This is a genomic window from Dolichospermum sp. UHCC 0352 (genome assembly GCF_009711925.1).
GTDB lineage: Bacteria > Cyanobacteriota > Cyanobacteriia > Cyanobacteriales > Nostocaceae > Dolichospermum > Dolichospermum lemmermannii.
This window is the reverse complement of record NZ_VIKY01000131.1, coordinates 1-57,671: the sequence shown is the minus strand read 5'-3', so window position 1 is coordinate 57,671 and position 57,671 is coordinate 1. Positions and strand designations below refer to the sequence as shown.

The 57,671-nt window shown below is 39.4% G+C and carries 51 protein-coding genes, 1 tRNA gene and 3 pseudogenes; 24 read left to right on the top strand and 31 right to left on the bottom strand.

Going from position 1 to position 57,671, the window contains the following annotated elements:
- Positions 1 to 285: 285 nt before the first annotated feature.
- Positions 286 to 444: pseudogene (locus FJR06_RS09140) on the bottom strand (transposase); the annotation flags it as partial.
- A gap of 470 nt (positions 445 to 914) precedes the next feature.
- Here FJR06_RS09140 and FJR06_RS09135 point away from each other — a divergent pair.
- The 4 genes from FJR06_RS09135 to FJR06_RS09120 all read left to right on the top strand — a co-directional run bounded on the left by FJR06_RS09135 (position 915) and on the right by FJR06_RS09120 (position 4,202).
- Complete coding sequence (locus FJR06_RS09135; protein ID WP_168651281.1) at positions 915 to 1,673, top strand: thioesterase II family protein; 759 nt, start codon at positions 915 to 917, stop codon at positions 1,671 to 1,673.
- Positions 1,674 to 1,961: 288 nt separating this feature from the next.
- Positions 1,962 to 2,426, top strand: a complete 465-nt coding sequence (locus FJR06_RS09130) for an Hsp20/alpha crystallin family protein (protein ID WP_015083275.1) — start codon at positions 1,962 to 1,964, stop codon at positions 2,424 to 2,426.
- Between the two features lie 551 nt (positions 2,427 to 2,977).
- The gene (locus tag FJR06_RS09125; RefSeq protein WP_168651280.1) at positions 2,978 to 3,223 is read left to right on the top strand and encodes a hypothetical protein; all 246 of its coding nucleotides are present in this window, start codon (positions 2,978 to 2,980) and stop codon (positions 3,221 to 3,223) included.
- 10 nt (positions 3,224 to 3,233) lie between these two features.
- Positions 3,234 to 4,202: a hypothetical protein gene (locus FJR06_RS09120; protein WP_168651279.1), complete on the top strand. Its 969-nt coding sequence runs from the start codon at positions 3,234 to 3,236 to the stop codon at positions 4,200 to 4,202.
- 118 nt (positions 4,203 to 4,320) lie between these two features.
- On the opposite strand, the gene FJR06_RS09115 is transcribed toward FJR06_RS09120, so the two are convergent.
- Positions 4,321 to 4,806 carry a Spy/CpxP family protein refolding chaperone gene (locus FJR06_RS09115; RefSeq protein WP_168651284.1) on the bottom strand — a complete coding sequence of 162 codons (486 nt, stop codon included), beginning with the start codon at positions 4,804 to 4,806 and terminating at the stop codon, positions 4,321 to 4,323.
- A gap of 210 nt (positions 4,807 to 5,016) precedes the next feature.
- Here FJR06_RS09115 and FJR06_RS09110 point away from each other — a divergent pair, with 210 nt between their 5' ends.
- From FJR06_RS09110 to dnaG, 3 genes are all read left to right on the top strand, one after another.
- Positions 5,017 to 6,213, top strand: a complete 1,197-nt coding sequence (locus FJR06_RS09110; RefSeq protein ID WP_168651278.1) for a sensor histidine kinase — start codon at positions 5,017 to 5,019, stop codon at positions 6,211 to 6,213.
- 90 nt (positions 6,214 to 6,303) lie between these two features.
- Positions 6,304 to 6,972: a response regulator transcription factor gene (locus FJR06_RS09105; protein WP_015083280.1), complete on the top strand. Its 669-nt coding sequence runs from the start codon at positions 6,304 to 6,306 to the stop codon at positions 6,970 to 6,972.
- A 194-nt stretch (positions 6,973 to 7,166) separates the two neighbouring features.
- Complete coding sequence (dnaG, locus tag FJR06_RS09100; protein ID WP_015083281.1) at positions 7,167 to 9,077, top strand: DNA primase; 1,911 nt, start codon at positions 7,167 to 7,169, stop codon at positions 9,075 to 9,077.
- Between the two features lie 236 nt (positions 9,078 to 9,313).
- On the opposite strand, the gene ilvN is transcribed toward dnaG, so the two are convergent.
- Entirely contained in the window at positions 9,314 to 9,832 is a 519-nt protein-coding gene (ilvN, locus tag FJR06_RS09095) for an acetolactate synthase small subunit (RefSeq protein WP_015083282.1), read from the bottom strand.
- 687 nt (positions 9,833 to 10,519) lie between these two features.
- Between ilvN and FJR06_RS09090 the strand changes: the two genes are divergently transcribed.
- Entirely contained in the window at positions 10,520 to 10,858 is a 339-nt protein-coding gene (locus FJR06_RS09090; RefSeq protein ID WP_015083283.1) for a BON domain-containing protein, read from the top strand.
- On the opposite strand, the gene FJR06_RS09085 is transcribed toward FJR06_RS09090, so the two are convergent.
- Both FJR06_RS09085 and FJR06_RS09080 read right to left on the bottom strand, forming a co-directional pair.
- On the bottom strand, positions 10,855 to 11,022 hold the full coding sequence (locus tag FJR06_RS09085; protein WP_235082130.1) for a hypothetical protein: 168 nt from the start codon (positions 11,020 to 11,022) through the stop codon (positions 10,855 to 10,857). The two genes, FJR06_RS09090 and FJR06_RS09085, sit on opposite strands and share 4 nt — an antisense overlap.
- Positions 10,991 to 11,926, bottom strand: a complete 936-nt coding sequence (locus FJR06_RS09080) for an alpha/beta fold hydrolase (RefSeq protein WP_015083284.1) — start codon at positions 11,924 to 11,926, stop codon at positions 10,991 to 10,993. Before FJR06_RS09080 ends, FJR06_RS09085 begins: the two co-directional genes overlap by 32 nt.
- A gap of 404 nt (positions 11,927 to 12,330) precedes the next feature.
- Here FJR06_RS09080 and infC point away from each other — a divergent pair, with 404 nt between their 5' ends.
- Positions 12,331 to 12,864, top strand: a complete 534-nt coding sequence (gene infC, locus FJR06_RS09075) for a translation initiation factor IF-3 (RefSeq protein ID WP_015083285.1) — start codon at positions 12,331 to 12,333, stop codon at positions 12,862 to 12,864.
- A gap of 454 nt (positions 12,865 to 13,318) precedes the next feature.
- Here the strand turns inward: infC and FJR06_RS09070 are convergent, their stop codons facing one another.
- From FJR06_RS09070 to FJR06_RS09055, 4 genes are all read right to left on the bottom strand, one after another.
- Positions 13,319 to 13,525, bottom strand: a complete 207-nt coding sequence (locus tag FJR06_RS09070; RefSeq protein ID WP_015083286.1) for a phycobilisome linker polypeptide — start codon at positions 13,523 to 13,525, stop codon at positions 13,319 to 13,321.
- Between the two features lie 215 nt (positions 13,526 to 13,740).
- The gene (gene apcB / locus FJR06_RS09065; RefSeq protein WP_015083287.1) at positions 13,741 to 14,226 is read right to left on the bottom strand and encodes an allophycocyanin subunit beta; all 486 of its coding nucleotides are present in this window, start codon (positions 14,224 to 14,226) and stop codon (positions 13,741 to 13,743) included.
- Positions 14,227 to 14,293: 67 nt separating this feature from the next.
- Positions 14,294 to 14,779 (bottom strand): allophycocyanin subunit alpha, encoded by a 486-nt coding sequence (apcA, locus tag FJR06_RS09060; protein WP_015083288.1) that lies wholly within the window; start codon positions 14,777 to 14,779, stop codon positions 14,294 to 14,296.
- A gap of 377 nt (positions 14,780 to 15,156) precedes the next feature.
- Positions 15,157 to 18,549 carry a phycobilisome rod-core linker polypeptide gene (locus FJR06_RS09055; protein ID WP_168651277.1) on the bottom strand — a complete coding sequence of 1,131 codons (3,393 nt, stop codon included), beginning with the start codon at positions 18,547 to 18,549 and terminating at the stop codon, positions 15,157 to 15,159.
- 523 nt (positions 18,550 to 19,072) lie between these two features.
- Between FJR06_RS09055 and FJR06_RS09050 the strand changes: the two genes are divergently transcribed.
- Positions 19,073 to 20,083 carry an NAD-dependent epimerase gene (locus FJR06_RS09050; protein WP_015083292.1) on the top strand — a complete coding sequence of 337 codons (1,011 nt, stop codon included), beginning with the start codon at positions 19,073 to 19,075 and terminating at the stop codon, positions 20,081 to 20,083.
- A 136-nt stretch (positions 20,084 to 20,219) separates the two neighbouring features.
- Here FJR06_RS09050 and FJR06_RS09045 read toward each other — a convergent pair whose 3' ends face one another.
- The 9 genes from FJR06_RS09045 to FJR06_RS09005 all read right to left on the bottom strand — a co-directional run bounded on the left by FJR06_RS09045 (position 20,220) and on the right by FJR06_RS09005 (position 27,934).
- Positions 20,220 to 21,167 (bottom strand): F0F1 ATP synthase subunit gamma, encoded by a 948-nt coding sequence (locus FJR06_RS09045; protein ID WP_015083293.1) that lies wholly within the window; start codon positions 21,165 to 21,167, stop codon positions 20,220 to 20,222.
- Between the two features lie 103 nt (positions 21,168 to 21,270).
- The gene (gene atpA, locus FJR06_RS09040; RefSeq protein ID WP_015083294.1) at positions 21,271 to 22,791 is read right to left on the bottom strand and encodes a F0F1 ATP synthase subunit alpha; all 1,521 of its coding nucleotides are present in this window, start codon (positions 22,789 to 22,791) and stop codon (positions 21,271 to 21,273) included.
- Positions 22,792 to 22,945: 154 nt separating this feature from the next.
- Positions 22,946 to 23,500 (bottom strand): ATP synthase F1 subunit delta, encoded by a 555-nt coding sequence (gene atpH / locus FJR06_RS09035; protein ID WP_015083295.1) that lies wholly within the window; start codon positions 23,498 to 23,500, stop codon positions 22,946 to 22,948.
- The gene (locus FJR06_RS09030; RefSeq protein ID WP_015083296.1) at positions 23,497 to 24,063 is read right to left on the bottom strand and encodes a F0F1 ATP synthase subunit B; all 567 of its coding nucleotides are present in this window, start codon (positions 24,061 to 24,063) and stop codon (positions 23,497 to 23,499) included. Before FJR06_RS09030 ends, atpH begins: the two co-directional genes overlap by 4 nt.
- Before the next feature lie 153 nt (positions 24,064 to 24,216).
- A complete protein-coding gene (locus FJR06_RS09025) occupies positions 24,217 to 24,648 on the bottom strand; it encodes a F0F1 ATP synthase subunit B' (RefSeq protein ID WP_015083297.1) in 432 nt (143 codons plus the stop codon).
- 186 nt (positions 24,649 to 24,834) lie between these two features.
- Positions 24,835 to 25,080, bottom strand: a complete 246-nt coding sequence (gene atpE / locus FJR06_RS09020; protein ID WP_015083298.1) for an ATP synthase F0 subunit C — start codon at positions 25,078 to 25,080, stop codon at positions 24,835 to 24,837.
- Between the two features lie 146 nt (positions 25,081 to 25,226).
- Positions 25,227 to 25,982: a F0F1 ATP synthase subunit A gene (gene atpB / locus FJR06_RS09015; protein ID WP_015083299.1), complete on the bottom strand. Its 756-nt coding sequence runs from the start codon at positions 25,980 to 25,982 to the stop codon at positions 25,227 to 25,229.
- Positions 25,983 to 26,066: 84 nt separating this feature from the next.
- On the bottom strand, positions 26,067 to 26,552 hold the full coding sequence (locus FJR06_RS09010; protein WP_015083300.1) for an ATP synthase subunit I: 486 nt from the start codon (positions 26,550 to 26,552) through the stop codon (positions 26,067 to 26,069).
- 194 nt (positions 26,553 to 26,746) lie between these two features.
- Positions 26,747 to 27,934 (bottom strand): bifunctional 2-polyprenyl-6-hydroxyphenol methylase/3-demethylubiquinol 3-O-methyltransferase UbiG, encoded by a 1,188-nt coding sequence (locus FJR06_RS09005; protein WP_015083301.1) that lies wholly within the window; start codon positions 27,932 to 27,934, stop codon positions 26,747 to 26,749.
- 154 nt (positions 27,935 to 28,088) lie between these two features.
- Between FJR06_RS09005 and FJR06_RS09000 the strand changes: the two genes are divergently transcribed.
- The 5 genes and pseudogenes from FJR06_RS09000 to FJR06_RS08985 all read left to right on the top strand — a co-directional run bounded on the left by FJR06_RS09000 (position 28,089) and on the right by FJR06_RS08985 (position 33,342).
- Positions 28,089 to 29,138, top strand: coding sequence for an McrB family protein (locus FJR06_RS09000; RefSeq protein ID WP_015083302.1), 1,050 nt, complete (start codon positions 28,089 to 28,091; stop codon positions 29,136 to 29,138).
- 156 nt (positions 29,139 to 29,294) lie between these two features.
- The gene (locus FJR06_RS08995; protein WP_051155248.1) at positions 29,295 to 30,884 is read left to right on the top strand and encodes a hypothetical protein; all 1,590 of its coding nucleotides are present in this window, start codon (positions 29,295 to 29,297) and stop codon (positions 30,882 to 30,884) included.
- Positions 30,881 to 31,432 (top strand): hypothetical protein, encoded by a 552-nt coding sequence (locus FJR06_RS08990; RefSeq protein WP_051155249.1) that lies wholly within the window; start codon positions 30,881 to 30,883, stop codon positions 31,430 to 31,432. Before FJR06_RS08995 ends, FJR06_RS08990 begins: the two co-directional genes overlap by 4 nt.
- Before the next feature lie 115 nt (positions 31,433 to 31,547).
- A pseudogene (locus FJR06_RS24900) lies at positions 31,548 to 31,737 on the top strand (hypothetical protein).
- 126 nt (positions 31,738 to 31,863) lie between these two features.
- The gene (locus tag FJR06_RS08985; protein WP_168651276.1) at positions 31,864 to 33,342 is read left to right on the top strand and encodes an ABC transporter permease subunit; all 1,479 of its coding nucleotides are present in this window, start codon (positions 31,864 to 31,866) and stop codon (positions 33,340 to 33,342) included.
- Positions 33,343 to 33,378: 36 nt separating this feature from the next.
- Here FJR06_RS08985 and nagZ read toward each other — a convergent pair whose 3' ends face one another.
- The gene (gene nagZ / locus FJR06_RS08980; RefSeq protein ID WP_168651275.1) at positions 33,379 to 34,464 is read right to left on the bottom strand and encodes a beta-N-acetylhexosaminidase; all 1,086 of its coding nucleotides are present in this window, start codon (positions 34,462 to 34,464) and stop codon (positions 33,379 to 33,381) included.
- A 201-nt stretch (positions 34,465 to 34,665) separates the two neighbouring features.
- Positions 34,666 to 35,895: a septal ring lytic transglycosylase RlpA family protein gene (locus FJR06_RS23955; protein WP_217359771.1), complete on the bottom strand. Its 1,230-nt coding sequence runs from the start codon at positions 35,893 to 35,895 to the stop codon at positions 34,666 to 34,668.
- A 554-nt stretch (positions 35,896 to 36,449) separates the two neighbouring features.
- Here FJR06_RS23955 and pds point away from each other — a divergent pair.
- The 4 genes from pds to FJR06_RS08955 all read left to right on the top strand — a co-directional run bounded on the left by pds (position 36,450) and on the right by FJR06_RS08955 (position 40,178).
- Complete coding sequence (gene pds / locus FJR06_RS08970) at positions 36,450 to 37,889, top strand: 15-cis-phytoene desaturase (RefSeq protein WP_015083306.1); 1,440 nt, start codon at positions 36,450 to 36,452, stop codon at positions 37,887 to 37,889.
- Entirely contained in the window at positions 37,873 to 38,805 is a 933-nt protein-coding gene (gene crtB, locus FJR06_RS08965) for a 15-cis-phytoene synthase CrtB (RefSeq protein ID WP_015083307.1), read from the top strand. Before pds ends, crtB begins: the two co-directional genes overlap by 17 nt.
- Positions 38,806 to 38,944: 139 nt before the next feature.
- A tRNA-Ser gene (locus FJR06_RS08960) sits at positions 38,945 to 39,032 on the top strand.
- 153 nt (positions 39,033 to 39,185) lie between these two features.
- Complete coding sequence (locus tag FJR06_RS08955; RefSeq protein WP_168651274.1) at positions 39,186 to 40,178, top strand: folate-binding protein YgfZ; 993 nt, start codon at positions 39,186 to 39,188, stop codon at positions 40,176 to 40,178.
- A gap of 7 nt (positions 40,179 to 40,185) precedes the next feature.
- On the opposite strand, the gene FJR06_RS08950 is transcribed toward FJR06_RS08955, so the two are convergent.
- The 3 genes from FJR06_RS08950 to FJR06_RS08940 form a co-directional block, all read right to left on the bottom strand.
- Positions 40,186 to 40,776, bottom strand: coding sequence for a DUF5331 domain-containing protein (locus FJR06_RS08950; protein WP_168651273.1), 591 nt, complete (start codon positions 40,774 to 40,776; stop codon positions 40,186 to 40,188).
- A 57-nt stretch (positions 40,777 to 40,833) separates the two neighbouring features.
- Positions 40,834 to 41,145: a ferredoxin gene (locus FJR06_RS08945; RefSeq protein WP_051155250.1), complete on the bottom strand. Its 312-nt coding sequence runs from the start codon at positions 41,143 to 41,145 to the stop codon at positions 40,834 to 40,836.
- Positions 41,146 to 41,336: 191 nt separating this feature from the next.
- The gene (locus FJR06_RS08940; RefSeq protein ID WP_168651272.1) at positions 41,337 to 42,311 is read right to left on the bottom strand and encodes a cysteine synthase A; all 975 of its coding nucleotides are present in this window, start codon (positions 42,309 to 42,311) and stop codon (positions 41,337 to 41,339) included.
- Between the two features lie 277 nt (positions 42,312 to 42,588).
- Between FJR06_RS08940 and FJR06_RS08935 the strand changes: the two genes are divergently transcribed.
- Entirely contained in the window at positions 42,589 to 42,894 is a 306-nt protein-coding gene (locus FJR06_RS08935; protein WP_168651271.1) for a hypothetical protein, read from the top strand.
- Positions 42,895 to 43,054: 160 nt separating this feature from the next.
- Here the strand turns inward: FJR06_RS08935 and FJR06_RS08930 are convergent, their stop codons facing one another.
- The 3 genes from FJR06_RS08930 to psb34 all read right to left on the bottom strand — a co-directional run bounded on the left by FJR06_RS08930 (position 43,055) and on the right by psb34 (position 47,501).
- Positions 43,055 to 44,911, bottom strand: coding sequence for an ABC transporter ATP-binding protein (locus FJR06_RS08930; protein WP_168651270.1), 1,857 nt, complete (start codon positions 44,909 to 44,911; stop codon positions 43,055 to 43,057).
- A gap of 37 nt (positions 44,912 to 44,948) precedes the next feature.
- Entirely contained in the window at positions 44,949 to 47,108 is a 2,160-nt protein-coding gene (locus FJR06_RS08925; protein ID WP_168651269.1) for a tetratricopeptide repeat protein, read from the bottom strand.
- 213 nt (positions 47,109 to 47,321) lie between these two features.
- A complete protein-coding gene (gene psb34 / locus FJR06_RS08920) occupies positions 47,322 to 47,501 on the bottom strand; it encodes a photosystem II assembly protein Psb34 (RefSeq protein WP_168631883.1) in 180 nt (59 codons plus the stop codon).
- A gap of 315 nt (positions 47,502 to 47,816) precedes the next feature.
- Here psb34 and FJR06_RS08915 point away from each other — a divergent pair, with 315 nt between their 5' ends.
- Positions 47,817 to 48,023, top strand: coding sequence for a hypothetical protein (locus FJR06_RS08915; protein ID WP_174783443.1), 207 nt, complete (start codon positions 47,817 to 47,819; stop codon positions 48,021 to 48,023).
- Between the two features lie 11 nt (positions 48,024 to 48,034).
- Here FJR06_RS08915 and thiO read toward each other — a convergent pair whose 3' ends face one another.
- The 3 genes and pseudogenes from thiO to FJR06_RS24310 form a co-directional block, all read right to left on the bottom strand.
- Positions 48,035 to 49,993, bottom strand: coding sequence for a glycine oxidase ThiO (thiO, locus tag FJR06_RS08910; protein ID WP_168651268.1), 1,959 nt, complete (start codon positions 49,991 to 49,993; stop codon positions 48,035 to 48,037).
- Positions 49,994 to 50,122: 129 nt separating this feature from the next.
- Positions 50,123 to 50,584 carry a hypothetical protein gene (locus FJR06_RS08905; protein ID WP_015083318.1) on the bottom strand — a complete coding sequence of 154 codons (462 nt, stop codon included), beginning with the start codon at positions 50,582 to 50,584 and terminating at the stop codon, positions 50,123 to 50,125.
- A 31-nt stretch (positions 50,585 to 50,615) separates the two neighbouring features.
- Positions 50,616 to 50,855, bottom strand: a pseudogene (locus FJR06_RS24310) ((2Fe-2S)-binding protein); the annotation flags it as partial.
- Between the two features lie 165 nt (positions 50,856 to 51,020).
- Between FJR06_RS24310 and cimA the strand changes: the two are divergent.
- Positions 51,021 to 52,706 carry a citramalate synthase gene (gene cimA, locus FJR06_RS08895; protein WP_168651267.1) on the top strand — a complete coding sequence of 562 codons (1,686 nt, stop codon included), beginning with the start codon at positions 51,021 to 51,023 and terminating at the stop codon, positions 52,704 to 52,706.
- A 309-nt stretch (positions 52,707 to 53,015) separates the two neighbouring features.
- On the opposite strand, the gene FJR06_RS08890 is transcribed toward cimA, so the two are convergent.
- Both FJR06_RS08890 and FJR06_RS08885 read right to left on the bottom strand, forming a co-directional pair.
- A complete protein-coding gene (locus FJR06_RS08890; protein WP_168631889.1) occupies positions 53,016 to 53,972 on the bottom strand; it encodes an alcohol dehydrogenase catalytic domain-containing protein in 957 nt (318 codons plus the stop codon).
- Between the two features lie 35 nt (positions 53,973 to 54,007).
- Positions 54,008 to 54,814 (bottom strand): inositol monophosphatase family protein, encoded by an 807-nt coding sequence (locus FJR06_RS08885; protein WP_015083321.1) that lies wholly within the window; start codon positions 54,812 to 54,814, stop codon positions 54,008 to 54,010.
- A 274-nt stretch (positions 54,815 to 55,088) separates the two neighbouring features.
- On the opposite strand from FJR06_RS08885, the gene FJR06_RS08880 reads away from it, so the two are divergent.
- Together FJR06_RS08880 and FJR06_RS08875 are read left to right on the top strand one after the other, a co-directional pair.
- Entirely contained in the window at positions 55,089 to 56,777 is a 1,689-nt protein-coding gene (locus FJR06_RS08880; RefSeq protein ID WP_015083322.1) for an NAD(P)H-quinone oxidoreductase subunit 4, read from the top strand.
- 167 nt (positions 56,778 to 56,944) lie between these two features.
- Positions 56,945 to 57,565 (top strand): hypothetical protein, encoded by a 621-nt coding sequence (locus FJR06_RS08875; protein WP_041458583.1) that lies wholly within the window; start codon positions 56,945 to 56,947, stop codon positions 57,563 to 57,565.
- The last annotated feature ends 106 nt before the right edge of the window (positions 57,566 to 57,671 follow it).

The window sequence follows — 57,671 nt, the reverse complement described above, 5'->3', positions numbered from 1 at the left end:
GTCGAAGGGTCGAAGTATGCCCGCACTACAAGAGTTTGTACCTCATTAGAGCGAAATCTGCTATATCTGATTTGTAAAAATATAAAAACTCAGATTCCCGACTTTTTGAAGAAATTCAGGATTTTGTTATTTATCTTTAAGTTGTTTAATTAATCATTTTTAGATCATTGATTATTTGGAAATCTCTAAGTTTTGAATCTGATTTTTTCTCTTTGATTTACTCAGATTTTTTCTCAATTCTTCCATATAAGTATAAAACACAGGCGTTAAATACAAAGTCAAAATTTATGCCAGTCGCCGTACCATGATCCGAATGATGGCAAGGTAAATAAACGTCTCTGATGTTTCCGGCAGAAGTTCATAGTCTCTGACCAATCGGCGACACCCCATAACCCAACCGAAAGCGCGCTCTACCACCCAACGTTTTTTGAGCAAGAGTAAGCCTACCTTTGGGTGTTAAAGTCCCCTGCTTCTACAAGCAGCGGGTTTTGCGTCGGGGTAAAATCCCCGTTGCAAAACGTAATTCTAAATTCTGCATTCTTTTAACATACTTTAATTGATAAAAAAGATTCACAAAAAATAGTGCAGAGAATTTCTGCCTTAATTACATTAGCCTATTTTATAAGTCGATCTGATTTTCTGCATGAGCCAAGTTTCCTAACCTGACTAGGAAAAAAGTCACAATAGTTTCATGACTTTTTTCCTAATTTACAGCAGATTTCGCTCTCATGAGGTACAAACTTGAATTATGAAACTCTTGTAGTGCGGGCATACTTCGACCCTTCGACAGGCTCAGGGCATCGCAAGCTCAGTACAAGTCTTGCCCGCTGGATATGTACCTCATAACACCGGAAAGTGCTGTAAAACTAGATCCAGCAATCAAATTAGCAATTAACCCCATATAAACCTCCATCATGACAACTAAAACCACTTTCACATCTTGGATAACTTGCCCTAAACCCAACCCCCAAGCTAAATTACGCCTATTTTGCTTTGCTTATGCTGGTGCTAGTGCCTCAGTTTTTCGGACTTGGGCTGATGATTTACCCGCAACTATTGAATTATGTCCTATCGAAATTCCCGGTAGAGGCAGACAAATCAAATCACCTCCATACACAAAAATCCTCCCTTTAGTCCGAGAAATAGCCACTAATATCATCCCCTGTCTAGATAAACCTTTTGCTTTTTTCGGTTACAGTATGGGTGCATTAATCAGTTTTGAGTTAATTAGGCTACTGCGTTCTGAATATAGTCTTTATCCTTTGCATCTTTTTATTGCTGCCCGTTGCGCCCCACAATTCCCTAGGGAAAACCCACCCATTTCTAAATTACCAGATGCCGATTTTTTAGCGGCAATATCCCAGTTTAATGGGACTGCCAAAATGGTGCTAGAAAATGCCGAATTGATGCAGATTTTTTTGCCGATTATTCGGGCTGATTTTACAGTTTTGGAATCCTATGTTTATACTTCTCAACCACCTCTAAATTGTCCTATTAGTGCTTTTGGTGGGTCAGAAGATCCAACAGTTAGCTATACTGCTCTTTCTGCCTGGGAAAAACAAACTATTGCCCCTTTTTCATTGAAAATGATCGGTGGTGATCACTTTTTTATCAATACGGCTAAAAGCACTTTAGTTAATAGTGTAATTCAATCTTTACAGTGTTATATTTGAGATATTTTTGGCTAAAAAATAGTACCAATATCCACTTTTATATTCTAACATACGAACCTGAAGTTATTAGCTCAATAGTACGGTTATTACGAAGATTATATCTATAAAACCGAACTGTAATTAATTGATTTTCTAGTGCTATCATCTAATTGGGAGGCTAAAGATTAGGCTTCAAGAAGTTAAAAGTTAGAGATTTTGCCAGTAGTATTATTGTTTACCAAGTCACAAGCTGAAGATTTAGTCTCACCAAATCAGAAAGTCCAATAGTGAATTTTTGAGGAGATAGTTATGACACTTGTACGTTGGAATCCGTTACGGGAAATAGAACGCTGGGAACCATTCCCTGAAATGGGTATTATCCGGCAGCAAATGGATCGCTTGTTTGAACAATTATTACCACCTGATGCAGTTGAAAGGGTGGGGTTAACTTTCATTCCTCCGGCTGAGATTGCAGAAACTGATAGTGATTTGAAGTTGAAAGTAGAAATACCAGGTTTGGACGCAAAGGATCTTGATGTCGAAGTCACTCCTGAATCGGTTTCTATTAGCGGTGAGCGGAAGTCGGAAACAACAACGGAAGCAGAAGGTTTGACTCGCTCGGAATTCCGTTATGGCAAGTTCCAACGGGTAATTGCCTTGCCTGCTGTTGTGGATAATGAGAAGGTAGCGGCAGAATATAAGGATGGAATTCTCTATCTAACTATTCCTAAAGCCGAATCGGAAAAACACAAAGCTGTGAAGGTTCGTCTTTAGTTAGTTGTCTTTGATTAGGCTAGATCAGGAAGGGTGAGGGATTTTATAATTACTTCATCCTTCATTTTTTTGTTACTAGTAGTTCGTCAAATTTATTTTGACGGGTAATGATAGGAAAAAACTTCTGTTTTTCCCTCCCCTACTCCCCCTGCCCCTCTTCTCCCCCTGCTTGCCTTTACCCGTCATTTTTGAATTGACAGACTACTAGTAGGCGAGATCATAATTTATTATCAATGGTTCATGTTTAAAAATATGCCTAAAAATATGTTTTCAATTATATATTTAATTCTCAAGATAGATGCTAAAAAAGCATTCTTATATTCACAAGTCTTGAGGGCAACAAGTTTAACCTATATTCCTTTTCATCCTTTTATGTAAGGGATGAGCAATATATCCCAGTCACTGTTAAGATATCGGAAATAGCACTTTGTGTCTCTGAGTTAGATAGGATTTTTTAATTTTTTAGAAAACTTCTATGAAAACACACACTGATACAGTTTCATTTGCTTGAATAGCTATATAAAGAGGATTAAGACTGGCAATTATTAATTATGGCAACCAAAGTAATTGATGTTAGAGAATATACTGTCCGAGCGCACAAAAGGCAGATTCATACGCGAGTTTTCAACTTTGTCTGTAAAGAATGTAATCAGGCTACAAAACGAGAGACTTTCGGAACTCGCCCTTTATATTGTGAATGTTGTCGTCCTCCCCAACCTCCTAAAAAATCACTCCAGGTATCGACACCGAGCAAACCTAGAGCCATGACTTACACCAGCAATATAGATTTAGGTTGAGTGAATTACTATGAATTCTCCAGGACAATTACAAGCACCACCCGATGTGTTTATTACGCCATTGTTGGAATTACGAGATTACTATGGGAGTCTCGCACAAGAGTACCAACGTCTATTTATAGAGGCGCGATCGCAATTAGATAATGTAGAATCTTTGTTGTCTACTTGGTCTTATCCTCATGACAACGAACAAGTTGAGGCTGCTGAAGAAGATTCACTGTTGTTGTTGTCTTCTAATCAGAGTTCTCGTGTAGAATATTTGGATTCTCTAGAGTCAGAAGTTCCTAAATCAGACTCTTTCAAGGTTGATCATTCCCTTTCTGAAGTTAGCAACTCAGGCAATTTTTCCTTTCAACGTCGTCACTATGTTGGTAAAGGGGAAGACGTTCCCATGCTGGCTCAGTATGAAAATATGACTCGCATGGAAGCACTTAAAAAGCTATTGCGAGAATATGTGGGAACTGTCTGTCACATAGATTTTATTGTGCGATCGCTCTACGGTAATTTAGAGTCTACTATCTTTAAAGTCGTTAAAGGTAGAGTCCAATCATCTCTAACTCAAGGGAGAGAAAGTGGTTATTGGTCAGCAATTCCCAATGAACCTGGTTGCTATACCCTAGATGTAAATTCACTAGGACCCATTCAAGGTAAGGGAATATCTAGAAGTATTAAATCCACCAAAACCAACAAACATTTCACCAGACCCCAGATGAAAGTAGTCCCGATGTTGGCACAATTTGATGGTCAATTTTTAATTGATGCTCTGACCTTATTTCTAGAACAAAATGCCGGACGAATTTTCAATGTGAATGAGATAGTCAATGGTATTTATGGACATTTAGATGCTGAAGAAGTCAGAGAGGTCAAAAATAAGGTTCTCAATGAACTATCTAGGGGTCATCGCACAGGCCGCTTTGTGAGAGTTCCTAACCAAATCGGTTTGTATACTTGGGATATGAATATGATCGTCCAGAAATGATCCAAAAAAGGGGCGTTAACAAATTGTAACGCCCTCTCTAAAGTTTGCCTATATACAAAAATGGGATGAGATTTTAAGCCCACCCCTAATTTATTAATCTTATTTGAATAGTCAAGAATTATTGAGGTTTATCTTGTTGACGACGAGAACGCATATTTTCTCGCATTTGCTTCATTTGTGCTTGCTGTTCCGGAGTTAACACAGCTTGCATTTGTTGTTTTGATGACTCTCTAATTTGTTTAATTTGATTTTTCTGTGTTTCAGTTAAGTTCAAAGAAGCAAAAATATCACCTTTTTTACCACGTCCTTCTTGACGTTGCGCTTGATGTTGAGCCTTACGTTCAGCCATTGCAGCTTGTAATTTTGTCTTTTGTTCGGGAGTCAAAACAGCTTCAATTTGAGCGCGGGTACTGCGGCCGATTTCCTTCATTTTAGCTTTTTGTTCAGGTGTCAAATTCAACTTTTGAAATTGACCCTTTTTTTGCCATTCTTTACCAGGTTGAGGTGAGGATGGATTATTTTGTTCCGCTTGAACTGCAAATGGAGTTGCGATTAAAGTTAAAGCCAGAGTACCAGCAATCAGTGATAATGTCTTCAGTTTCATAAATACCTTTTGGTTATGTCGGCTTTCTATAGTTCCTATCATATAGATTAACGCCCAGTAATGATATGAGGCAAAGGTCACGTCTACACCCATGACTTTAGTCATGAAATTAGGATTTCAATATCTTCCTCTCATCCTATTGAACTTGAATCATGATACAAATATATTAAATCTAGGTTAGGCTGCCATTTTTTCAATTATCAATTTTTTATGAATCGTCCTATTCAATTTAATAATCATCCTTTTCGATTTCTACTTTATTTAGAATGGCTACTATTAGGATTTTCAGCGTTAATGGCATTAATGCCATCTCCTTCACCGCGCTTTTCTGTCATGTATCCAGAACTGACAATTTGCAGTTTGACATTTTTCGGTTTAATGGGTTTAAGATTGCCTACTTACAATAAAATCAATAAATTTATTTATACGACTATTGAAGTTATATTAATTTTAATTACTGGCTTTTTTGGTGGTAGAAGTGCGAGGCTTTTTCCCTTTCTCTATCTAATTTTGGTAACTCGCAGTTGTTTAATTTTTCCACTACCAGGAAGATTAGCAGTTACTTTTTCCTCATTTATTTTATTTTTACTTACCCTCAGACAAAGGATGCCTCCTGGACGATTTTCACCAATAGCCCAAGAAAGATTTTGGTTTTTTAGTTTTAGTTTAGCAGTTTTATTTGGTTTAAGTTTAGTATTTGTTTTAGTATTAATGAATACTGTTTTATCTGAACGGCAAAGTCGAGATAAACTCCAAGCTGCAAACGAAAAACTCCGTCAATATGCCTTGAAAATTGAAAGTCAGGCAACTTTGGAAGAACGCAACCGTATTGCTAGAGAAATTCATGATTCTTTAGGACATTCTCTGACGGCTTTAAATCTTCAATTAGAAACTGCTTTAAAGTTATCAAAACACGATATACCTAGAGCAATGACGTTTTTAGCCACTGCCAAAGAACTCGGTTCAAAAGCCTTACAAGATGTCCGTCAATCGGTTTCTACCATGAGATCCCATCCTTTACAAGAACAATCATTAGAACAGGCAATTCAGAATCTTGCGGCAGATTTTCAGCGTTCTACTGGCATTTTACCCAGTTGTCAAATATCCATTATTTCTCCATTGTCTATGGAAGTCAGAACTCCTATTTATCGAGTTATTCAAGAATCATTAACTAATATTTCTAAATATGCCCAAGCCACAGAAGTTCAACTAGAATTAACAACAACATTAGAAACTGTGAAGTTAACAATTCAGGATAATGGCAGAGGTTTTGATTTAGAGCAAAATACTACTGGATTTGGTTTACAAAGTATGCGCGATCGCACGTTGGCATTAGGAGGTGAATTTCATATTCATAGCAGTCATAATCATGGTTGTCAAATTATAGTTGATATCCCTTATTTATAGCAGGGGAGAATATTTTTTCCAATCACCAATCACCAATTACCAATCACCAATCACCAATTACCAATTACCAATTACCAATTACCAACAAAAATGATTAAAGTCTTACTTGTAGATGATCAAAGTTTAATTCGTCAAGGTTTAAGAGCCTTATTAGAATTAGAAGCAGATATAGAAATTGTCGGGGAAGCTGAAAATGGTCAAATCGCAATTAATCTAGTTGAAAAATTAAAACCTGACGTAATTTTAATGGATATTAGAATGCCTATCATAGATGGAGTTGCTGCTACCAAAGAAATTAATCACCATTTTCCTCACAGCAAAATTCTTATTTTAACAACTTTTGATGATGATGAATATGTGAAAGCAGGATTACAAAATGGCGCAATGGGTTATTTACTTAAAGATACACCCTCAGAAGAGTTAGCAGTCGCCATTCGTGCAGTTGACAAAGGATATTCCCAATTGGGACCAGGAATAGTCAAAAAACTAGTCACTCAATTTCCGGCTAATTCACAACCAGTATTAGCTGTACCAGCGAACTTAGCGGAACTCACCCCTAGAGAAAAAGAAGTTTTGCGGTTAATTGCTATTGGTGATAATAATCGAGAAATTGCCAAAAAATTGTATATTTCTGAGGGTACAGTTAAAAATCATGTTACGAATATCTTAAATAGACTAAGTTTACGCGATCGCACACAAGCTGCTATCCTGGCAAATAGTTTTTTTACTTACTTACAACAAAATATTGAAAATAAATAGCACATAATTTGCGGTACTCAAAGAAACAGGATGGTCAGCAGCCTTATTCAGAAGTTTAATTGCTACTGGTGCATCTGATATGTAGTGCCATAGGGAATAGGGAATAGGTGTAGGGGTTTAGCTCATGCTTTATCCCTATTTTTGGATGTGAATCCTGCTATATAATAGATATCACTTCTCACTGTTTACCTCTCATGCAAATTCCCCGCTTACATCCAGACACTATCGAAGAAGTAAAACTCAGGGCTGATATTGTTGATGTGGTTTCGGAGTATGTAGTTTTGCGAAAACGAGGTAAAGATTTTTTGGGGTTATGTCCTTTTCATGATGAGAAAAGCCCCAGTTTTAGCGTTAGTCCTAATAAGCAAATGTATTATTGCTTTGGCTGTCAAGCAGCGGGTAATGCGATTAAGTTTGTCATGGACTTGGGAAAACGTCAATTTGCAGACGTGGTACTAGATTTAGCAAAACGTTATCAAGTGCCGGTTAAAACTTTAGAACCTGAACAAAGACAAGAATTACAACGGCAAATATCTTTACGTGATCAATTATATACGGTTCTTGCTACTGCTGCTCAATTTTATCAACACACTTTAAGACAGTCTCAAGGACAAAAAGCATTAGAGTATTTAGAACAAACTCGTCAATTTAAACAAGGAACAATTCAACAATTTGGTTTAGGTTATGCTCCTGCTGGTTGGGAAACTCTTTACCGTTATTTGGTAGAAAGTAAACATTATCCCGTGCAATTAGTAGAACAAGCGGGATTAATTAAACCCCGGAAAGAAGGAGGTGGATATTATGATGTATTTCGTGATCGCTTAATGATTCCTATTCGGGATATTCAAGGTAGAGTCATTGCTTTTGGTGGCAGAACTTTAACAGATGAACAACCTAAATATCTCAATTCTCCAGAGACAGAATTATTTAGTAAAGGGAAAATGTTATTTGCTTTAGATGAAGCTAAAGACGGTATTTCTAAAGTTGATCAAGCGGTGGTAGTTGAGGGATATTTTGATGCGATCGCTCTCCATGCAGCCGGAATTAATAACGCCGTTGCTTCCCTAGGAACTGCATTAAGTATAGAACAAGTTCGGCTATTATTACGTTACACAGAATCCAAACAATTAATCCTCAATTTTGATGCTGATAAAGCCGGCACAAACGCCACAGAAAGAGCAATTGGTGAAATTGCTAATTTGGCTTATGCAGGGGAAGTGCAATTAAAAATCCTCAATTTACCTAATGGTAAAGATGCTGATGAATATTTACATAGTCACACTTCAGCCGATTATCAAAAACTATTAACAAATGCGCCACTTTGGCTTGATTGGCAAATTCAAAATATTATTAAAAATCGAGATTTAAAACAAGCTACTGATTTCCAACAAGTCACCCAACAAATAGTTAAACTATTGCAAAATATAGTTAATAGTGATACACTTAATTATTATGTTTCTTCCTGTGCAGAAATATTGAGTTTAGGAGATACTCGACTTATTCCTCTAAGAGTTGAAAATCTCCTAACTCAAATTAAACCTGGTAGGATAAAATCTCTAAATCCGCGGACAAGTAATCCCGCAACTAAAACCCCAAAGCTATCTTTAGTTAACACAGAACGCAGTTTACTAGAACGAGCGGAGGCATTATTATTAATTATTTATCTTCATTCTTCCCAGCAGCGGCAAATAATTATTGAAGATTTAGAAAACCGTAATTTAGAATTTAGTCTTTCTCATCATCGCTTTTTATGGCAACAAATGGCAGAATTTACAGTTGATGAAGTTGATTTAATTTCTAGTGTGCAAAATAGATATTTAGAATTAGCAGAAGAACTAGAAATAGTTTCTCATATATTTCATCTCAACGAAAAAAATAAAACAGAAATATTACGAACTCCTCATGTTATTCAAGCAGCATTAGCTTGTATGGAGAGAGTATTTCGAGAAAAACGCTATCGTTATTTTATGGAACAATGGGAAAAAATAGATCCTGAGGCCGAACCAGAAAAAGATAAATATTATGCTGAAGCCATATATATAGAAAAACTTCATTTACAAGACCTTGAGAAACAGCGACAATTTTCTATTACCGACTTAATTTAGGCAAGATGAAATTTTAGCAACACCTAACTTTTAATCTTCATTAGACATCTCCGAAAATGAATGTAGAGACGTTCTATAGAACGTCTCTACAAGGGTTTCAAACCACGCACATTTAATTACCGGAGATGCCTATTATCAAAATAATAGCAGCAGATATAGCCATTACACCATATCTGCTGCTTGATTACATGAAAAACTTCGATGATTAACTTCTTGATCATCCGTTTGCAATTACACTAGACTTTTGCTTGTAAAGACTTCAGTAATTCAGTATTCACACCCGATTCACGAGTCAGAGAAATTTTACCTGTGCGAGCGATTTCTCTCAGTCCAAATTTTTGTAGCATTTGCACAATCGCCACCATTTTACCAGGATCACCCACAACTTCCAAAGTCAAAGAATCTTCAGCCACATCCACAATTCGCGCTCGGAAAATCTGCGACAATTCGATAATCTCCGAACGATTACTGCTAGTAGCATTTACTTTCAGAAGCATCAATTCTCTTTCTACACAAGGAATTTCTGTAATATCCTGCACTTTGAGAACATTAACTAACTTATACAGTTGTTTGGTAAGTTGCTCAATAATGCGATCATCACCAGGAACAACCATCGTAATTCGGGATACTCCTTCCTGTTCCGCAGGTCCCACAGCCAGGCTTTCAATATTAAAACCCCGACGAGCAAATAAACTAGCAATGCGGGATAGAACCCCCGCTTCATCTTCCACAATAACTGACAGCGTATGTTTCATCGGCGACTAAAAGAGCATGACATGAACGCAGACCGGCACTCATAAGAATACCCGGTAAGTGGGAAACTCAGCGGCTGTAGCCCTGAGAGGGAAACGACACGGGCGGTTTTAACCGCTTTGAATCTTTTTTCATTACCGCCTTGGAGTTAAGAAATTCGGGGTACTTTTGTGGTGTACTTTCAACGGGACAATTACCGATTCAAATTTCCCAACTCTGTACGCATAATGTTTTGCTCCAAAGAGCCTCCCATTTCTGGGGTAATGTTAGCTAGATGCCTCCGGCACGCTGCGCGAACGACCAGTTATAAAAGCTTTTTAGACTTGCAACACTGTTTCAGTGACCTTAAAACTGTTTAATTGCAAGTGACAGAGCAGGGAACTAGCTACGCATTCCGGGGTGTCGTGACTTAAATAACGGCTACCATGAGACTAAGCTCAAGGTGGTCTGGTCAGCACAGCTTGCCTGATTACTCTTGCAAGCTCAGTCCCTTTAGGGCTGGGTTACTGACGACTGCAAAGCGAGTTTCGACTACGCTGCATTGTCGGTCTGAATTTTTATTTTATACTTAATAATTACAATCATTCCGTTCCTGTGGAAAAGTTATCTATTTTCAAAGATAGATGCAGCCTTGAAATTAAAGCCATATATTGTCATCAGCAGTGAAAATTGACAGGAACAAAGTATTTATGGGTTGGTTACAAAGAATGTTTGGCTTAGAGCAATCGGAAAGCGGCCAAGTTAATCGAACTTCTAGCGATGATGTTAATACACAAACAACAGAGCCAGAACGCATGGGATTAAATGGAGAATATGACCAAAGTGGTTTAGCCAAGCGCGTAGCATTAGCATTTGATCAAGATCCTGACCTTGATGATATTGACACTATTTGGGTTGCTCAAACAGGTAGCACTGTGGTACTAAAAGGTCAAGTTCCCACCCAAGATATTCTTAATCAACTAATTGCTGTAGCTCACACCGTTGATGGCACTACAGATGTTGATACAACGCAAGTTAATACTAATTAAAATTTACTGAATAATTTTTTAGTCAAAAGAAGAAGCAAGGAGCAGGGGAGAGAAATATATTTTTTGCAACTGACAACTGACAACTGTACGGGCGAAGCATTTGGAGAACTATTTTTGGCAATGACCGATAATTTATCTTCCAAATGCTTCGCCCCTACTAACAACTGACGAATTACCAATCCAATCTAAAATCGCCTGATTAACTTGTTCTGGTGATTCATCCTGGGGACAATGACCGACATCTTCCAAATATAGCAATTGCAATTTTTCATTGTAGCCAACAAATTGATTTGCTAGTTTTGGTGGCACAAATCGGTCTTTTTTCCCCCAAATTAACAGCATAGGAATTGTTAAGTTTGGTAAAATCTTCTTGACACTAGGACTAAAATTAACCCCCGTTGTCGCTTTAAACAAGGCTCTAAAGGCACGGGCAGATCCCCTATCCTGGGGCGGTCCTGCTAAAATATCTATAAGTTCATCAGTAACAGCTTCAGGATTGGCATAAGCAAAACTAGTCCAAGGACGCAGCACACCAGGACGACGCACAAAATAAAATATCGGTTTTAGTATTAATCTGGAAGTCAATATACTTTTAATCCCGCTAACAAGAGGTTGTAAAGCAGTCGGGATCATCTCCTGTTCCAAATTAGGATCAGGTAAACTCATCATCACTATCCCCTTTACCATATCAGGATGGTTAGCGGCTGCGACTATAGAAATTAGTGAACCGATGGAATTACCCACTAAAACCACTGGTTGACGAATAAAGGTTTTCCAAAAATCGTAAACCTGCTCTACCCACAGTTCCACATTGTAGCTAGTTGCAGCCTTTTCCGAAGCCCCAAAACCAATCATGTCTAAGGCGTAAACCGGATGAGATTTACCCAAAACCTCTAAATTATGTCGCCAATGACCAATGGACGCGCCGAAACCATGAAGTAAAATTAAAGGTGTTGTTTTTGCATAATCATGGGGAGGACGAATATAAGTATAACGGGTTTGCCAACCACGCCACACCCAATCCCTTTGATTACCAACTCTTTGCTGCCAATGTGTTACGGTAGTCACAGTTATCTCTTAGTGATTAGTTGGAAACTATTAATTTTGTGCGTTCTTTCTTAATATGTTACATTATATTTGGTTAGCTTCAATGTATACCTAATTTTGCTATCATGGAAACATCTTCTAGATATCATACCTCTATGTATCTCAGAAGAAAATTGTAACAATAGTTATTAGTGTCAAATATCATGTAATTTACGTTAAATAATGCAGTGGAATCAACTCAGAGTCAGACTATACAGTCAATCACTTGATTAAACTTCCCTTATAAATTTGCTACACTAGAGAGGGATATTCATTTTCCAATTCTGAGTTACTGTTGTATTTTGCCTTCAATGGCATATCAAACTAAACTAACTAAATTGAAGACCAGTCCAAAATCTTAACTAATAGAGCTGCCACTAATCATAATGCCTGTGATTGAGAAAAAAAGAACTCGCGATCTGCCCCAAATTAACGAACGGATTCGCTTCCCGAAAATTCGGGTGATTGACACTGATGGCGCACAACTGGGAATTATAACTCCGCAGGAAGCGATACAATTAGCAGAGGAAAAGGAATTAGACCTAGTGCTAATTAGTGACAAGGCTGATCCGCCAGTGTGTCGAATAATGGACTATGGGAAATATAAGTTTGAGCAGGAGAAGAAGGCGCGGGAAGCCCGGAAGAAGCAGCACACGGCTGATGTGAAAGAAGTGAAAATGCGCTACAAAATAGAAGAACATGACTATAATGTGCGCGTTAAGCAAGCTGAACGCTTCCTCAAAGATGGCGATAAAGTTAAGGCTACTGTGATGTTCCGAGGTCGGGAAATTCAACACAGTGACTTGGCAGAAACGCTGCTTAAACGGATGGCTACGGATTTAGAGCCTTTTGGTGAACTTCAGCAAGCACCTAAGAAAGAAGGGCGGAATATGATGATGCTGATTTCACCCAAAAAATAATCTTGTCAACAACCTGGTAATGAGTGCTGTATGAATTAGTGAATAATAGGATCTAAAATTGACCCCAGGGAAATTTTTCCCATTCCCTCAGCATTCAACCATAATTAGATTTATGTCAATTTATTCTAAAATGATAGTCCTGAAGGCTGAGTGGGAAAAATAATACTCAGTTGTTCAGGACTTTTGCTATGTTATTGCATATTTTAGATCGCCGTCCACCACAGGAAAAACTCCAGCGGCTGATAGAACACGGAATTGTGGAACGGGAAAAAATGCCGGATAGTAATGAAAAACATTAAAAACAGATCCAAATCCTCTGGTAGCGGCTCAAGTTCAGGAATTGATGAAGAAATCCGCTCTTTGACATTCTCTGATATGAAATTCTCAACATAAAAAAGAGGTCATTACTGACCCCTGATAAAATCAAAATAAAATAATGTTTGATTTATAGAAATTAAGACAAACCAGTATTAGTACCTTGTTTACCAGTTGCTAATTCCACTTTAACAATCTTGCCACCCATTTTTTGAATCCGTTGTTGTTCACGAAACCAATTTTCATAAGGAACTAACTTAGTAAAGTAAGTATTTTGTAATTCGCGTTGGGTGCGAGTCCGAGTTAGGCTGGGAACACAAGCAGTTACTTTAAATAAACGAGCCATTTTGTTTCAAATCTCCTGATATTGTTTTAGAAACTTTTTTATCTCAAATATCTTGAGTCAAAATCTTTAATTATTTTTTCCAAGGCTGGAAATCAACCATCAATACTAGACTGATAACACTTACAATCAATCAGCAAGAGAACCTTCTAGCAATCATGATTGATCTCCAGACCTTAACAAAGCCGCACCTATATGACTAAGTGCAAAGCTAACTCTTAGCTCAAGCCAGAGGAGACATAGTCAAAGTAAACGCCCATTTCTTTACCAGCGTCAGGACCAACCAAACTAGCGGTTACTTCCTTCATAGCTTGGATAGCTTGAACAGTAGCGCCTACGGGTACTCCCAAGGAGTTGTAGGTTTCTTTCAAACCATTCAATACGCGCTCATCCAAAATGGAAGCGTCGCCAGCAAGCATAGCGTAGGTAGAATAACGCAAGTAGTAATCCAAGTCACGGATACAAGCTGCGTAACGGCGTGTGGTGTACATATTACCACCGGGACGGGTGATGTCAGAGTACAACAAGGATTTAGCTACAGCTTCTTTAACGATCGCAGCAGCATTAGCACTGATGGTTGTAGCTGCACGAACGCGCAGTTCACCAGTAGCGAAGTAGCCTTTTAGCTTTTCGAGAGCAGCGGTATCAAGGTATTTACCTTGAACATCTGAAGAATTGATAACGGAGGTAATTGCGTCTTGCATTGTTGTTTTTTCCTTATTTCCAACCTTATTGCCACAGTTTTAGTTTGAGCCAAAAAACAGCTAAAACTTACTGCATTGCACCAACAACGTAGTCGAAGTAAGAACCAGCTTCACCGGAGTCTTCAGCAGACAACAAGGTAGCAGCAACGTTCTTCATAGCGGCAACGCCACCAGCAACTGCATCAATGGGAGTACCCAAAGACTTGTACATTTCGCGGACACCAACGATACCGATTTCTTCGATGGCTGTAACATCACCAGAAACGATTCCGTAGGTAACAAGACGCAAGTAGTAGTCTAAGTCACGCAAGCAAGTAGCTGTCATTTCTTGACCGTAAGCGTTACCACCGGGGGAAACAACATCAGGACGTTTTTGGAACAGTTGGTCGCCAGCACCTTTAACAATGCGTTCGCGGTTTTCGGTCAATACTTGAGCGATGCGAAGACGTTGTGCGCCACCAGCAACAAAACCTTTGATTCTGTCTAATTCACCGGGGCTGAGGTAGCGAGCTTCTGCATCAGCATTCACGATAGCTTTCGTGACGATACTCATTAATGGATTCCTCCAAAACTAATGGAACCAGAATTTGATTAAACTGGTACGACTTTATATGGTTGGTACTGAATTTACATCTTGATTTACATTTTTAGCCAGATTGACTGGATTTGGTGTAAACCAGGTGGAAAACTCAATTACCTCCCGCAAAATATTGTCCAGTATTATGTTGAGCATTTATTACTGCTCTTAATATTTTGTAACACTTATTTTCAGATTTGCTCATTCTCAGGGAACAGAGAGCAGCGCGGTCTTGGGGTCTCCCCAAGTGGAGCGACTGCGGAGGAACAGGGAACAGGGAACAGGGAACAGTAAAAAGCTAGATAAAACAACCTTTTCTGTCACCTATTACCTATTACCCATGACCCATTTTCCTATCTATTGGGAAGACCACCTGTGAGAACAGAAGGAGACAAGCTAGACCAAGATTGTTTCACCAAGTCAGCTTCAGCTTGAACACTACCCAAGTAGTTACCTGCTGGTAAAGATGGATAGCGTTTGTAGGGAACAACGTCTTCACCAAAGTAACGAGCATACTCAGGACTGTTGACAATTGCCTCTACAGCAGCCCTTAAACCGCTATCAGCCAATAATTTGTTATATTGACGGATTTCGCCTTGGGTAGCTGGTGCGCGTCCCAAGAGGTGACGGAAGAGGAATTCAATTACCTTGGTGTTGGGATAAGGCGCGTAGAACCGTTTGCGATAGATTTCGGAACTGGCTAGTTCGAGAACAAATTCACGCACGGTAATTTCACCGTTACGCAATTTGCTATCCAAGTCAGAACGGCGGAAATAAGCAGGTACTTGACCGCTAAATACGTCCATTACCTGACAGTAGATAGCATTAATGACCTGATTGGTTTCGGGGGAATTTGTCCCAGTGGTAGCACGGTAAATCCGGGCTGGTTTGCGACGGCTTGTACCAACACCAACTTCTACAGATTGACCACGACCATCATTGAAAGAACGACCCAATTCAATAAACAAGGGTTTAGTCTTGTCCATTTTCTTGGCTTGGGCTGCCAAATCAGCGATCGCCTTCGCTAGAATTGGCGTATTCTCAGTTTTAATCCGTGGCTTCACAGTTTCAAAACTAGGAACAACCAAATCATCATTTTGCTTGGTTAACTGGTTGTAAAGCTTCTCGGTATTGGGGAAATTAGCCGCAGGTAAAGTGGGGAAGCGACGGAAAGGAACAGTATCTTCACCAAACACTTGACCATATTCAGCACTTTCAACCATCGCGCTAATAAAAGCCCGAATCCCTTGAGTAGCGAGAATTTGGTTGTATTTACGAATTTCTGCTTGGTCAATAGGAGCGCGACCCAAGAAATGCTTAGTACCCAACTCAATTACCTTTGTATTGGGGTAAGGTGTGTAGAACTCCTTCAGGTACAGGCTAGAGTAACCCAAACCTTGAATAAATTCCTTAACGCTGATTTCACCATTCACCAACTTACTTTCTAGAACCGTGAACTCGTTCTTAGAGATGTAAGGAGCAATATCGCGCTCGAAAATCTGCCGATAAGCGCCGCTAATCACAGTTTCCGCCGCAACCTTGTCATTTTTAACTGCTGTCAGTTTAAAGACCTTGGTTTGCTCACGTTGCTTAGTAACACCTTGGTTAATGCGGAACTCAATATCTGGTTCAGTCCGCATTTCTGTGACTGTACCCAATTCCACAAAGCGAGGTGTTTCCTGTTTCTCAACATTCGCCAAATCTTCGCGGATAGTCCCCACACGTAATTGACGTAAAGACACACCCGCAGGAGTTAGATAGCGTTCGTAAGGAACTGTATCTTCATTAAATGCTTGACTGTATTCTTCACTGTCAAGAATGGCATCAACGACTGCATAAAAGCCCTTCTTAGCAGCAATGTCAAAATACTTATTGTTTTCTTCCCGACCATAGGTAGGACGACCTAACAAGCGACGGTGAATGTACTCAATGGCTTTACAGACATAGAGAGAAGTCCAGTACATCTTCCGGAATAAATCCGACTTCGCCAACATCCGCACAAACTCGCGGACGGTGATATCGCCGTTTTCCAGCTTAATTTCCGCAACTTTCAGCCGTTGACCTTCGTAAACATCACGACCAAAAACTTGTAGATAAGTAGCCTTAATTACCGCTTGGGTAGAACTTTCCGAGAACTTGACACTTACACCCTTAGGAGCTTTTCTGCCAATAGTTCCAGGTAACTGGTCTAACTTGAACACCTTCGCGCCCAAAGTCCCAGGAGCTACACTCCGAGCATTAGGATTGCTGAGTTGGTTATTGATACCAGGACCTTGGTGAATCAAGATCCGGCGAGTATCCTTACTAAACGGTGCAGGGCTGCTGCTGGGGTTGCGGGTTGCTTTCGGGAAAATCGCCCCAAATTGGATTTCCAAGGGGTCATTACCAGAACCGTAGGGATGTTGGTCAGGTAATGGTTGTTCGTAAGCAGCAAAAGTTGTAATAAACTGAGGAACTTTCCGGAAAGGCGCACTGTATTTAAACAGGTCTTGCTGTTGTCCCCAGTTACGACATTCTTGGGCTTCTTGACCCAGACCCCGAATGTAGGGAACTGTTTCTTCACCAAAGTAATCGCTGTATTCGGTAGAATCTACCAAAGCATCAACTAAACCTGCCAAACCTTTGAGGGAAACAATGGCAAAATATTTTTGCACTTCCTCACGGCTACTTGGTCCCCGTCCTAAAATGTGACGGAAAGCCAATTCAATCACCCGGCTGTTAATAAAAGGCTGATAAAACTGTTTTTGGTAAAGGGGAGATTTAGCTAAACGGCGAATAAACTCCTTCATGGAGATGTCGCCATTTTTGACTTTCGATTCTAAGTCAGAAATAGACAAGCTATAAGCACGGGTAATATCGCGCTCGAATACTTGACGGTAAGCCGCTTTAATGATTTCTGTCTTTTCGCTAGAAGACAAGCCGGGCTTCATGGCGTACTTGGGACGACGTTCTGCGGCCACAGCGTAAATTTGTGGCAGTTGTAACCCTTGTTGGTCACCGGAAGGACGTTGACGAACTTTAGTAGAAGGTGTTGGTGCTTTAAATTCTGTCAGCAACACATTCATGTACTCAGTCACAATTTCTGTGGCTGCGGCATCTTTACGGAAATAAGACAGGGACGCTGCTTTGATTTCTTGTAAAGCGACGATGGTTGCTTCTCCAGAACAGGCATTTTCAATAATTTCCCGCAAACCTCTGGTATTTACAGAGATGATGTTGGGGTCGCCAGCGACAATGGCGTAGGTGGCATAGCGCAAGAACCAAGACAAGTCACGTAAGCTTTTGGCCATGTTGCTAGGCCCATAACGAGCGACGTTAATAGGTCTAAAGCCTGGAGGTGTTGGTCCACCAGCAGAAGTATTGAAGATAGAACGGAGGTTTTCAAAGAAACCACCACTACTTTCAACGTAGGTGACTGTTCCTAGTTTCATGCCCTCTTGGACATTAGCACCAGCGCCAACCATTGCCAATTCTTTCTCTTGGGGCTTTTCTAAGAAAGCCATTGGTGAACCACCAATGAAAATCCGGTTAGCCGCACGAGAAACGATGATTTCGGAATTGTCTGTCAAAATTTTGGCAATTTCTAACCGCTTTGCCCCGGAGGTAAAATAACTGCCAAGTTCACTTAGTTCACCTCTTCCCAAAAAGCGGTCTTGTTGTTCCGCTTGGGAAATGGTGGCGACAGGTAAGGTTTGATATAGTTGCGGACGCGCAACTGAGCTTCCACCGCTTGCCTTAACACTCATGGGATTTTTAAGACTCCTATCATAATTGTTTATCTGTTCAGCCTGGGTTATTTATTTTAAGGCTTGACATTTTTGCGTATTTATGAATGTTACGCCTCTAAAACCCAGTAAATTAACTCGGTCGATTTTCAGATTAGAACGTTTTGCGTTTACACTGTTGGTTTATTAAGAAGTATGTCGAATCTGTAATCTAAATTTGATATTCAAGAAGATACATACTTCCATTTTCTGGGATGAATATAGATTTTATCCTACATTCTGTACTCTGATGATTCTTAAACTTATTCATAAAACCAGGGGACAGACGGGAGGCAAAAATGAGAATGCTATATTAGTAACGGGTTGGTAAACCGCTATATTCTCTATTTCGGTGATTGATATCAGAAGTAAATTACGTAATATAAATTAAATGAGTATTAAATACAACATTATTTATTAAGTATTATTGTTTATCTTAACAAGTTACAAAATTTACGCAGAAACGGAGAATGTAAATCTCCATATATATTACAGTGGTGAAATTATGACGAAAATTTTAGTTACAGGTGCGGCTGGTTTTATTGGTTTTCACCTCAGTAAACACTTACTAGAAAGGGGCGATGAAGTTATTGGTTTGGATAATCTCAATGATTATTACGATGTAACTTTAAAAAAAGATCGACTAAAACAACTTTTAGAAAAACCAGGTTTTAGCTTCCATTTATTAGATTTAGCAGACAGAGAAAGTATCCCCAAATTATTCATTGAATCAAACTTTGATAAAGTTGTAAATTTGGCTGCACAACCAGGAGTGCGCTATTCATTAAAAAATCCCCACGCCTATGTAGATAGTAATTTGGTAGGATTTGTCAATATTCTAGAAGGTTGCCGGCATACAAATGTACAACATTTAGTATTTGCTTCTTCCAGTTCAGTTTACGGTGCAAATACAAAAATTCCTTTCTCCGTTCACGACAATGTAGATCATCCCGTTAGTTTATACGCAGCCAGCAAAAAAGCCAACGAATTAATGGCACATACTTATAGTAGTTTGTATGGCTTGCCAGCGTCAGGATTGCGCTTTTTTACAGTTTACGGTCCCTGGGGTCGTCCTGATATGGCATTGTTTCTCTTCACTAAAGCAATTTTGGCAGGACAACCAATTGATGTTTTTAATTATGGTAAAATGAAACGCGATTTTACTTATATTGATGACATTGTTGAAGGTGTAATTCGCGTTATTGATCAAGTTGCTGAATCGAATCCCAATTGGTCGGGAAATGCACCTGACCCCGCGACAAGTTATGCACCATATAAAAATTACAATATCGGCAATAATCAGCCGATTGAATTAATGAACTTCATCGAAACCCTAGAAAATTACTTGGGTATGAAAGCCAAAAAGAATCTGCTACCAATACAACCTGGTGATTTACCTGTAACTTATGCTGATGTTGATGATTTGGTGCAAGATATTGGTTTTAAACCCAATACTTCGATTGAAGTGGGTATTGAGCGATTTGTTGTATGGTATCGGTCATATTACCAAGTTTAAATGCAAAAATATTGACTCTTTAGCTTTTCTATAAATTCCGTCTTGAAGATGGACAAATATCATTTTCCTTGGTTAAAAATTAGTAATTGATGATTGGCCATAGTTTATTTTATGGCTTCAATCACCAATCACCAAGTTAAGTAAGCGCTTCCGCACCACCGACAACTTCCAGAAGTTCCTGGGTAATTGCGGCTTGACGGGCTTTGTTGTAAGACAAAGATAGAGTTTTAATCAATTCACCGGCGTTTTCGCTGGCGTTACTCATCGCTGTCATCCGTGCGGCCAGTTCACTAGCTGCTGATTCTTGTAATGACCGTAATAGCTGATTGCTCAGATATAATGGCAACAAAGAATCCAGAATTTGCACTGGATCTTGTTCAAAAATCATGTCACTAGGTAAAGCGGTAACTGTACTAGCTACCTTTTCCCGTTCCACTTGGAATTGACCACCACGGGTAGTTAAACGGAAAACTTCGTCATCCGCTGCTTCTAAACCTTGGGTATCCAAAGGGAGAAGGGTTTGGACTACGGGACGAGAACTAACCAGGGAGACAAATTTTGTATAAACTAGCTCAATCCGGTCTACTTTTTCCGAGAGGAAGAGAGAAAGTAGTTCATCAGCAATATTTGTAGCTTCTGCGGCGGTAGGAAGTTGTTCTAAACCGCTGTAGGTGGCATCAATAGGCTGATTCCGGCGTTGAAAGTATTGAGTAGCTTTGCGGCCAACCAATACATAAGTATAGTTTACACCTTCAGCTTTGAGTTCCTTGGCCCGATTTTCAGCCCGGCGGATCACGTTAGAGTTGTAACCACCACACAAACCCCGGTCGCCGGAAATTACCAACAAACCGACTGTTTTAACTTCGCGTTTTTTCAGTAGGGGGAGGTTGACATCTTCAAACCGCAATCTGGTTTGCAAGCCAAATAATACTTGCGCCAAACGGTCTGCAAAGGGACGGGTAGCAATTACCTGTTCTTGAGCGCGACGGACTCTCGCCGCTGCTACAAGCCGCATGGCTTCTGTGATTTTTTTGGTGTTTTTGACCGACTGAATGCGATCGCGTATTGATTTGAGATTAGCCATAATTTTTAGGTCATTGGTAATTGGTAATTGGTAATTGGTAATTGGTAATTGGGTAAAAGTTATTGCTATTACCTATTACCCACTACCTATTACCTGTTACCTGTTACGCTGCTGCTTGGAAGGTCTTTTTGAATTCGGTAAGAGCGGCTTTCAAAGCTGCTTCTTCTGCATCACCTAGAGCTTTGCTACCTTGTACGCCTTGGAAGTATGCAGTGTTAACATTCTTCAAGTAGCCACGTAGACCTAGAGCAAAGCTAGTTACTTGATTAACTGCAATGTCATCTAAGTAACCGTTAATACCAGCGTAAAGAACCGCTACTTGTTCAGCTACGGAGAGAGGATCGTTTTGGGGCTGTTTTAAGAGTTCCCGTAAACGGACACCACGCGCCAACTGGTCTTGAGTGGCTTTGTCTAAATCAGAAGCGAATTGTGCGAAAGCTTGTAAGTCGTCAAACTGAGCCAATTCTAGTTTGATTTTACCAGCAACTTTTTTCATTGCCTTGGTTTGCGCCGCAGAACCTACACGGGATACAGAGATACCGGGGTTTACAGCGGGACGGATACCAGAGTTAAACAAGTCAGAAGACAAGAAAATCTGACCGTCAGTAATAGAAATTACGTTGGTAGGAATGTATGCAGATACGTCACCAGCTTGGGTTTCAATGATAGGTAGAGCAGTCATACTGCCTTTACCTAATTCATCGCTGAGTTTAGCAGCACGTTCCAACAAGCGAGAGTGAATGTAGAATACGTCTCCAGGATAGGCTTCCCGACCGGGTGGACGACGGAGGAGCAAGGACATTTGGCGATAAGCCTGTGCTTGCTTGGAAAGGTCATCATAGATGATTAAGGTCGCTTTGCCTTTGTACATGAAATACTCAGCAATACTAGCGCCTGTGTAGGGTGCGAGGAATTGGAGGGTAGCTGGGTCACTGGCGTTAGCCGCAACAACTACTGTGTAGTCCATCGCGCCTTTTTCTTGTAAGGTTTGAACTACGTTAGCAACGGTGGAAGCTTTTTGACCGATAGCTACGTAAACGCAAACTACATCTTCACCTTTTTGGTTGATGATGGTGTCAATAGCGATCGCAGTTTTACCAGTTTGACGATCTCCAATGATTAATTCCCGTTGACCACGGCCGACGGGAATCATGGAGTCAATAGCGGTAATCCCTGTTTGCATCGGTTCATGTACAGACCGACGGGCAATAATCCCAGGGGCAGGAGATTCAATTAACCGAGTTTCGGTTGTTTTTGGATCACCTTTACCATCAATAGGACGACCCAAAGCATCAACAACGCGACCAATGAGAGCGTCACCTACGCCTACTTGGGCAATTCTACCAGTAGCGGTTACAGAGCTACCTTCTTGAATACTCCGACCTTCGCCCATCAGTACCGCACCGACGTTATCTTCTTCTAAGTTTTGGGCGATACCAATTGTGCCATCTTCAAATTCTAGGAGTTCCCCAGCCATAGCTTTTTCCAAGCCATAAATCCGGGCAATACCGTCACCAACTTGTAGCACTGTTCCAACGTTAGCAACTTTAACCTCTTGGTCATATTGCTCGATTTGTTGTTGGATGATACTGCTGATTTCGTCAGGTCTAATGGAAATACTCATTTGTCAGTTGTCAGTTGTTAGTTGTTAGTTGTCAGTTGTCAGTTGTCAGTTGCTTCGCCGTGAGCGTCAGCCGAACGGTCAGTTGTCAGTTGTTTTTTATTAGCTATTGACTATTGACCATTAACTAATGACTACTGACATTTATCAGAACTTTTTAGTTACTGCTTAAACGCAAAGAAAGACGACGTATTTGTCCACGCAAACTAGCGTCAATTACTTGAGAACCAACTTTGATAATTACACCACCAATTAAATCGCTGTCTATTTTTGTGGCTAATTCCACTTGACGAGCTTTGGTCAGAGTAATTACCTTTTCTGTAATTGCTTGCAGTTGGGTTTGGGTCAACGGAACCGCAGAAGTAATTTCAGCTAATACAGTTTGATTTAGTTGGCGTAATAGCACTAAATACTGCTGTAAAATTGGTTCTAAGAAAGCAATCCGTCTTCTGTCAACTAACAGCAGTAAAAAGTTACGGAGGCAGAGGTTTACACCTTCACCAAGTAATTGTTTGAGGACATTTTTCTTGTTCTCTGGCTTGACAAAGGGATTGCTCAAAAAGCTTGTGAGTTCTTGACTCCCTGTTAATAAGCTCAAGAAAGTCCGTGCGTCTCCCCCAACCTCTTCTGTTAAGTTTTGAGATTGAGCAATGGATAACAGTGCCTGTGCATAAGGCTGAGATACTTCAGCGGTTGCTGCATCACTTTTCATATCTCGCCTCCCAGTTGTGCGATGCTACGATCAATTAGAATTTGTTGAGCATCTGCGCTAATACCACCCTTGAGTTGTCCTTCAACTTTTTGCAGTGCTTGTGCAACTACTTTTTGTCGAAGTTGGGAGATAGCTTTTTCTAGTTCTGCATTCAAATCAGATGCTGCGGTTTCTTTTAAACGGGCTACATCCAGATTCGCTTTAACTAAAATAGCTTCTTTAGCTGCTTGAGCATTTTGTTCAGCTACTTGAGTAATTCTCTGTGCTTCTTGCTGTGCTTGGGTTAACTGCCCTTGGGCTTTTGCCAAAGCAGTTTGTGCTTCCCGCAAGCGTCCTTCTGCATCTTGAATAACGCTTTCAATACCGGAGCGTCTTTCATTCAAGATATTGGTTAAAACTTTGCGTCCAAAGTAGAATAGTATGCCAATCAGAATTACTAAGTTAATTAGATTGGTTTCCAGGATGTCTAGGTTTAGACCGAAACCGCCTTCTGCTGCGCCTTCTGCCATTTCAGAGTTAACAGCTTCTGCGGCAAGTAATAAAATATTGCCCATGTTAGCCATCTACAAGTGCGCTGCTCGCTTGGTAATTCGTTGATTTTTCCCGACAGGGAAAAAAGTGCCAATGTTTTGGACACTTAAATTTCGCCACATTTTCGGGCATAAGCCCTGATGTGTTTATGCTTTCGTAGCACCAACTTGGTGATATAGTTAGAACTATTTCACCAAAGCAGGTCCTAATAGTTTTTCTAGAATCTGGTTGCTGAGGGCATCAACTTGTGCTTCTAGGGTTGCCATAGCTGCTTGCTTTTGCTGCTCTATTTCTCTAGCAGCTTGTTCGCGTTGAGCTTGGGCTTCCTGTTGAGCTTCAGCTATTTTTTGTGCTGTAATTTTCTTAGCTTCATTCTGGGCAGCTTCTACAGTCAATTGAGATTGCTTACGCGCAGATGATAGTTGCTGCTCATACTCTTTAGCTAATGCTTCAGCTTTAGCCAAGCGTTCACGAGCATCAAGGTTATTGGTACGGACATAATTATCCCGATCATCCAATACCTTGGTCATAGGCTTGTAGAAAATTGCATTCAACAAAGCTGCCAACAACAGGAATTGCAATGCCATTAATGGCAAGGTAGCATCGAAATCAAACATTTCTCTCCTCTTTGGCTGGAATACTAATTTTCTTGGCTAGTAAGATGATCCAGCCTTTGATAATTTTACGAATCCCGTTCTGACTAATGAGCGATAAGTTGCCAGTTTGTAGAGGCGTGCAGATGTCCAGCTTTTCGCTGTCTGTGACATCTTTCACGTCTCTACACTAACAAAACTTTTTCGGTCTTAGGCAAAAGGGTTAGCGAATAGCAATACCAAGGCAATTACCAAACCGTAAATTGTCAAGGATTCCATGAAGGCTAATGTTAAAAGTAGTGTGCCGCGAATTTTGCCTTCTGCTTCGGGCTGACGAGCAATACCTTCTACTGCTTGACCGGCTGCATTACCTTGACCAATACCAGGTCCAATTGCAGCTAAACCGATAGCGAGGGCAGCAGCTAGAACTGAAGCAGCTTGTACGATTGGATCCATGACGATTTTCCTTGCTTTAACTACAAAAATTACAAATGTACGTAACAACTAGATATGTGTTTTTCACACTGTACTAGGTTCTCAAATCGCTGTAGCGATGTTTTGAGCGAATTTGCTCGTTTTAACTGGGCGATCAACTGAGGGCGTTAATGCTCCTCATGTCCTTCTTCGCCGTGTCCCTCTAGGGCTTCATGAATATATGCCCCGGCTAGGGTAGCAAATACTAGGGCTTGAATGGCACTAGTAAATAAACCCAAAGCCATTACTGGCAAAGGCACAAAGAGAGGCACGAGCAATACCAATACCGCGACTACTAATTCATCCGCTAATATATTTCCAAATAACCGGAAGCTTAGGGAGAGGGGCTTGGTAAAATCTTCGAGAATGGCAATTGGCAACAGAATTGGTGTTGGCTCAATATATTTCTTAAAGTAGCCTAAACCTCTTTTGCGAAATCCAGCGTAGAAATACGCCAAGGAGGTTAGCAATGCCAATGCGACGGTTGTATTGATGTCGTTGGTAGGGGCGGCTAGTTCACCAGAAGGCAAGTGGATTAGCTTCCAGGGAATTAATGCTCCTGACCAATTTGATACGAAGATAAACAAGAATAGCGTACCAATAAATGGTACCCAGGGGCGATACTCTTTCTCTCCGAGTTGGTTTTTCGCTAGATCCCGAATAAATTCTAGGGCATATTCCATCAAATTTTGGATGCCGCTAGGAATTTTTTGGACGTTTCTGGTGGCAGCTAGTGATGCTATTACTAGGATAGCAATCACAAACCATGAGGTGAGAAATACTTGCCCATGTATTTTGAGACTGCCCAGTTGCCACAAGAAGTGATGACCTACTTCTAATTCGGCGAGGGGAAAAGCGTTAAAAGCGTTTAATACACTAAGCATGGGCGTTCTTCAAGGTTTTCCCCAAAAATCGAGGATTGGAGGATTGTCTGTAGTGGTTTAGCATTGTGCTTTACCTCTACAACTTTAAGCTTCAGGAATGAATGCAGTTTGCACCATATAGATGAGGAGGGTAGCTTTGTAGGTGAGAAACCCCAAGAATATAGGCAGAATATGTAGCTGATGCCATTGACTCGCCAATATAATCGGTATCATGATCAGAGCAAAACGATTTTTACTCAAACTTTGTTTTTCACCACCAAGTCTCTCGACATCGTTAGCCAGCATTTTTAAGTAAACCACACCTGTACACGCCCCAATCAAATAATTTAGGGCTATGTTTAAGGAATAAAAAATCCACACAGAGATAAAAATAATCCCCGTCAACACAAGTGTGATGACTAGCAACTTCTGATAGAGTTGATAGAACTCTTGCATGGAAGAGGTTACTGGTTCTGTTTGAGCAAAACCAGATTTCTCATCTTGTTGTGTTGTCTGAGTCGGTGCAATTGATTCTTCTGACAAGCTCACGAGACTTGAAACCAGTACAGCTAATATGAGATGACTGTACATTCAGTCAGTTGAATCATATCACGATCCGGTAACACTACTTTAGAAAAAAACAATTAACTTATTTTTTGAGGAGTCAGGAGTCAGGAGTCAGGAGTCAGGAGTCAGAAGTCAGGAGTCAGAAGTCAGAAGTCAGGAGTCAGAAGTCAAGAATCAGATGAAGGAATTTCTCCCCGGACTCCTTTGCTCCCTGCACTTTACACCCTCTCGCCGGGGGTTAGTAAGAGTAGTTGTTGTTTGAGGAGATGTCTTACTCCGTTTAAGTCTAGCTCGACTTGGGCTAAAATTTCAGCCACTGTGGCATTGTTACCACATTTTTGCATAAATTCAAATTCTGCTGTTGTTAAGTTAATAATTTGATAATCATAGTTAAATAAGCATTGACTGGGAAACCCATCTATGCAAGGGTTAAGTTCAGGAATAGCTGCTAGTAATGTGTTATCTGCTGACCAATCGGTTTTGGTGAGGGGAGGACGACTGAGGAAAAATTCGTAATGGGTAACTTCGGGATTCAGTAATTCTACGAGACGATAACGTTGACGTTCTGTTAATTCTTCGGCTCGTTCAATTAGCTCTGGTGCTTTTTCTAGAAGCTTTTCCAATTGCCAAAAACCAGGATTTGAGAACCCCACAAAGTCTAAACCAGCAGCGTCTATTAATGTAAATAATGTATCAATATTGTAATCAGTTTCTTGAGGATGGACGTACATATCAGCGAAACATTCATCTCGCTGGTTTTCCATTGCCCATCTTTCTTTTTCTCGCTTGACAATGCGGTTGTTTTCTGGTAATGAGGCAAATATTTTTCGTCCGACTTGGACACCATCACGATAGTCGCCTTTTTTGTTACCTTGGAGGAGAGCGATCGCTTTTTGCATGAGTTGTATTTCCCATCTTCCCAATTCTCCATACACAAAAATGTGCATTATTCCACCGGGGGCGAGTTTTTTCGCTAATGCTTCAATACCCCGAATGGGATCTGGTAAATGATGAAGCACACCAACGCAATTAATTAAATCAAATTCTCCTGGTATTTGTTCCACATCATAAATACTCAGGTGATGAAATTCTACACGGTCAGCACCGGAACTTTGACAACGTTTTTTTGCTACTTCTAATGTACCAGCACTTAAATCTATTCCGACTACCTGCGCTTGCGGGTTGAGATGTACTAAATATTCTGTTCCGACTCCTGAACCACAACCAGCATCTAAAATGCGGATATCTTGCCTTTGCGGTTTTCTACCTGTGCAGAAGCTATAAGCAGCTAACCAATTCCAACGCCAATTGTAACCTGGTGGTGGTTCGTCGAGGATGGGTTCGGGAGGGAATGGATAGGTATCGTAGAGTTTCGCAACAGCAGCACTTACTTGGGAGTCAGACATGATTAGGAATAACGCAGCATTTCTGAGTTTACCGGATAGGGGGTGATGAGAGTAAAAAAGTTTTACAGCTTACATATAGCTAGTTGACATACCAAGTATTAATGTATAATGTTTGCATTGAGTTTTAATAGTTGCTTATCAGGTGTCCGCAATCATGAATCAACCCATTCAAAAAATTATCTTCGGTAGCCCTGGAACTGGCAAAAGTTACAGAATTGTTACCGAGATTATCCCTAATGATTTAGATATAGGTAAAGAAAATCCAGAAAACATCATTAAGACAGTTTTTCATCCAGAATATACTTATGGGGATTTCATGGGTAAGTTAGTGCCAATTACCAAGTCTGGTAAAGTAGAGTACAACTATTATGAAGGACATTTTCTAAAAGCCCTATCTCAAGCTTATAAAAATATAAAAGATGCCTACGATAAAGAAGGTAAACAAATCAACCAACCCAAAAATGTTGCTCTTGTTATTGATGAAATAAATCGGGGTAATTCTTCCGCGATATTTGGTACTGTTTTTCAACTTTTAGATAGAGATAAAGATGGTTGGTCAAGTTATGGAATTAATATAACTACTATCGAATTTTTCAAGCTATTAGAATTGGTAGGAACTAAATTTGGTTATGATGAAAGAGGAAATATCAATAGTTATAAGCTACAACCTTATGAAGAAGTAGCTAAATTAGAAACATTACAAAAGAAAATTGAATTTTTAAATTTTGATTTGGTAAACAGAAGCATTAAAATTCCACCTAATCTTTCTATTCTGGCGACTATGAACACTTCTGATAATTCGATTTATTTCATGGACAGTGCCTTTAAGCGTCGTTGGGATTGGGAGTTTGTAAACTGGGATCATAGCAAGCCTCTTAAGGCTACCTATGGAAAAGATGGAGTTTTAAACGAACAAGAATGGAGAAATCTTATTACAAAACTTAACACCTTCATCAAAAAATACCATGACTCAATTAGGGGAATTGAAGACAAACAAATTGGGTATTACTTCATCAAAGATTCAGTTACTGCTGAACAAATACAGAATAAACTAATGTTTTTCTTATGGGACAGCGTTTTTAATCGTGATAAAAAGCCACTATTAGAACTTCTAAAAGTAAAAAAAGATGACCTGGTAACTTTTGGAGATTTCACTAAACTACATAATACTTTTGTTAAAAATATAATCAATTTCAAGAACTAACTGCACTATTCGTATATACAGCGGTTTCCGCTCTTATGAGGTACAAAGTTGAATCATGAAACTCTTGTAGTGCGGGCATCTCGCTCGCTAGATATGTACCTCATAACACCGGGAAGTGCTGTAAAGTCGAAATATTAGCCTACATTTTTAATTTCTATGTTTGATTTTTCCAGTTTTAATCTAGTTAAAGGTTCTAAGGATTTTTTTATTGGTATTCGTAAATCTAAAGTTGGAGATAATTTCGAGTTTTGTCTACCAAATGGCTTTGAGAATTTTCCAGAGGGTGACTTCAACGCAGTACGAGATTTATTTTTTAAGATGTATCGCACCTTTCGCAAGTTTGAACGCGATAATTTAGACTCCAACCGATTCAACATAAATCAACCTGACTTTCAGCGAGAACAGGATCAGACGACTATTTCATCTGGTGGAGTCAAGATACAAACAGAGGAAGGAGATATTTGTGTACTCTACAGTAAGATTAAAATGATTGAGCGAGTTCTAGAAGCTTACGATGACTTAGCAATCAACTCCATCCAAAAGAAAGTTAGACGTAGTGAAGATATCGACTATTCTCAACTTCATAAATATCTAGATCGTGCTATCTATTTAAAAGATGATCTAAATATAAATAATGATGTAATTTATGTTGAGATGATGGATCTACCTTGTTTGACGATACGCTATCAAAGCACCGATATTGTAAATCTGTATTGTTATATTCTCGATGAGATTGTTGAGCAGTTAAATGGTGATGTACCAGATAATATTAAAGCCCGAAGTCAAGAAATTCATTTTCTTGCTCAAGGCTTCAAGGAGGATTATTTAACTAGTAACCAGTCTATTTTTGACCAGGATACTTTTGAGGAGACTATTAATGTTCTTAAAGAATCACTAGATAATATAGATAAGAATACCTATTACAAAGATACTGATTATTGGGGAATTTATGAAGCTATTGAAACATTCCTTTACGGTGATCTAAATCCTGAGAAAGGTGATGGTGAATTTTGGGGAATATATGGGTTTTCTCTAATTTGGGAGGATATGTGTCATAGCTATTTCTTTAAGAAACACCGCAACGAAATTTGCTATGCGGACACAGATATACCTCTGAAAGATTATGATAACCCACAAAGAGAAGAGGAAGATAAACATCGAGTTGGAAACCGCAAAGCTAATGGTGGATCTGCACGTTGGAATCAATGGGTTTACTGCACAAATTCCAATATTTCTAAATCTTCAGGAAAAGTAGCCGAAAAATTTCAATGGGATGAACTGTTTTGCATTGAATTTGATTTAAATGATGGAACATTAGTTTACCAACAACCCAAGTATAATAAGTTTGAAAAACGAAATAGAAGTCAAGCATTACGTCGTTTTATCCGTCCTGATTTAATTATAGAATCGAATACTAAAAAAATTGACAATAATGTTATAGAGGGTAATTTCATCAAAATAATTGATTATAAAGATGTACCATTAAAGTTTTATAAAAATAAAAAACTAGCTCCAAAATCAGCGAACAAATATCATTTAGATATCATCAAGCAACTTACATACGAATATGCTCTCCAGCAAACACACGAGGTTTCTGCAAGTGAGTTTTTTATTCCTTATTACTATAATGTAGAACCATCTAATCCATTAGGTGAATTGGAACAAAAACTAAACCTAAATGGTATAGTAATTTTTAGGGCAAATTTCTCTTTAATACAAAATATTTATTTAGAAGATAATCTATGAATTTTGAGTCAGATATAATTGGAATCCGATCTACAGATACAGCCTTTGAGAGTCTTTATATTCCTTTTATATCTTTTGCTAACCAGAAGCAAAAGAAGGCTGTAGAAAATTACATAATTTGGCAAGCGGATAAATTTTTCAAGAAAATCGAAAAAATCAATCCTGCTGTTATTAATAGAACTCAATTACCGTATTCAAAACTTATTACAGAAAAAGATTTTCAAGATTCCAAAAGAATTGAAATAAACTATTTTTATAAAAACTTCTTTCATGACTTAGAACGAGATTCTGATGGTAAATTAAAATTAAAAATAAAATGGAGTATCACTTTTGATGAAGAATGCACTCCAATTAAGTTGGTAAGTTTTCGGAAAGATTATCGTGGTTATGATCCTAAGCCTAACGATTTTTCCGATAAAGACGTGCAAGGCCGTCCACATCGAAAATACGGTACTATAGAAATTAATGGAGAACCAGTATTTTACTATATTTATTTCACAATTCAGGAAATATTAGATGTGGTAAAAGAAATACCTCACTTATACTGAATATATTAACTTGGCAATATACTTTTCATAATTTACTGGCAATTTTAATATAAAATTGCTTGATGCAAACAGCAGAACCAGTTACCAATTTTGAAAATGCTTTAACTTATCCCGCATTTACACAACTCATTGCTCTTTGAACTCCTTAAGAGAACGCGATTGGGAAGCTTTAACTTTTAACTTCACTATTTGATAGAGACGATAGCGATGAAATTGAAGACGAAATTAAAAGCAAATTGGTTTGGTTAGTACCCGAACCTTGTTGGGAAGATCATCCCTTTGAGTTCTTACGTGAATTTTTGTAAAAATTTACAACAGACAAGATACATATCTTAACTTTCTTCATCCTCCTTTAGTTCATATAATTTATAACTTCGTTGTAGTCTTGTGAATGAACTACTCTAAGTGCAGATGATGCGACCGAGGGGGAGATGGTAAGATTTGATTTTAGTCGGTTGTGTGTGCTTATTGTCTTAATTTGTGGTTTATTGGCTGGTTGTAGTGGAAATTATCGCGGAAATTACATTCTCCGAGTAGCTACTGAACCTGCATTTCCGCCTTTTGAGTTTCAAGGTAAAGGTGGAGAGTTAGCAGGGTTTTCAATTGATTTAATGAGAGCAATAGCGACTGCTGCTAATTTTCGGGTAGAATTTCAGAGTTTACCTTTTGATGGCATTATTCCCGCGCTACAAGCTAAAACCATAGACGGGGCGATTAGTTCGATTACTATTACCCCAGAGAGGGCGAAGACAGTGGCTTTTTCTCGTCCCTATTTTAAAGCAGGTTTGGCCATAGCTATTCGTGCAGATAATCAAAATATTACAGGTTTTGACAGTCTCCAAAATAAAAAAATTGCTGTTCAAATTGGCACAACTGGCGCAGAAAAAGCTAAAAGTGTGACTGGGGGGGAAGTTCGCAGTTTTGACTCTGCACCATTAGCCCTCCAAGAATTACAAAATGGCAATGTAGATGCAGTTATTAATGATGCACCTGTAACTTTATATGCTATTAATACAGGTAATTTGCAAGGAATCAAAGTTATAGAACAATTACTAACTGAGGAATTTTATGGAATTGCAACTGCTAAAAACTCTCCTTATTTATCTTTGATTAATCACGGTTTAACGAAGATTTTAAAAAACGGCAACTATCAACAGATTTACCAAAAATGGTTTAAATCTACACCGCCAATATTGCCAGAAATATTACCATTTATCAATAAAAACACAGCCAAATTAAACTCTTTTAGTGTATTTTGGCAATCTTTACCAACTTTATTAAGTGGTGTCTTGGTAACATTGCAATTAGCATTTATATCAGGTTTCTGCGGTTTAACTAGCGGTTCTCTAATTGGGATAATTCGGCTTTCTCATATTAAACCTTTGCGTTTTTTAGCCAGGGCTTATATAGATTTTTTCCGAGGAACGCCGTTATTAGTACAGATATTTATGATTTACTTTGGCTTACCAGCAATTTCTCAAGAGATGGGTTTTACTTTGACTTTAAATCGTCTTGCGGCTGGAGTAATTGCGTTAAGTTTAAATAGTGCAGCTTATATTGCGGAAATTGTGCGTGGAGGAATTCAATCTATTGAAATTGGACAATCAGAAGCAGCCAAATCACTCGGTTTAAATTCTGTGCAAACTATGACTTATGTGATTTTTCCTCAAGCATTACGCCGCATGATACCACCTTTAGGTAATGAGTTTATTAGTTTATTGAAAGATACTAGTTTAGTTGCTGTAATTGGGTTTGAGGAATTATTTAGAAAAGGACAATTAATTGTTTCGGAAAATTATCGCGCTTTTGAAGTTTATGCGGCTGTGGCTGTAATTTATTTGTGTTTAACTTTGATTTGTTCCCAACTTTTTAGCAGGTTGGAAATTTGGATGAATCCAATGAGTAAGTAGGCTATCACCCACACTCCTGATTTTTATTCAATCCCCTTATAAACAACAACTAATAGCTAATTCTGCATTCTTCACCAAGGTCTCCTTATCAAGAGTCGAAACCGGATATTGAGGAGTTATCCGCAATAACTTTTCCACCCTCTCCCGTGCAGTTTCCACAACTCCTACATCTAAACTACCATTATTCAAACTATCAGAAAAATCTGCCGCTATTTTATATGTTCTTTCCAAAGAAGAAGAATTGATATTTCGAGAAACTATAAATAAATCACAACCAGCATGAAAAGCCCGTGCAACAGTTCCCGACTGCATAAACATTTCCGAGACAGCTTTCATATCTAAATCATCGGAAACTATCACACCTTCAAAACCTAACTCTTTCCGCAAAATATCATTTAAAATGATTTTAGATAAGGTTGCTGGCACTTCTGGATCAATTTGCGGAAACAAAATATGCGCCGTCATAATTAACGGAATTTTGTCCTGAATTAATGTTTGAAAAGGAATCAATTCCCGGTTTCGCAAATCTTCCCGACTCAAATTTAATATTGGTAACTCCAAATGGGAATCTGTGCTAGTGTCTCCATGGCCAGGAAAGTGTTTAGCAGAACCTAAAATGCCCTCTTCCCGCAATCCTCGGTAATATTCCCGCGCACCTTCACTAGCGGTTTGCGGTGTATTTCCAAATGCACGACTTCCAATAATTGGGTTTTGGGGATTAGAGAAAATATCTGCAACCGGAGACCAAGAAACATTAATTCCCAAAGATTTTAATTCTAAAGCTGTGGCTTTTGCAACTTCATAAGCATGAGATTGCAATAAATAAGCGTAAGGAAAGCGAGTAATTGGTAAAGGTGTCCGCACAACTCGCCCACCTTCATGATCTAAAGTAGTAAAAATGGAGTCGCGTTCAGAATATTGGCGAACTTCGTCAATGAGGGTTTTAAACTTTTCTAACCAGACTGGATATGGTACACCGTCAAGAAAGTTTTTAGCAAAAAAGATAACACCAATCGGTTTTAATTCATTTAACGCCCGTTTATCATCATCGTTTAAACTTGTCCCAGAAATACCCAGAATTAGGTGATTACCAAAGCTTTGTGATAATTGAGATATTGACATAATTTGGTGATTTAAGTAAAGGATAAAGTATTTTCTGGTGTTGCTAAATTCAGGTATGAAATTCTCTTGATTGAACTTATAGCTTACGCTACACAATTAAAACTCTTACCTTTGCGTCTTTGCTCCTTTGCCTCTTTGCGTGAAACAGAATTCATACTGCCATTATGCAACGCATTTTCTCTACTTTATCCTTCCATGTTACTAAAAGTTAAAAACTAATAACTCACTTTTAGCATTAGCCATATTTTCAGTTTTTGGTGGAGATGGTTTCAACGTCATTTGTGGCGCATTTTGTTGTAAAACCACAGCCTGATAAGCTACGACTCCAGTATGTTCACTATCGAGACAACGAGCCGCTGTTCGAGACAAATCTAGGCTTCTTGGTGCAATATACGGACCGCGATCATTTACACGCACAATCACGGATTTATTGTTTTGTAAATTTGTTACTTTTAAGAAGGTATTAAAAGGTAGGCTACGATGGGCAACAGTGAAATCATCTTGATTATATATCTCACCATTTGCGGTTAAACGACCATGAAAATAGCCACCATACCAAGAGGCTATTCCAGAAAGTTTTGTATTTGAGGACTGTAATCCATACATTTCCATTTGCCCTTGTATCAGTGTCAGCGGTTTAGTATGGAGGGCTATTCGCAAATTATTCGTCCATTCCATTGCTAAAATATCACCGCTGCGACCAAGTTCATCAGAGACTTTTCTATCTATTGCAAATAGTAACCTATTACCTATCATCAGCGAAGGAGTCTTATCAACTAAACCTGGTTGTAATTGCGTAGGTTTTTCAGTAGGTGATATTACTAATTGCTGTAAGCGGTTTTGTAAAGCATTAGCTGTAATTTGATCAGGTAGTCGGGCAACAAAGCTGTTATTAACCCAGACCTCATAACTGGATGAATTCCGCTTGACAATCAATACTGGTGAGTAATCATAACTTCCATTTGGCTCAATTGGATTGTTGATGATATTAAAGAAGCTTTCGAGCGATCGCACAACAGTAGCTGGTGACAAATCTAGTTTAGGAACACTAACTTGAGTAAATATTATCTGTCGAAAGTTAGTAAAATTTTGCCAGTGAGGTTGTGCAGGTATATTTTCTGGCACAGAGGCACAAAATTTTGTTTCTTTTGCCTTCAAGGTTGTTGAAGGTAGAGTCATAGACCTATCTCGATATGATGATAATCGTCTATTTATCCAATCCAATGTCAAAGAGGTTTTTGATATTAAGGTTTTTTGCCAAGCAGTTTTATATTCTTGAGAAATGGTCAGAAATTGAGCCTGGGGCTTGACTAAGTTGGCTGGAAGTTGGATTGGAGAAAATGCAGCTATTAAACCCAGCGGTAAATTTGCTGTCAACACCAAAGTACCACCTGTGAAGGATGTCGCCCATATTATTCCCGTTGATATCATAGTTTATTTATTCTCCAGATAGATGCACAATTCCTAGAGAAATAATCCCCAGGTTGAATAAAAAGAGAGTTTTTTTAATTACATAATTTCTATGTGATTTCAGACTTAATTATGATTAAACCCTCTGGGATCATCATATACCGTAATAGAGATTGAAATAAATAAAAGTTTTAAATCTAGTTTTCAGGTATTACTAATATTTCCATTACTTTTGCTTATGAATAGCGATTTATCCTGCCATTTACTTTACTAAGTCACATAGGCATCTTGCATATTAATACTTAATAAAAAAATCAGGTTTTGTATTTGTGACAAGCAGTTACCCAAAAATATACACGGATTGATGATGAGTCATAAACTACACTAAATATTTTTGACTTCAAAAAAATTTGTGTTAATCCCTGGACTGATGATTAGGGTAAATTAGATAGTTGGCGGAAAATTTTGGGAATTTTTTGGGAAGCAATCAAACTAGAATCGCCAAATGTAACGGATTGCAACGTATAATTAGAACGGCAAAACAGTTAAGAAATATTAAATAATAGTAGGTTTAAATGCGCGTAGCAATCGCGGGAGCGGGTCTAGCAGGACTTTCCTGTGCAAAATATCTCACGGATCTAGGTCACACACCCATCGTTTTGGAACGCCGAGACGTAGTAGGGGGGAAAGTGGCAGCGTGGAAGGATGCTGATGGGGACTGGTACGAAACAGGACTGCATATTTTCTTTGGGGCTTATCCCAATATGTTGCAGTTATTCAAAGAATTGGATATTGAAGATCGGTTGCAGTGGAAAGAACACACAATGATCTTCAATCAGCCCGAAGCACCGGGGACTTACAGCCGCTTTGATTTCCCCGATTTACCAGCACCTATCAATGGGATGGTAGCAATTCTCAGAAACAACGATATGCTGACCTGGCCGGAGAAAATCAGTTTTGGCATCGGATTACTACCTGCCATTCTCCAAGGGCAAAAGTATGTCGAAGAAATGGACAAATATTCTTTCCGGGAGTGGCTGCAAAAACAAAACGTCCCCCCCAGGGTAGAAAAAGAAGTATTCATTGCGATGTCCAAAGCCTTAAACTTCATTGACCCCGATGAAATTTCTGCTACTGTCCTCTTAACGGCTTTGAATCGCTTTCTCCAAGAGAAAAACGGCTCAAAAATGGCCTTCCTTGATGGTTCACCCACAGAAAGATTGTGTCAGCCCATTATTGACCACATTACTGAACGGGGTGGTGAAGTCCGTCTGAATGCGCCCTTGAAAGAGATTTTACTCAATGAGGATGGAACTGTGAAAGGCTTCCTCCTCCGCGGTTTAAATGGGGCAGAAGATGAAATATTTACAGCGGATACTTATGTCTCTGCCCTTCCAGTTGACCCCTTAAAGCCGATTTTGCCCATTTCTTGGAAAGAAATGCCATTTTTCCAAAAATTAGAGGGTTTAGAAGGGGTCCCAGTGATTAATGTCCATATCTGGTTCGACCGCAAATTAACAGATATTGATCATCTGCTATTTTCGCGTTCTCCTCTCCTCAGCGTTTATGCTGATATGAGTAATACTTGCCGTGAATACGCCAATCCTCACCGTTCCATGCTGGAATTAGTTCTAGCACCGGCAAAAGATTGGATATCTAAATCCGATGAGGACATTGTTGCTGCAACTATTACTGAGTTAGAAAAACTCTTTCCCCAACACTTTGGGGGGGATAATCCTACCAAAATGCTGAAATATCATGTGGTAAAAACACCACGTTCAGTTTACAAGGCTACCCCAGGTCGTCAACAGTACCGTCCTTCCCAGGAAACCCCCATTACTAATTTCTATCTGACTGGGGATTACACCATGCAGCGCTATCTAGCCAGCATGGAAGGGGCTGTACTTTCTGGTAAACTGACAGCGCAGGCGATATTCCAAGCACAGACGGTAGCAAATCCCTCTAACCTGCAAACGCCAACACGACCGCCCGCCAAGAATGCTGCAACTGCCTGATTCCCCCCCGCGCATGAAAACGCTGGTCTCTATAGATGAGTCATACAACCTTTGTCGGGAACTCACAGCTAAGTACGCCAAGACTTTTTACTTGGGGACAATGTTGATGAGTCCGGCCAAGCGTCAATCTGTTTGGGCAATTTATGCCTGGTGTCGCCGCACAGATGAATTAGTGGATGGCCCTGCATCTGCTATTACCACGCCAGAAACCCTAGAACTATGGGAAAAGCAACTGGAATCCATTTTTGCGGGATGCCCATTGGATAATTATGATGTAGCGTTAGTAGATACTCTCCAACGCTTTCCGCTAGACATTCAACCCTTTCGGGATATGATCGCCGGTCAGCGGATGGATTTGTATCGCAGTCGCTATGCAACCTTTGAGGATTTATACCTCTACTGCTACCGAGTAGCGGGGACTGTAGGTTTGATGTCAACAACGATTATGGGTATAGATAATAATATCTATACCGCCCCTTGGCATCAAGGCCAACAGCCTTATCTTCCTATAGAAGAAGCGATCGCTTTGGGAATTGCCAATCAACTCACGAATATTCTCCGTGATGTTGGTGAAGATGCCCGTCGAGGCAGAATCTATATTCCCCTAGAAGATTTGGCCAAATTTAATTACACCGAGGAAGAATGTATTCGCGGCGTAGTGGATGACCGTTGGCGTTCACTCATGCGGTTTCAAATTGATCGCGCCCGTCAATTCTATATTCAAGCAGATAAAGGTATTAGTTATCTTTCTGCTGATGCTCGGTGGCCTGTTTGGGCTGCATCCATGCTCTATGAGCAGATTTTAGAGGTGATTGAGCGCAATAATTATGATGTGTTCAGTCAGCGAGCTTATGTTCCCCAATGGAAAAAGTTACGTACTTTGCCAGCAGCTTGGATGCGATCTCAAGTTTTATAACTTGGTCATTGGTCATTGGTCATTGGTCATTGGTCATTGGTCAATGGTCAATGGTCAATGGTCAATGGTCAATGAATCTATTTACAAAATAACTATTGACAAGCTCAAAAACTTCTGCTACGATTATTACTCATGACCTGGAGAGGTGGCTGAGTGGTCGAAAGCGGCAGATTGCTAATCTGTTAAGGGATTATATCCCTTCGGGGGTTCGAATCCCCCCCTCTCCATTTTTACAAAAGCTACATACCGGATTTCTTAAAGAAGTCCGGTATCTGAGTATAAACTAGATCCAAGTTGAAAACTATAGTTTTGAAAGAGCTTGATGTTAACCTACATCCTCTATCTGCTTATGGTGATAATTTTATCAACTCTGTACCACTATGTTAACATCTGCAATTGATACTAACGATATAAATACTATTCAAGCGGTAAGGGAAGGGTCCGTGGTCAGAGATCGCTCTGATTGGGGGCGTATTCGGATTTCTGATGATGATCGTCTCCGCTTTTTACATAATCAAAGCACTAATGATTTTCAATCTCGCAAACCTGGTCAGGGCTGTGATACTGTCATGGTGACATCTACCGCTCGGACGATAGATTTAGTGACTGCTTATGTATTAGATGATGCTGTTTTATTGTTAGTTTCCCCTCACCGTCGTCAGGAACTTATGGCATGGTTAGATCGCTATATCTTCTTTGCAGATAAGGTTAAATTAACTGATGTGACCGAGGAAACAGCGACATTAAGCCTGATTGGACCTCAAAGCCATGCTATCGTCGAAAAATTAGGAGCTGGTGATTTAATTGGTCAACCAGATGGTAATCATATTTTAGTTGATCGGGTGATAGTTGCAGTGGGTAGTGGCTTGGCTGCACCTGGATATACATTGATTTTACCGATTGCCGAAAAACAAATATGGTGGGAGAAAATACTAGGATTGGGGGCTGTGGAATTGAGCGATCGCGCTTGGGAAATGTTACGAATATTACAAGGTCGTCCCGCGACCGATTCAGAACTCACGGATGATTATAACCCCTTGGAGGTGGGTTTATGGCAGACAGTTTCCTTTAGCAAAGGTTGTTATATCGGTCAGGAAACCATTGCCAGACTTAATACATACAAAGGTGTAAAGCAATACCTTTGGGGAATTCGTCTTAGTGCTGCGGCTGAACCAGGAACAGTCATCACCATTGGGGAAGAAAAAGTAGGTAAACTCACCAGCTATACAACCACTCCTGATGGTCATTTTGGACTAGGTTACATCAGAAGTAAAGCTGGTGGAGTTGGCTTAAAAGTACAAGTTGGAGAAACAGAAGGAGAAATAATTGCTATTCCCTTTGTTTCCCACGAATATCCATTAAGTAATGTCTAATTGTCCATTACCCATTTCCTCTACCTGGGCACAATTCATCTAGCCAAGACGGAAAAATATTGCCATGAGTAGATGAAATCCCGGTAATATTTGGGCTGGGAATTCCCGTAGTTATCAATCGTTTATCTATTTGTTCCCTGGCCAATCCGACAGGTAGCTTAACTGAAGAATGATGATGAATCGGTGTAGCCACTGCAATCACAGAAATGCCTGTAGTCATTTCCAATAACACCTGTTTGCGTTCTTTGGGTACAGGTGAATCTGTCAAGGCTATATGAGCAGGAGAGGTACTCACAATCTCATTTTTTGCGGTAGAATGCTGGGATTTTAATAAGTTTAATTCCTGTTCAGGATTGAAGTGCAAACACAAAGCTGCAATTATCCTATCAGGATCATTGTTTAAATCCAAAATGAAAGGGAGGATTTTTTTTAACTCTGGTTCTAAAGTGGATAAAGTTGCTAAAATGTAACCAGAAGAAGGTCTGCGGATGCCAGCATAATCTTTCCAGATTCGCATTTTAACTAGCCAAGAACGATTTTGTTCATAATAAATTAGCCACTTCATTTTTAATGCTTGACGTAGATGCTGAATATCCATTCATTCCCTCACTTCTTACTGTACTAAATTACAGCATTTATATATTTTCAGTGATCTTTATCCCTGGGGATGAAACCGATAATAAAGCATTTCTTTAACTCTTTTACCAGCTAATAAATGTTGTTCGACTAATTTGGGTATTTCTTGAGGTAAAACCCGACAATACCAAACCATTTCGGGTAAAACTAGCACCATTGGACCATTACCACATTGACCTAAACAGCCACTAGCTGCAATTGTCACATTAGGAGCAGGTAAAGCTTGTAAAGCTGCTAATACTTCTTCTGCACCTTGTTTTCTACAAGTACGATGTTGACATACTTTTACAGAAATAGGCAGGGGTTGTTCCTGAGTTGGGACGTTTGACATTTGTTTACAGTTAATTCACTGAAAATATCCAAATATTTACTGTTTTTACTTGCTAGTAACTTTTTTATCAAGACGTTCAGCCAGCCATAATTTAATAATAGAATCAGAAGTAACACCCAAGCACTGGGCTTCATGTTCTAAATCGCCACTATGATACTATATTTGGTATATGTGGCGATCGCTAAGAAATCCTAATTGATCACTAATCCTTTACTGGCTAACCATTCACTATTAAATATTCGTGATTGATAGCGAGAACCACTGTCACACAAAATAGTTACAATAGTATGTCCTGGACCCAACTGTTTAGCTAAAGCCACAGCCGCACCGACATTAATTCCCGTTGAACCACCCATTAATAAACCATCTTTTCTTAATAGTTGATAAACAACACGCAAGGCTTCAGAATCATCAATTTGGATAGCATCATCAATAGGTGCGCCTTCCATATTGGCGGTAATGCGACTATTACCAATACCTTCAGTAATTGAATTACCTGCTATTTTGATTTCACCAGTTTTGATATAGCTATATAGTCCACTACCTAAAGGGTCAGCAACAACACATTTAACGCCCGGATTTTGTTCTTTTAGGTACATTGCCACACCAGCATAAGTACCACCAGTACCAGTTGATGCCACCCAGCCGTCGACTTTACCATTTGTCTGTTGCCAAATCTCTCTACCTGTGGTCTCATAATGGGCTACACGATTGGCTAAATTATCAAACTGATTAGCCCAAATGGCGTTTTCCATTTCTGCCGCAATTCTACCAGATAGTTTAACGTAATTATTCGGATCTTTGTAAGGGACCGCAGGAATAGGACGAACTTCAGCCCCCAAGGTAGTTAAAGCATCTATTTTTTCTTGGGATTGGGTATTGGGAATAATAATCAAGCATTTATAACCTTTGGCGTTGCAAATATGTGCCAGTCCAATTCCCGTATTTCCCGCTGTTCCTTCGACTACTGTACCACCGGGTTTGAGAAGTCCTTTTTTTTCTGCATCTTCGATAATATACAGCGCAGCCCGATCTTTGACAGAACCACCAGGGTTCAGATATTCGGCTTTGGCTAAGATATCACAACCTGTTTCTTCGCTAAAACTGTTTAAACGAATTAATGGGGTGTTACCAATTGTACCAACAAATCCATTTTTGATATCCATTTTGCATCTACCTGAGTTTTTCCCAATCAAATTTTGACATTTTTATGTAATTTTGTTTCGCGCAAAGACGCTAAGGAGCAAAGACGCTAAGGAAGAAATACATTAAAGTTGCTATAATCTCAATTCTAATGGGATCTTCTTCCCGAAAATTTCTGAAAAGCAAGTACAAAAGATTGAATTTAAACTCAATCTAGCAATGTTAATATTGCTTTGGTTGTTTCTGTGCGTAAGTTATCATACAATATACTAAATGATTTCATAAACAAGGTGGATATTAATGAAATCTCCCCATGAACACAATCAAGACATTCAACGTCAGCTAGAAAAGCGACTCCGAGAAATGGATGATCAAATCAATGCTATTGATCAACCTGTTTATAAAACTCAGAAACATCAACCAGAACAATCTCAAAAACCTTGGCTAAGAAAAATCATTCTTGGTGGAAAATTTTTTGGTTTGGCTGTTGCAACTATAGTTGCAGTTCGAGTAGCCTCAGTTTTAGCCGGAATTATTATTTTTGGGGCTTTGGCTTTTCTTTTTTACAAACTTTTCTTAGAATCGCAAATTAAAAAAAAACTCTAAATAAAGTATAATCATCATGAATTATCAAGTGGGAACTGAGCAATTTATAAATGATTTAGAACGGGTTTCTCAGGTTCGTTCAGAAATTGCTATTTGTTTAGCTTATTACAATCAATAAGATCCCCGACTTCTTGGAGAAGTCGGGGATCTAAATCTGACATTATCCGATTCTATTTCTGATCCTTTCTGGACTACCTGTAGGAATTGCAGCAATTAATTTTTGTGTATATTCTTCTTTTGGTTCTAAGTAAATACTGTCAGATGTCCCTGATTCCACTATTTTCCCTTGATTCATCACTAAAATGCGATCGCTCAAAAATTTGACTACACTTAAATCATGGGAAATAAAAATGTAAGTTAGTTTCAACTTCTCTTGTAATTCTTTCAATAAATTTAAAACTTGCGCTTGCACAGATACGTCTAAAGCTGAAACTGATTCATCACAAATAATAAACTTAGGATTTAAAGCCAAAGCGCGAGCAATACAAACCCGTTGACGCTGACCACCGGAAAACTGATGAGGATATTTTTTCATATCATCTGCACTTAAACCCACCCGTTCCAACAGTTCCACTACCCTAGCTTGTCGCTGTTGTTTCGACTTACCGACACCATGAATTAACAGCGGTTCTACAATCGCTTCCCCAATCTTAATCCGGGGGTTGAGGGAACTAAAAGGATTTTGGAAAATAATTTGCATTTCCCGTCGTAAGTGCTGCAAAGTTTTCCCAGTCAAGTGAGTAATATCCTGTCCATTAAATAATATTTTACCGCTCATCGGTTCGATTAATCGCAGCAATGTTCTACCTAAAGTAGTTTTACCGCAACCAGATTCTCCCACCAATCCCAAGGTTTCTCCCGGAAAAACATCAAAGGAAACCCCATTTACAGCCTTATGGTAACGTTTTGTGCTGCCAAATACTCCCCGGACTGGAAAACCGACTTCCAAGTTACTAACGGTCAACAGAGGTGACTGTGAACTAATCTTTGCTAATCTTGTGTTAGTCTCGTCCCTAGTAGTTTCTGCTGGTTGTGCAGGTTCTTTACTCTGAATTGTCACTTTTCCAAATTCATCTTCTGTCACACTCATGTAGTCAGAAACAGTCAGCAGTTTGTGGGGACGACGGTTCAAGCTAGGACGACAAGCTACAAGTCCTTTCGTATAAGGATGATGGGGATTGTTAAAAATTTGTGCTGCTGCACCATATTCGACAATTTTACCTTTATACATCACTGCTACTTGGTCAGTAATTTCCGCAATTAACCCCAAATCATGGCTAATAAAAATCATTGCCATATTGCGACTTTGTTGCAGTTCATATAACAATGCTAGAATTGTCGCTTGCACAGTCACATCTAAAGCTGTAGTCGGTTCATCAGCAATTAATACAGATGGATTGCAAGAGATAGCCATGGCAATCATAACTCGTTGCAATTGTCCTCCAGATAGCTCATGGGGATATCTTTCCAACATGGCTTCTTTGTGTTCTTTCACCAACTGTGCTAATTTAAAGCTACCTGATGCAGATAAATTATGATCAAGATACTGTTCTTCAATTTGTTCATCACTAGCTAAAAGTTTAACTTCTTGTAAACCCGCGATCGCAATTCTTTTCGCTTCAATTGCATTTACATTCTGATGTCGCATAATAGCTTCTTGCAACTGAAACCCGATAGTATAAACCGGATTTAAAGAACTCATTGGTTCTTGAAAAATCATCGCAATATCACCACCTCGATAAAGCTGCATTTCTTGAGGTGATAATGCTAATAAATCCAGCGGTTGTCCACTTGTCCGAGAAAAGAAAATTTCCCCTCCACTCACTTTTCCTGGATATTGCAACAAACCCATGATTGCTAAAGCCGTAACCGACTTTCCACTTCCCGACTCTCCCACTATTCCTAAAGTCTCACCCTGATGTAGCTGAAAACTAATATCATCAATAGCTTTTACTTTACTGCTGTCACTGATAAATTCAACTTGTAGATTGCGAACCCCTAAAACTGTTTCTTTCATATTACCAATTACCAATTACCAATTACCAATTACCAAATTACAACTTAGGTAAGACATTTGGCAATAAATGTCCTGGAAGCTTAGATAAAGCTAAATTTTGTCCTTGAATTCCTAACTCATTGTGAAAAGCCCGAATTGTGCTAATAATATAGCTGATTGTTGTTTGATAATTTTCTGTTTGTCTATCAAATCCACTTAACGCTTGTAAATGATTTTCTAAAGCGGCTTCTAACTGTTGAGAAAGCATTTTTTTATCCCCATTAAAAGACAAATTTATCACTAAATAATAATGAGCTAATCCTAAATTATTGTGTGTCATCCATAAATCAAAACTTAAAGGTAGACTACTAAGTAAGTGAGCCGTATTCACAGCTTCTTCATAAGCATTAATACATAATTTTACGAATTTTTGTTGATCTTCTTTTGTTGTTTGTGGCTGATTTGCTAGATGCCAGTAAGCGATACCCAGATTATTTTGAGTAGCAGCATAGGATTGAGGAACATCCACAGATGTTCGATATTTTAGGGCTTCATTATAAACCTGAATTGCTAACTGGAGATTTTCTATTGGTTGTTCATATTGGGAAAGATTCCAATAAGCCGTACCCATATTATTTTGAATCATCGCATATTTTAGGGGATCATTTGTCTGTTGATAGTGAACGACTGCTAACTTATAAGCAGAAATCGCTTTGGTGAGATTTTCTACAGGTTGATCGTACTGCCCTAGATGCCAATAAGCTGTACCTAAATTGTTCTGACAAGCAGCATATTTTAAAGGTTCTATTTCTTCTTGTCGGTAACGAATGGCTTCATCATAAGCAATAACTGCGAACTGCCAATTTTCTACAGGTTCAGCAAATTTCGCTAAGTCACCATAGGCAGTACCCAGGTTATTTTGAATCCGCGTATAAGTTTCTGGCTGAGTATCACCTGTAATTATCTTGAGTGCTAATTTATAAAAGTCTACCCCTTGTTGAATATAAATTTTTGCTTCTTCAGAATTATCAGGGATGCGGTGCAACATCCAGTAAAGTGTCCCCAAATCATTCAAAATATCTGGAAGTTGTGGAGAACTTTCATCATAATTAACTGCTTCCTGATAAGCTAGAATTGCTATCATCAAATTTTCCACAGTTGCTTGTCCTTGCTCAATCTGCAACCGATAGAAATTACCAAGATTCTGATAAGCTATCCCTAACTCTTCTCCCTTAGCTGTTTGAATATGTAACTGTTCAATTTCCCAGAGTATTTGTTGAATTTGATCACTATCATCAGCATTTATTGTTGCCTTAATTAATCCTTGCAACTCCTGGTTAATATGAGATAAGGAAGGAAAATGCTGATGAGTTGTTATTTGAGGAGATTGAACCGGAAATTCATCTGGTATTTGTGTTAAATCTGTGGTTGAAGTTAAAGACAAATCAAACTTATTTGTTTGTTTGATGTCTTGAGAAACTTCCTCTTCATTAACAACTAAATGCTCTAAATTTTCTTGACCTAAATTATAGGAATCTGCAAATTTTTCTGGATAACCTCTATTATCTATAGTTGGTGTCGGTTCTCCTGCAAATACAAATACGCCGGTTCGACAATGCCAAAATTTTGCTGCTGATTGCTGAATCGCAGACAACCAAGGACGAGAAACCCAAAATAAAAGACTAGATTCTACAAAGTGACTAAATTCCTGACTTGATAAATGCTGTTCACCTAACCGGAGATAATTCAAAAATAAACGTTGTACTGCTACTGGTTCTTTAGTCAGCATTTCTACCCCGACAATCTGAAATCCCGGCATTGGTAAGGGACGGCCAGGATTATCTGTTGATCCTCCCACCATCGGGGGTGGATAATTAGCTAACCATTCATTGATTTGCGCTATAGGATTAGGATCACTTAAATTTAAACGCAGAGTGACTAATCGCGGATAAGCTGGCGTGCTAAAATCTCCCACATTAGCTCGCTGATATATGACCTTACCCACTGGATAAGCTAAAGTGGAGTGTAACCGCGCTGCTATCCGATTTCTTAAATGTAAATTATCACATATAGCAAATAGGATTTGTCTACGTAAACCCAGACTCAGAGCAAGTTTTAGGCGTTGATATACTTGCCGATTCAAACTAATGTTTTCTGTATGTACAGTTTCATTCACGCTTGTATTTAGTTGAGTTTTAGCCCTATTTTCTGTATACATCCTGACTGAATAAATTAAATATTAATGTCACATCTCATAATTTGGATTTTCACGGAGATGCTCTCTTTTTCAGGATGAATCAAGTTTTATGGGCTAGAATATCAAAAAAAGACGATAATTATACTTGCATTTTTTTATTCTAGCAAAAAATCAGGCTCTTGATCAAAATAAGAACCTGAAATCAGGAAAGGCTATTAAAGGGCAGTTTTCCAATTAGCTAACATTAGAGACAGTGAAAGCGACAAAAATTACCCCTCCAATTAAAAGCATCGCTGCAATTCCTAAGATAATATAAGTACGCTTTTGGGAGTTTGTTGGTGGTTCAGCTTGATAAAGCTTGGGTTCTTTAGCAAAGTTATTGAGAAGACCACCCTCTTCGTTTGTGTAAGGCATGAAGTGATTCCTTATTATCTTTCTTTACTTAATGTTAAATAAATTTTACAGCACTCTCATAAAAATAAAAAAATAATTACATGAATCTAAAGAAGTCAGGAGTCAGGAGTAAAACTGGCTTGCTGTCTGGCTTTGAATTTAGATCCTGTACCTCATTAATCTGCAATCTGCGGTATCTTGACAAAATAGACAATTCATGTATTACTTTGTGCTATTCTACTTCACCTGACTGCAGTGATATTGTAGAACTGATAATTAAAAGGACATGATTTAAAAAAAGCAATTGCACAAATAAATTCATCTATAAATAAACTGATGACTGAAATAAAAGAATTCAAAATTTATGCACGTATTGTATTAAATAGAAATCCCACACCTGATATTAATAGTTCTATAGAAATTAAGCTCAAGAAACGTCTTAAACAACAAAATGGCAAAGATTCTGGTGATCTGATCAAATATAAAAGTCAGGTTTTAGAAGAAAATCAGATCCCCGACTTCTTCAAGAAGTCGGGGATCTAAGTAAATACAAATTAGCCCGTAATAGTCCCCGTCAAAGGTGAACTAGCACTAGCGTAATCCTTCATGGGCATCCTTCCCGCCAAATAAGCCATGCGACCGGCTACCGTTGCTAAATTCATCGCATAAGCCATTGCTGGGGCATTCTCAGCCAGGGCGATCGCACTATTAATCAATAACGCATCCGCCCCCAATTCCATCGCCTCAGCAGCCTCAGAGGGCGCACCAATGCCGGCATCTACCACTACGGGAATATGGGCATTTTCAATAATAATCTGAATATTGGCAGTTGTTTGCAGTCCTTGTCCTGAACCAATAGGGGCAGCCAAAGGCATAACCGTGGCACAACCCACTTCTTCTAGTCGCTTGGCTAACATGGGATCAGCATTAATATAAGGCAATACAGCAAAACCTTCTTTTACCAACTGTTCCGCAGCTTGCAAAGTGCCAATGGGATCAGGTAATAAATACTTGGCATCAGGTATCACTTCTAACTTGACAAAATTATTATCTTCCTGTCCTAATAACTTGGCCATTTCTCGTCCCAACCGTGCCACTCGCACCGCTTCCTCTGCGGTTTGACAACCAGCGGTATTGGGTAACATCCAGATTTTACTCCAATCTAGTGCCTCTGCTAAACCTTCATGTCCTGGGGCGTTGGTTTGTACCCGTCGCACAGCTACCGTGACAATTTGACAACCACTAGCAGCGACACTTTGCTGCATTTCTCGGATATTGCGATATTTACCGGTTCCCGTCATTAACCGAGATTTGAAGCTTTTGCCGGCAATAATTAAGGGTGAATCGGGAACAATTAAATCTGATATTTCTGGGTTACGGTGTCCGTTAGTGGCAGGAGTCGCGTGAATTAACATTGGTGTAGTAGTAGATGACACAGTAGAAAAGCGAGAATAATGAAAATTAGCTAAAAGAGGATCTGCTTTTTGTTCACAAATCAAATCAGCAATTAATGTGGCTGTAATTGGTGCAAGTAAAATACCATTGCGGTGATGACCAGTAGCCAAGGTTAAGTTACTACAATAACTATGACCCAAAATAGGGAAGTCATCGGGAGTAGCGGGACGAAATCCCCACCAAAGTTCTTGTAGAGGATAATTCTCTAGTTGGGGATATAGTCGTATAGCTGATTGTAATAAACTTTGAATGCCCCCAGGGGTATTATTCGCAGTAAATCCTACATCTTCGCTAGTTGCACCAATAATGATAGAGCGATTGCGGCGGGGAACAATATAAATATTTTCACCAAACAACACCCTGGTTAAAGGTAATTCAGTCACAAAGTCCGGGACTCGCACACTCAACATTTGTCCTTTGCGGGGACGCACTGGTAAAGGTAATAATTGATTCGTCCAAGCACCAGCAGTTAAAAGATAATGATCAGCGCGAAGTAACCCAGTATTAGTTTGTACACCAATAACTTTTCCCTGTTGTTGAGAAATCGCTTCTACGGTAATTCCATCTTGGAAAACAACACCCAAAGAGGTAGCCGCAGTTCGCAGAACTTTCATTAAAGCCCTGTTATCAACTTGCCCATCTTCAGGATACCACCAGCCACCAACCACATCTGCACCCAAACCTGTTTGATATTGGTTAATCGTATTTTTATCTAACCAGTTAGCGTTTTTGTGTTCCCGGTTTTCAGGTTGTTGATACAATGGTGCGAGGATACCGCAAGGCCAATAACCTGTATTGTTTAAATCTTTTGTGGCGGTTAATTTTGTTAATTTTTCCGTCCAGTCTAAATATAAATTACGCGATCGCCGACATAAAGACAACATCGCCTCATTAGTAATATTTTCCGCATCAGGCGCTAACATTCCCGCTGCTGCATGGCTGGCTGCGGCAGTAAAATCACGGCAAATTACAGTTACATTTGCACCCCGTAATTTGAGTTCAACACCGCAAGCCAACCCGATAATACCACCACCAATAATTAAAACATCATTAGTCATTAGTCATTAGTCAATTAGTTATTAGTAAATAACTAATAACTCATAAATGACTCAGAGGGGGTGGAAATTGGTCATTGGTCATGAGTTTTTTAATTTTGACCTTTGACCTCTAACTAAATTTTTCCCTAGTTACCACAAAGCCCGAATTGGTGCTTTGTTTTGATTGGTATTACTACCAGAATTTGAATTACGTTCTGTAGTAGAAGTTTCATTGAGAGAACTGGAACTATCATTTGTAGAACTGGAACTTTTATTACTATCACTTGTTTCTTGTGTAGTATTAGCAGAATTGTTGGTAGTCTCTGTAGAAGCATTACTTTGAGCTACACGGGTATTCCGAGGGCTTTCACTGGCAGAATTAGAATTGTTTCCGCTGGAAGTTTCTGACTCATTACTACTAGTATTTTCCGAATCATTCCCATTCGCAGCACTATTAACATTAATATTAGCGGGAAGAACGCTAGATTCTTTGCGTCCTTGGGGAACATTAGCAGTTTGTTGTCCGCCCATAGGAAAATTAATTCCCAGTAACGTACCTAGCAAAATTGCTACGCCGCCAGCCATTAAAATCAAGGGTGTCCATCTACCCATCTTGTTTCTCTCCTTGTTAACCTTCTGGTATCTAAACTAATTGAGAACCTTGACCCCAAAACCCATAAAATTTAGTTACTTTGACATCACCTAAAACCTGAATTTGGCAAGTTAAACCCAGGCCGTTTGTAGGAGAATGGGGAGGAAGCGATTCCTAGATTGTGCTTCGCTATCGCTGTGTTTGCTTAGGCTAACTCACTGCGGACACCTCACTTTCTACTGTAACCGCATAAGTACCATAAGTGCCAATACCTCGACAGTTGATCATCTCTGTGTACCTTATCCCCAGCCTCTTCTTTACACTCAATTAATTTACTTGGCCTTACCAACTGAGGGATATTGAAATTACCGAAATAGCGTTTTGTTGTATATTGGCACATCGCCGCAAATTTGTCTCTCAGGTGTCAGTGTTGAACCAACGGTTCACCCAATTTTTATGACCACAACTCCCTCAAATCAACTTTGGATCTATGACACTACTCTCCGCGACGGAACTCAACGAGAAGGACTGTCAGTGTCTATAGAAGATAAGTTACGCATTGCTCACAAACTTGATGAATTGGGTATACCCTTTATTGAAGGTGGTTGGCCGGGAGCAAATCCCAAAGATGTCCAATTCTTCGAGCAACTTCAAGCAAATCCCCTCAAACAAGCAGAAGTTGTCCCTTTTTGTTCCACCCGTCGTCCTCACACCAAAGCAGTAGATGAACCCATGCTCCAAGCGATTTTGGCGGCAGATACGCGCTGGGTGACAATTTTTGGTAAATCTTGGGATTTGCACGTTACAGCCGGACTCAAGACCAGTCTGGCGGAAAATCTAGCCATGATTGGGGACACAATCGAGTATTTGCGTTCTCAAGGACGGCGAGTAATTTACGATGCTGAACATTGGTTTGATGGTTATAAGCAAAATCCTGATTATGCTTTACAGACGTTGACAGCAGCAGTCACAGCAGGTGCAGAATGGTTAGTTTTATGTGATACCAATGGTGGGACTTTACCTCATGAAGTTTCGCAAATTGTGTCAGTTGTCAGTGGTCAGTTGTCAGTTGTGAGTCAGCGCGGTCTTGGGGGTTTCCCCCATGAGCGACTGACGAACCCCGAAGGGGTTAGTTGTCAAGAAAAAATTCCCCAAATAGGAATACATACTCATAATGATTCAGAAATGGCGGTGGCGAATGCCTTAGTGGCAGTTATGGCTGGAGCTAGAATGGTACAAGGAACAATTAACGGTTATGGGGAACGTTGCGGTAATGCAAATCTGTGTTCTGTGATTCCCAATTTACAGCTAAAGCTGGGTTATAGTTGTATCGGTGAACACCAGCTAAATCAGCTTACAGAAGCTAGTCGGTTTGTCAGTGAAGTTGTTAATCTCGCACCTGACGAACACGCACCTTTTGTGGGACTTTCGGCTTTTGCTCATAAAGGGGGAATTCATGTCTCTGCGGTGGCACGGAATCCTTTAACCTATGAACATATTCAACCGGAATTGGTCGGAAATCACCGCCGGATTGTCATTTCTGAACAGTCTGGTTTAAGTAATGTCTTAGCTAAAGCTCGCAGTTGTGGGATTGAATTAGATAAGGATCATCCCCAAGCTAGACAAATTCTTCACCGCATGAAGGAATTGGAAAGTCAAGGCTATCAATTTGAAGCCGCAGAAGCTAGTTTTATTCTTTTGATGTATGAGGCTTTATCCTGTCGTCAGCAGTTTTTTGAAGTTCAAGGTTTTCAAGTCCATTGTGATTTGGTGGAAATGAAGGAATCTACTAATTCTTTAGCAACGGTGAAAGTTGCTGTTAATGGTAAAAATATTCTCGAAGCCGCAGAAGGTAATGGACCAGTAGCCGCTTTGGATGCCGCTTTGCGGAAGGCTTTAGTGAATTTTTATCCCCAAATTGCTGATTTTGAATTGACTGATTATAAGGTGAGAATTCTCAATGGAAATACGGGAACATCTGCTAAAACTCGCGCTTTGGTAGAATCAGGTAATGGTCAACAACGCTGGACTACTGTAGGAGTTTCTAGCAATATTTTGGAGGCTTCTTATCAAGCTGTGGTTGAAGGTTTGGAATATGGGTTATTGCTGCATTTCCAAGCTGAAAAGGCGTTGAAAGTTTAGAGGTTGATAAATTTTGGTAGAGATGTTTAATGTCTCTACCTGATTAATGTCTGATAGCGTAGCGTGGCGTAGCCATATCAGGATTTACAGGATTAAAGGATTTACAGGATTATCTATTGATAATTTATTCATTTTGATTACACACATTTTACATTTGAATTCTGAATATTCTGAGTTGTGAGATACCTAACTTATTTTCTACATCTTTTCATTTATCAATATCAATTATATCAGAAGTCGGTTATCTTTAAATGCAAACTAACATCCTGCAAATCCTTTAATCCTGTAAATCCTGATTCTGACAAATAATTACAAACTCATTTCTAACAACACTTTTAAAACTCCTTTAGTTTTGGCTTTCTCAAAAGCTGCTAAACCTTGAGAAAGTGGATAATGACTATCAATTAAAGATTGAACATCTATCTTTCCCGTCGCTAACAATTCCAATGCTGGAACAAAGGGACCACAACGAGAACCAATGAGAGTGATTTCATCTACCACTAAAGCAGAAGCATCTAAACTGAGATTTCCCGCATAGGTGCTTTTTAAGATTAATATACCACGAGGACGTAAAGCCCGACGAGCAATATTAAAACCTTCAGGATTTCCTGTACAATCAACAGAGATATCAAAGTATCTATCAGTGACGCTATCAGCGAAACCAGTTTTAATTCCTTTCGCTGCTAAATTTACTAATTTATCTTTATGTCTTCCAACTACTAATAATTCACAACCTGTTAAGGCTAAAGTTTGGGCTATTAATTGTCCCAGTTTACCATCTCCAACTACTAATACTCGGTCATCTTTACATATTTGTATTTGTTGTTGAATTTCCAAAGCTGCGGCTATGGGTTCAGTAAAAGTTGCGGCTGCTGTAGAGACATTTTCAGGAACAAGATGCAAATTCTCAATAGGTAAAGATAGATATTCTGCAAATGCACCATGACGGTTAACAATTCCTAAAACTGTCCGATTTTCGCAATGTGTTGGTTGTCCCCGCCGACAAAAACGACAATCACCACAAGCAGCGTTAATTTCACCAACCACTCTTTGATTAATTAACTGTTTGGGACCTTGTTCAACAACACCAACAAATTCATGGCCGATAATGCCAGTATAAGGATAATAACCTTTAATTAATTCTAGGTCAGTATTACAAATTCCCGCCCGCAAAACCCGCACCAAAGCCTCTCCTGGTAGTGGTTCAGGAATAGGAATATTGGTGCGTAATTGTAATTGATTATTTTCTAGCCAAAGTCCTTTCATAATTTTTTCAGTTGTCAGTTGTCAGTTGTTAGTTGTTAAAGTTTTGCACTTTCTAGAAATGGTGTAAATATCGGAACTATATCGGAATTACTCACAACCATTGTGGGAAAAGAGCGATCGCTATAATCCATTCCCGGCGATAATGGAAAAGACTCAGAATTGAGCGATACCCACGTCCCACCCGCAGCTTGGACAATGACCCAAGCGCCAGCAATATCCCATACCTTGGGTGTGGCTTCAATTCCCCCCAAAACCGCACCAGTTGCGACGGAAAGAAAGTTATAACTAGCAACTCCTAACATCCGAATTTTACAGGGGAAACCCGGTTGAATAATGTCGGTACTGCGAGAACAAAGGTTAAAAAAGTGGTTTTTGCTGGGAGCATCTTTACTGGTATGAATGGGATGATTATTTAAAAATGCTCCCGTTGGCGTTGTTAAGCCTGATGAACCCGCCCAAAATCCGTGAAAGGCTTGATTTAATGGTGGCGCGTAAACATAACCAAAAATGGGCGTTCCTCGATAAAGTAACCCCAGAGAAATAGACCAAATCGGAATTCCTCTGGTAAAGTTGGTTGTACCATCCAAAGGATCAATTACCCAACACCATTCTGCATTCGGAAAAGTTTGATTACTTTCTTCGCTCAAAATGCCGTAACCGGAGAAAGTAGAAACAATAGCATCTCGAATTTCTTGATCTGCCCATTTATCTGATTTTGTTACCAAGCTACCATCAGCTTTTTGTGAAGCTTGGACTTTACCAAAATCCTGCATTAATTGTTTTCCCACTCTGATAGTAGTGGTTTCTGCAAACTCTAGAATCGTATTCCAAAAATCGTTCATTTGTTAGTTGTTATTAGTCGGTTGTCATTTGTCAACTATTAACCAATTTTATCACATTTATCCTCAGCAAAAGCCTAAAATTTTTCACTTAAAAGCAGAGCGAATTTATATCATTAGACAGATAAAGACGTTTTCTCATCTACTCAATCCTCAGCATAAGATATATTTATGTATATATTCCTTTATGCTAACCTGGGGTAAAAACTTATAAAGAAATTGTTAAAAAGTTTAGTACAATAGCAAAATTAACCAATAAGTATTTTTTCCTATTGACATGATAGCGGCTCAATTTCCCTGGCTTACCGCAATTGTCCTATTTCCACTTTTAGCATCCTTTGTCATTCCTGTATTGCCTGATAAAGACGGCAAACTTGTCAGATGGTATGCACTGGGCGTAGGTATTGCTGACTTTATTTTGATGTGTTATGCCTTTTGGAAACATTACGATGCTAGTAATGCGGGTTTTCAACTGGTAGAAAATTATGTCTGGATGCCTCAGATAGGACTAAACTGGGCAGTTTCTGTGGATGGGATTTCCGCCCCACTGGTACTTTTGGCGGGATTTGTGACCACACTGGCGATTTTTTCAGCTTGGCAAGTTGACCGCAGACCAAAGCTGTTCTATTTTCTCATGCTTGTGTTGTATTCTGCACAGGTTGGGGTATTTGTTGCCCAAGACTTGCTGTTATTTTTCATTATGTGGGAAGTCGAATTAATCCCCGTATATTTACTAGTTTGTATTTGGGGTGGACAACGACGACGCTACGCAGCTACAAAATTCTTACTTTATACCGCAGCAGCTTCTATATTTATCTTGGTGGCAGCCCTAGCAATGGGGCTATATGGCGGCGGAAATGTCACTTTTGATATTGCAGAACTCGCACAAAAAGAATATCCCCTCACTCTGCAACTGCTACTATATGCTGGGTTGTTAATTGCCTTTGGCGTAAAATTGGCGATTTTCCCCTTGCATACTTGGCTACCTGATGCCCACGGTGAAGCATCTTCTCCCGTATCCATGATTTTGGCGGGTGTGTTGTTGAAAATGGGTGGATATGGACTAATTCGCCTGAATCTTGACCTACTTGCCGATGCTCATTTTTACTTTGCCCCCGTTCTCGTCATTCTCGGTGTTGTCAATATTATCTATGGTGCGTTAAATTCCTTTGCCCAAACGAATATGAAACGACGTTTGGCTTATTCGTCCATTTCCCACATGGGTTTTGTATTAATAGGAATTGCCTCTTTCACCGATTTGGGTATCAACGGGGCAATGTTGCAAATGATCTCCCATGGTTTAATTGCTTCCGTGTTATTCTTTTTGGCTGGTGTAACTTATGACCGTTCCCGCACAATGGTCATGTTAGAAATGGGTGGGATTGGTCAAGCTATGCCAAAGGTATTTGCTCTATTTACAATGGGGGCAATGGCATCTTTGGCTTTACCGGGAATGAGTGGCTTTGTCGGTGAACTTTCGGTGTTTGTCGGGATAACTACTAGCGATGTTTATACTTCCACATTCTGCACCGTTACAGTTTTCCTAGCGGCTGTGGGAGTTATTCTCACACCTATTTATCTCCTTTCTATGCTGCGTCAAGTATTTTACGGTTCTGGTGCGGCACTGATCTGCGATATTAACAATGCTGGGTTGGAAAATCAAGAAGACGAAGGAACGGCTTGTTTTGGTACAGATTGCCTTTTACCAACGGAAACGGTATATACTGATGCCAGACCCCGTGAAGTGTTTATTGCTGCCTGTTTTCTGGTGCTGATTATTGGCATTGGTTTCTACCCCAAAGTAGCCATGCAAATGTATGATGCGAAAACTGTAGCTGTCAATGCTCATGTTCGCCAATCTTATACGATTATTTCCCAAACCAATCCTCGTGTTTATGCTAGTGGATTATTAAATCCGCAGATTCCAGCAACTCAGTTAACTCCTGTTTTGGGAACTTTAAAATAGGTAACTGCCGACTAACACAAAGTATGGAGAATATATCCTCTAGCGTTAGTTGGGGGATTTTTTCTTCTGCTTTTTGAATGGTTATCGCGTGACTGACTTTATCTCTAGGACAAAGAGAGTTAAGATACACAAGGTTTCCCAACTTTTTCTATAGAATTATTGCACTAATTAAACTCATGAATGCTGCTCCCTTAATTCGCTTCACATTTTTATCACTCATAGCAGTTTTGGGTCTGCTGTCACCTGCTTATGCTCAGGGGAAAAAGTTATCAAATCCTGTTAATCAAGCCAAACCCGCTAATCAAATCAAACCTACGGAACAACCAAAACCTATTAATACAGATCAGCCTAATACCCTCAGCCCCACAGGAATAAGTAATAATCTTTTAAGTATAGAGGGAGGCGATCGCTTGATCAAAGAATCAGCCCAAGCAGTTGCTAGTCAAGATTACCCTCTGGCTGCCAAAAAACTCCAAGAAGCCCGCCAAGTTTATAATCAATTATCAAGCTTTTATCAAGACCTAAATTCTAGTTTTGCAGGTATTGACATTCGTGCTGCCGATTCCCACCGCAAGAATGCTTTAGCAACTGCCCAAAAGCGAGATGAAGCCACCTATCAGTTAGCCTTAGTACATAGAGCGCAAAATCAGCCAGAATTAGCCATCCCTTTGCTAGTGCAAATCATTAAAAGTCAAAACCCCACCAGAGAATTAGGCACAAAAGCATACCAACAATTATTTGAATTAGGTTTTGTAGATGCCCCCTTTCCGCGTCAAGGTAAAAAATAATCGGCAAATGCTAACAGGCAACAGCCAACCGCGACATATCTGTTAATAATAGAGAAGTAAGTTTTTTCAGGAATTGCGGTCAGTAACTCAGCCCTAAAGGGACTGA

Coding starts and splice junctions, on each gene's coding strand:
- dnaG (WP_015083281.1), top strand. CDS start 7,167: ATGCAAATTCCCCGCTTACATCCAGACACTATCGAAGAAGTAAAACTC.
- FJR06_RS09050 (WP_015083292.1), top strand. CDS start 19,073: ATGACGAAAATTTTAGTTACAGGTGCGGCTGGTTTTATTGGTTTTCAC.
- FJR06_RS08990 (WP_051155249.1), top strand. CDS start 30,881: ATGAATTTTGAGTCAGATATAATTGGAATCCGATCTACAGATACAGCC.
- FJR06_RS08885 (WP_015083321.1), bottom strand. CDS start 54,814: ATGAACGATTTTTGGAATACGATTCTAGAGTTTGCAGAAACCACTACT.
- atpH (WP_015083295.1), bottom strand. CDS start 23,500: ATGAAAAGTGATGCAGCAACCGCTGAAGTATCTCAGCCTTATGCACAG.
- FJR06_RS08935 (WP_168651271.1), top strand. CDS start 42,589: ATGAAATCTCCCCATGAACACAATCAAGACATTCAACGTCAGCTAGAA.
- FJR06_RS08945 (WP_051155250.1), bottom strand. CDS start 41,145: ATGTCAAACGTCCCAACTCAGGAACAACCCCTGCCTATTTCTGTAAAA.
- FJR06_RS09115 (WP_168651284.1), bottom strand. CDS start 4,806: ATGAAACTGAAGACATTATCACTGATTGCTGGTACTCTGGCTTTAACT.
- ilvN (WP_015083282.1), bottom strand. CDS start 9,832: ATGAAACATACGCTGTCAGTTATTGTGGAAGATGAAGCGGGGGTTCTA.
- FJR06_RS08925 (WP_168651269.1), bottom strand. CDS start 47,108: ATGTATACAGAAAATAGGGCTAAAACTCAACTAAATACAAGCGTGAAT.
- FJR06_RS09045 (WP_015083293.1), bottom strand. CDS start 21,167: ATGGCTAATCTCAAATCAATACGCGATCGCATTCAGTCGGTCAAAAAC.
- FJR06_RS09005 (WP_015083301.1), bottom strand. CDS start 27,934: ATGTCTGACTCCCAAGTAAGTGCTGCTGTTGCGAAACTCTACGATACC.
- FJR06_RS09130 (WP_015083275.1), top strand. CDS start 1,962: ATGACACTTGTACGTTGGAATCCGTTACGGGAAATAGAACGCTGGGAA.
- FJR06_RS09025 (WP_015083297.1), bottom strand. CDS start 24,648: ATGTTTGATTTCGATGCTACCTTGCCATTAATGGCATTGCAATTCCTG.
- FJR06_RS09055 (WP_168651277.1), bottom strand. CDS start 18,549: ATGAGTGTTAAGGCAAGCGGTGGAAGCTCAGTTGCGCGTCCGCAACTA.
- atpE (WP_015083298.1), bottom strand. CDS start 25,080: ATGGATCCAATCGTACAAGCTGCTTCAGTTCTAGCTGCTGCCCTCGCT.
- thiO (WP_168651268.1), bottom strand. CDS start 49,993: ATGACTAATGATGTTTTAATTATTGGTGGTGGTATTATCGGGTTGGCT.
- FJR06_RS09030 (WP_015083296.1), bottom strand. CDS start 24,063: ATGGCTAACATGGGCAATATTTTATTACTTGCCGCAGAAGCTGTTAAC.
- FJR06_RS09120 (WP_168651279.1), top strand. CDS start 3,234: ATGAATTCTCCAGGACAATTACAAGCACCACCCGATGTGTTTATTACG.
- crtB (WP_015083307.1), top strand. CDS start 37,873: ATGCTGCAACTGCCTGATTCCCCCCCGCGCATGAAAACGCTGGTCTCT.
- FJR06_RS09125 (WP_168651280.1), top strand. CDS start 2,978: ATGGCAACCAAAGTAATTGATGTTAGAGAATATACTGTCCGAGCGCAC.
- FJR06_RS08905 (WP_015083318.1), bottom strand. CDS start 50,584: ATGGGTAGATGGACACCCTTGATTTTAATGGCTGGCGGCGTAGCAATT.
- atpB (WP_015083299.1), bottom strand. CDS start 25,982: ATGCTTAGTGTATTAAACGCTTTTAACGCTTTTCCCCTCGCCGAATTA.
- infC (WP_015083285.1), top strand. CDS start 12,331: ATGCCTGTGATTGAGAAAAAAAGAACTCGCGATCTGCCCCAAATTAAC.
- cimA (WP_168651267.1), top strand. CDS start 51,021: ATGACCACAACTCCCTCAAATCAACTTTGGATCTATGACACTACTCTC.
- FJR06_RS09105 (WP_015083280.1), top strand. CDS start 6,304: ATGATTAAAGTCTTACTTGTAGATGATCAAAGTTTAATTCGTCAAGGT.
- FJR06_RS09010 (WP_015083300.1), bottom strand. CDS start 26,552: ATGTACAGTCATCTCATATTAGCTGTACTGGTTTCAAGTCTCGTGAGC.
- FJR06_RS09110 (WP_168651278.1), top strand. CDS start 5,017: ATGAATCGTCCTATTCAATTTAATAATCATCCTTTTCGATTTCTACTT.
- FJR06_RS08950 (WP_168651273.1), bottom strand. CDS start 40,776: ATGGATATTCAGCATCTACGTCAAGCATTAAAAATGAAGTGGCTAATT.
- FJR06_RS08880 (WP_015083322.1), top strand. CDS start 55,089: ATGATAGCGGCTCAATTTCCCTGGCTTACCGCAATTGTCCTATTTCCA.
- psb34 (WP_168631883.1), bottom strand. CDS start 47,501: ATGCCTTACACAAACGAAGAGGGTGGTCTTCTCAATAACTTTGCTAAA.
- apcA (WP_015083288.1), bottom strand. CDS start 14,779: ATGAGTATCGTCACGAAAGCTATCGTGAATGCTGATGCAGAAGCTCGC.
- FJR06_RS08915 (WP_174783443.1), top strand. CDS start 47,817: ATGACTGAAATAAAAGAATTCAAAATTTATGCACGTATTGTATTAAAT.
- nagZ (WP_168651275.1), bottom strand. CDS start 34,464: ATGTCAATATCTCAATTATCACAAAGCTTTGGTAATCACCTAATTCTG.
- FJR06_RS09135 (WP_168651281.1), top strand. CDS start 915: ATGACAACTAAAACCACTTTCACATCTTGGATAACTTGCCCTAAACCC.
- apcB (WP_015083287.1), bottom strand. CDS start 14,226: ATGCAAGACGCAATTACCTCCGTTATCAATTCTTCAGATGTTCAAGGT.
- FJR06_RS08995 (WP_051155248.1), top strand. CDS start 29,295: ATGTTTGATTTTTCCAGTTTTAATCTAGTTAAAGGTTCTAAGGATTTT.
- FJR06_RS08940 (WP_168651272.1), bottom strand. CDS start 42,311: ATGGATATCAAAAATGGATTTGTTGGTACAATTGGTAACACCCCATTA.
- FJR06_RS09090 (WP_015083283.1), top strand. CDS start 10,520: ATGGGTTGGTTACAAAGAATGTTTGGCTTAGAGCAATCGGAAAGCGGC.
- pds (WP_015083306.1), top strand. CDS start 36,450: ATGCGCGTAGCAATCGCGGGAGCGGGTCTAGCAGGACTTTCCTGTGCA.
- FJR06_RS08955 (WP_168651274.1), top strand. CDS start 39,186: ATGTTAACATCTGCAATTGATACTAACGATATAAATACTATTCAAGCG.
- atpA (WP_015083294.1), bottom strand. CDS start 22,791: ATGAGTATTTCCATTAGACCTGACGAAATCAGCAGTATCATCCAACAA.
- FJR06_RS09000 (WP_015083302.1), top strand. CDS start 28,089: ATGAATCAACCCATTCAAAAAATTATCTTCGGTAGCCCTGGAACTGGC.
- FJR06_RS09070 (WP_015083286.1), bottom strand. CDS start 13,525: ATGGCTCGTTTATTTAAAGTAACTGCTTGTGTTCCCAGCCTAACTCGG.
- FJR06_RS08930 (WP_168651270.1), bottom strand. CDS start 44,911: ATGAAAGAAACAGTTTTAGGGGTTCGCAATCTACAAGTTGAATTTATC.
- FJR06_RS08985 (WP_168651276.1), top strand. CDS start 31,864: ATGGTAAGATTTGATTTTAGTCGGTTGTGTGTGCTTATTGTCTTAATT.
- FJR06_RS08890 (WP_168631889.1), bottom strand. CDS start 53,972: ATGAAAGGACTTTGGCTAGAAAATAATCAATTACAATTACGCACCAAT.
- FJR06_RS23955 (WP_217359771.1), bottom strand. CDS start 35,895: ATGATATCAACGGGAATAATATGGGCGACATCCTTCACAGGTGGTACT.